At 59.4% G+C, this 56,069-nt stretch carries 56 protein-coding genes and 1 pseudogene (2 of these 57 cut by a window edge); 28 read left to right on the top strand and 29 right to left on the bottom strand.

Going from position 1 to position 56,069, the window contains the following annotated elements; genetic code table 11:
* On the bottom strand, positions 1 to 547 hold the beginning of the coding sequence (gene acdA, locus Q1A51_RS13795) for a 3-sulfinopropanoyl-CoA desulfinase (protein WP_299599929.1). Its footprint begins 671 nt before the window's first position; only the first 547 of its 1,218 coding nucleotides appear in the window; the start codon lies at positions 545 to 547; its stop codon lies beyond the left edge, outside the window.
* 94 nt (positions 548 to 641) lie between these two features.
* Between acdA and Q1A51_RS13800 the strand changes: the two genes are divergently transcribed.
* From Q1A51_RS13800 to Q1A51_RS13845, 10 genes are all read left to right on the top strand, one after another.
* Positions 642 to 1,532 carry a LysR family transcriptional regulator gene (locus Q1A51_RS13800; protein WP_299599930.1) on the top strand — a complete coding sequence of 297 codons (891 nt, stop codon included), beginning with the start codon at positions 642 to 644 and terminating at the stop codon, positions 1,530 to 1,532.
* A 236-nt stretch (positions 1,533 to 1,768) separates the two neighbouring features.
* Entirely contained in the window at positions 1,769 to 3,226 is a 1,458-nt protein-coding gene (locus tag Q1A51_RS13805) for a PLP-dependent aminotransferase family protein (RefSeq protein WP_299599931.1), read from the top strand.
* Between the two features lie 116 nt (positions 3,227 to 3,342).
* Complete coding sequence (xsc, locus tag Q1A51_RS13810) at positions 3,343 to 5,124, top strand: sulfoacetaldehyde acetyltransferase (protein WP_299208753.1); 1,782 nt, start codon at positions 3,343 to 3,345, stop codon at positions 5,122 to 5,124.
* Between the two features lie 66 nt (positions 5,125 to 5,190).
* Positions 5,191 to 6,120 (top strand): phosphate acyltransferase, encoded by a 930-nt coding sequence (locus Q1A51_RS13815; protein ID WP_299599932.1) that lies wholly within the window; start codon positions 5,191 to 5,193, stop codon positions 6,118 to 6,120.
* Positions 6,117 to 7,187, top strand: coding sequence for an acetate kinase (locus Q1A51_RS13820; protein WP_299671382.1), 1,071 nt, complete (start codon positions 6,117 to 6,119; stop codon positions 7,185 to 7,187). The genes Q1A51_RS13815 and Q1A51_RS13820 overlap by 4 nt, the downstream gene beginning before the upstream one ends.
* Positions 7,188 to 7,189: 2 nt before the next feature.
* Positions 7,190 to 8,212 (top strand): putative sulfate exporter family transporter, encoded by a 1,023-nt coding sequence (locus Q1A51_RS13825; protein WP_299601102.1) that lies wholly within the window; start codon positions 7,190 to 7,192, stop codon positions 8,210 to 8,212.
* 23 nt (positions 8,213 to 8,235) lie between these two features.
* Positions 8,236 to 11,052, top strand: coding sequence for a molybdopterin oxidoreductase family protein (locus tag Q1A51_RS13830; protein WP_299599934.1), 2,817 nt, complete (start codon positions 8,236 to 8,238; stop codon positions 11,050 to 11,052).
* Positions 11,049 to 11,258, top strand: coding sequence for a hypothetical protein (locus Q1A51_RS13835; protein ID WP_299208762.1), 210 nt, complete (start codon positions 11,049 to 11,051; stop codon positions 11,256 to 11,258). The genes Q1A51_RS13830 and Q1A51_RS13835 overlap by 4 nt, the downstream gene beginning before the upstream one ends.
* Positions 11,255 to 12,013 carry a 4Fe-4S dicluster domain-containing protein gene (locus Q1A51_RS13840; RefSeq protein WP_299599935.1) on the top strand — a complete coding sequence of 253 codons (759 nt, stop codon included), beginning with the start codon at positions 11,255 to 11,257 and terminating at the stop codon, positions 12,011 to 12,013. Before Q1A51_RS13835 ends, Q1A51_RS13840 begins: the two co-directional genes overlap by 4 nt.
* Positions 12,013 to 12,888: a DmsC/YnfH family molybdoenzyme membrane anchor subunit gene (locus tag Q1A51_RS13845; RefSeq protein ID WP_299599936.1), complete on the top strand. Its 876-nt coding sequence runs from the start codon at positions 12,013 to 12,015 to the stop codon at positions 12,886 to 12,888. The genes Q1A51_RS13840 and Q1A51_RS13845 overlap by 1 nt, the downstream gene beginning before the upstream one ends.
* A 35-nt stretch (positions 12,889 to 12,923) precedes the next feature.
* Here the strand turns inward: Q1A51_RS13845 and dapA are convergent, their stop codons facing one another.
* A complete protein-coding gene (dapA, locus tag Q1A51_RS13850; RefSeq protein ID WP_299599937.1) occupies positions 12,924 to 13,796 on the bottom strand; it encodes a 4-hydroxy-tetrahydrodipicolinate synthase in 873 nt (290 codons plus the stop codon).
* Between the two features lie 137 nt (positions 13,797 to 13,933).
* On the opposite strand from dapA, the gene Q1A51_RS13855 reads away from it, so the two are divergent.
* Positions 13,934 to 15,904: a lytic transglycosylase domain-containing protein gene (locus Q1A51_RS13855; RefSeq protein ID WP_299599938.1), complete on the top strand. Its 1,971-nt coding sequence runs from the start codon at positions 13,934 to 13,936 to the stop codon at positions 15,902 to 15,904.
* Here the strand turns inward: Q1A51_RS13855 and Q1A51_RS13860 are convergent.
* Both Q1A51_RS13860 and mnmD read right to left on the bottom strand, forming a co-directional pair.
* Positions 15,869 to 16,738: a DMT family transporter gene (locus Q1A51_RS13860; protein WP_299599939.1), complete on the bottom strand. Its 870-nt coding sequence runs from the start codon at positions 16,736 to 16,738 to the stop codon at positions 15,869 to 15,871. The genes Q1A51_RS13855 and Q1A51_RS13860 overlap by 36 nt on opposite strands.
* Positions 16,735 to 17,397 carry a tRNA (5-methylaminomethyl-2-thiouridine)(34)-methyltransferase MnmD gene (mnmD, locus tag Q1A51_RS13865; RefSeq protein WP_299601105.1) on the bottom strand — a complete coding sequence of 221 codons (663 nt, stop codon included), beginning with the start codon at positions 17,395 to 17,397 and terminating at the stop codon, positions 16,735 to 16,737. The genes Q1A51_RS13860 and mnmD overlap by 4 nt, the downstream gene beginning before the upstream one ends.
* Positions 17,398 to 17,448: 51 nt before the next feature.
* Here mnmD and Q1A51_RS13870 point away from each other — a divergent pair, with 51 nt between their 5' ends.
* Positions 17,449 to 18,486 carry an FAD-dependent oxidoreductase gene (locus Q1A51_RS13870; protein WP_299599940.1) on the top strand — a complete coding sequence of 346 codons (1,038 nt, stop codon included), beginning with the start codon at positions 17,449 to 17,451 and terminating at the stop codon, positions 18,484 to 18,486.
* A 122-nt stretch (positions 18,487 to 18,608) separates the two neighbouring features.
* On the opposite strand, the gene Q1A51_RS13875 is transcribed toward Q1A51_RS13870, so the two are convergent.
* Positions 18,609 to 19,406, bottom strand: a complete 798-nt coding sequence (locus Q1A51_RS13875) for an acyl dehydratase (RefSeq protein WP_299599941.1) — start codon at positions 19,404 to 19,406, stop codon at positions 18,609 to 18,611.
* Between the two features lie 29 nt (positions 19,407 to 19,435).
* Between Q1A51_RS13875 and Q1A51_RS13880 the strand changes: the two genes are divergently transcribed.
* Entirely contained in the window at positions 19,436 to 19,840 is a 405-nt protein-coding gene (locus tag Q1A51_RS13880) for a VOC family protein (protein ID WP_299599942.1), read from the top strand.
* Here the strand turns inward: Q1A51_RS13880 and Q1A51_RS13885 are convergent.
* The 3 genes from Q1A51_RS13885 to Q1A51_RS13895 all read right to left on the bottom strand — a co-directional run bounded on the left by Q1A51_RS13885 (position 19,837) and on the right by Q1A51_RS13895 (position 22,162).
* Entirely contained in the window at positions 19,837 to 20,379 is a 543-nt protein-coding gene (locus tag Q1A51_RS13885; RefSeq protein WP_299208788.1) for an NADPH-dependent FMN reductase, read from the bottom strand. The two genes, Q1A51_RS13880 and Q1A51_RS13885, sit on opposite strands and share 4 nt — an antisense overlap.
* A gap of 107 nt (positions 20,380 to 20,486) precedes the next feature.
* Complete coding sequence (locus tag Q1A51_RS13890; protein ID WP_299208790.1) at positions 20,487 to 21,149, bottom strand: OmpA family protein; 663 nt, start codon at positions 21,147 to 21,149, stop codon at positions 20,487 to 20,489.
* Between the two features lie 152 nt (positions 21,150 to 21,301).
* The gene (locus tag Q1A51_RS13895; RefSeq protein ID WP_299599943.1) at positions 21,302 to 22,162 is read right to left on the bottom strand and encodes a bifunctional helix-turn-helix domain-containing protein/methylated-DNA--[protein]-cysteine S-methyltransferase; all 861 of its coding nucleotides are present in this window, start codon (positions 22,160 to 22,162) and stop codon (positions 21,302 to 21,304) included.
* A gap of 170 nt (positions 22,163 to 22,332) precedes the next feature.
* Between Q1A51_RS13895 and Q1A51_RS13900 the strand changes: the two genes are divergently transcribed.
* The 5 genes from Q1A51_RS13900 to Q1A51_RS13920 all read left to right on the top strand — a co-directional run bounded on the left by Q1A51_RS13900 (position 22,333) and on the right by Q1A51_RS13920 (position 25,727).
* A complete protein-coding gene (locus Q1A51_RS13900) occupies positions 22,333 to 22,725 on the top strand; it encodes a GFA family protein (RefSeq protein WP_299599944.1) in 393 nt (130 codons plus the stop codon).
* A 135-nt stretch (positions 22,726 to 22,860) separates the two neighbouring features.
* Positions 22,861 to 23,382 carry a CBS domain-containing protein gene (locus Q1A51_RS13905; RefSeq protein ID WP_299599945.1) on the top strand — a complete coding sequence of 174 codons (522 nt, stop codon included), beginning with the start codon at positions 22,861 to 22,863 and terminating at the stop codon, positions 23,380 to 23,382.
* A gap of 124 nt (positions 23,383 to 23,506) precedes the next feature.
* The gene (gene nth / locus Q1A51_RS13910) at positions 23,507 to 24,151 is read left to right on the top strand and encodes an endonuclease III (RefSeq protein WP_299599946.1); all 645 of its coding nucleotides are present in this window, start codon (positions 23,507 to 23,509) and stop codon (positions 24,149 to 24,151) included.
* A complete protein-coding gene (locus tag Q1A51_RS13915; RefSeq protein WP_299599947.1) occupies positions 24,148 to 25,137 on the top strand; it encodes an adenosine kinase in 990 nt (329 codons plus the stop codon). Before nth ends, Q1A51_RS13915 begins: the two co-directional genes overlap by 4 nt.
* Complete coding sequence (locus tag Q1A51_RS13920) at positions 25,137 to 25,727, top strand: GNAT family N-acetyltransferase (RefSeq protein ID WP_299599948.1); 591 nt, start codon at positions 25,137 to 25,139, stop codon at positions 25,725 to 25,727. The genes Q1A51_RS13915 and Q1A51_RS13920 overlap by 1 nt, the downstream gene beginning before the upstream one ends.
* Here the strand turns inward: Q1A51_RS13920 and Q1A51_RS13925 are convergent.
* From Q1A51_RS13925 to Q1A51_RS13940, 4 genes are all read right to left on the bottom strand, one after another.
* Positions 25,724 to 26,233: a hypothetical protein gene (locus tag Q1A51_RS13925; protein WP_299599949.1), complete on the bottom strand. Its 510-nt coding sequence runs from the start codon at positions 26,231 to 26,233 to the stop codon at positions 25,724 to 25,726. The two genes, Q1A51_RS13920 and Q1A51_RS13925, sit on opposite strands and share 4 nt — an antisense overlap.
* A 42-nt stretch (positions 26,234 to 26,275) precedes the next feature.
* Positions 26,276 to 26,758 carry an RNA pyrophosphohydrolase gene (locus Q1A51_RS13930; protein WP_299208814.1) on the bottom strand — a complete coding sequence of 161 codons (483 nt, stop codon included), beginning with the start codon at positions 26,756 to 26,758 and terminating at the stop codon, positions 26,276 to 26,278.
* A gap of 162 nt (positions 26,759 to 26,920) precedes the next feature.
* Positions 26,921 to 27,370, bottom strand: coding sequence for a hypothetical protein (locus Q1A51_RS13935; protein ID WP_299210776.1), 450 nt, complete (start codon positions 27,368 to 27,370; stop codon positions 26,921 to 26,923).
* Positions 27,371 to 27,649: 279 nt separating this feature from the next.
* Positions 27,650 to 28,135 carry a GNAT family N-acetyltransferase gene (locus Q1A51_RS13940; protein WP_299599950.1) on the bottom strand — a complete coding sequence of 162 codons (486 nt, stop codon included), beginning with the start codon at positions 28,133 to 28,135 and terminating at the stop codon, positions 27,650 to 27,652.
* Positions 28,136 to 28,346: 211 nt separating this feature from the next.
* Between Q1A51_RS13940 and Q1A51_RS13945 the strand changes: the two genes are divergently transcribed.
* Positions 28,347 to 30,374, top strand: a complete 2,028-nt coding sequence (locus Q1A51_RS13945; protein ID WP_299599951.1) for an NADPH-dependent 2,4-dienoyl-CoA reductase — start codon at positions 28,347 to 28,349, stop codon at positions 30,372 to 30,374.
* A gap of 65 nt (positions 30,375 to 30,439) precedes the next feature.
* On the opposite strand, the gene Q1A51_RS13950 is transcribed toward Q1A51_RS13945, so the two are convergent.
* Entirely contained in the window at positions 30,440 to 30,880 is a 441-nt protein-coding gene (locus Q1A51_RS13950) for a DUF4399 domain-containing protein (RefSeq protein ID WP_299599952.1), read from the bottom strand.
* Positions 30,881 to 30,986: 106 nt separating this feature from the next.
* Between Q1A51_RS13950 and Q1A51_RS13955 the strand changes: the two genes are divergently transcribed.
* From Q1A51_RS13955 to Q1A51_RS13965, 3 genes are all read left to right on the top strand, one after another.
* Positions 30,987 to 31,466, top strand: coding sequence for an RNA polymerase sigma factor (locus Q1A51_RS13955; protein WP_299207993.1), 480 nt, complete (start codon positions 30,987 to 30,989; stop codon positions 31,464 to 31,466).
* Positions 31,463 to 32,233 carry a hypothetical protein gene (locus Q1A51_RS13960; RefSeq protein WP_299599953.1) on the top strand — a complete coding sequence of 257 codons (771 nt, stop codon included), beginning with the start codon at positions 31,463 to 31,465 and terminating at the stop codon, positions 32,231 to 32,233. The genes Q1A51_RS13955 and Q1A51_RS13960 overlap by 4 nt, the downstream gene beginning before the upstream one ends.
* A 134-nt stretch (positions 32,234 to 32,367) precedes the next feature.
* On the top strand, positions 32,368 to 33,273 hold the full coding sequence (locus Q1A51_RS13965; protein WP_299599954.1) for a LysR family transcriptional regulator: 906 nt from the start codon (positions 32,368 to 32,370) through the stop codon (positions 33,271 to 33,273).
* 440 nt (positions 33,274 to 33,713) lie between these two features.
* Here the strand turns inward: Q1A51_RS13965 and Q1A51_RS13970 are convergent, their stop codons facing one another.
* On the bottom strand, positions 33,714 to 34,127 hold the full coding sequence (locus Q1A51_RS13970) for a nuclear transport factor 2 family protein (protein WP_299599955.1): 414 nt from the start codon (positions 34,125 to 34,127) through the stop codon (positions 33,714 to 33,716).
* A gap of 153 nt (positions 34,128 to 34,280) precedes the next feature.
* Here Q1A51_RS13970 and Q1A51_RS13975 point away from each other — a divergent pair, with 153 nt between their 5' ends.
* Both Q1A51_RS13975 and Q1A51_RS13980 read left to right on the top strand, forming a co-directional pair.
* Positions 34,281 to 37,403 (top strand): GAF domain-containing protein, encoded by a 3,123-nt coding sequence (locus Q1A51_RS13975; protein ID WP_299599956.1) that lies wholly within the window; start codon positions 34,281 to 34,283, stop codon positions 37,401 to 37,403.
* 369 nt (positions 37,404 to 37,772) lie between these two features.
* On the top strand, positions 37,773 to 38,789 hold the full coding sequence (locus Q1A51_RS13980) for a hypothetical protein (RefSeq protein ID WP_299599957.1): 1,017 nt from the start codon (positions 37,773 to 37,775) through the stop codon (positions 38,787 to 38,789).
* A 457-nt stretch (positions 38,790 to 39,246) separates the two neighbouring features.
* Here Q1A51_RS13980 and Q1A51_RS13985 read toward each other — a convergent pair whose 3' ends face one another.
* The gene (locus Q1A51_RS13985) at positions 39,247 to 39,858 is read right to left on the bottom strand and encodes a TetR/AcrR family transcriptional regulator (RefSeq protein WP_299599958.1); all 612 of its coding nucleotides are present in this window, start codon (positions 39,856 to 39,858) and stop codon (positions 39,247 to 39,249) included.
* A 418-nt stretch (positions 39,859 to 40,276) separates the two neighbouring features.
* Between Q1A51_RS13985 and Q1A51_RS13990 the strand changes: the two genes are divergently transcribed.
* Positions 40,277 to 41,344 (top strand): patatin-like phospholipase family protein, encoded by a 1,068-nt coding sequence (locus tag Q1A51_RS13990; RefSeq protein ID WP_299599959.1) that lies wholly within the window; start codon positions 40,277 to 40,279, stop codon positions 41,342 to 41,344.
* A gap of 147 nt (positions 41,345 to 41,491) precedes the next feature.
* On the opposite strand, the gene ccoS is transcribed toward Q1A51_RS13990, so the two are convergent.
* From ccoS to Q1A51_RS14040, 10 genes are read right to left on the bottom strand one after another with little or no spacing between them, the layout of a single operon-like run.
* Complete coding sequence (gene ccoS / locus Q1A51_RS13995) at positions 41,492 to 41,686, bottom strand: cbb3-type cytochrome oxidase assembly protein CcoS (protein ID WP_299599960.1); 195 nt, start codon at positions 41,684 to 41,686, stop codon at positions 41,492 to 41,494.
* On the bottom strand, positions 41,683 to 43,782 hold the full coding sequence (locus tag Q1A51_RS14000) for a heavy metal translocating P-type ATPase (RefSeq protein ID WP_299599961.1): 2,100 nt from the start codon (positions 43,780 to 43,782) through the stop codon (positions 41,683 to 41,685). Before Q1A51_RS14000 ends, ccoS begins: the two co-directional genes overlap by 4 nt.
* On the bottom strand, positions 43,779 to 43,943 hold the full coding sequence (locus Q1A51_RS14005) for a hypothetical protein (RefSeq protein ID WP_299207699.1): 165 nt from the start codon (positions 43,941 to 43,943) through the stop codon (positions 43,779 to 43,781). Before Q1A51_RS14005 ends, Q1A51_RS14000 begins: the two co-directional genes overlap by 4 nt.
* The gene (ccoP, locus tag Q1A51_RS14010; protein WP_299599962.1) at positions 43,930 to 44,811 is read right to left on the bottom strand and encodes a cytochrome-c oxidase, cbb3-type subunit III; all 882 of its coding nucleotides are present in this window, start codon (positions 44,809 to 44,811) and stop codon (positions 43,930 to 43,932) included. The genes Q1A51_RS14005 and ccoP overlap by 14 nt, the downstream gene beginning before the upstream one ends.
* On the bottom strand, positions 44,808 to 44,969 hold the full coding sequence (locus Q1A51_RS14015) for a cbb3-type cytochrome c oxidase subunit 3 (RefSeq protein WP_299599963.1): 162 nt from the start codon (positions 44,967 to 44,969) through the stop codon (positions 44,808 to 44,810). The genes ccoP and Q1A51_RS14015 overlap by 4 nt, the downstream gene beginning before the upstream one ends.
* Positions 44,966 to 45,697: a cytochrome-c oxidase, cbb3-type subunit II gene (gene ccoO, locus Q1A51_RS14020; RefSeq protein WP_299599964.1), complete on the bottom strand. Its 732-nt coding sequence runs from the start codon at positions 45,695 to 45,697 to the stop codon at positions 44,966 to 44,968. Before ccoO ends, Q1A51_RS14015 begins: the two co-directional genes overlap by 4 nt.
* A 4-nt stretch (positions 45,698 to 45,701) precedes the next feature.
* Positions 45,702 to 47,324, bottom strand: coding sequence for a cytochrome-c oxidase, cbb3-type subunit I (gene ccoN / locus Q1A51_RS14025; RefSeq protein ID WP_299599965.1), 1,623 nt, complete (start codon positions 47,322 to 47,324; stop codon positions 45,702 to 45,704).
* Positions 47,321 to 47,641, bottom strand: coding sequence for a DUF1971 domain-containing protein (locus Q1A51_RS14030; RefSeq protein WP_299599966.1), 321 nt, complete (start codon positions 47,639 to 47,641; stop codon positions 47,321 to 47,323). Before Q1A51_RS14030 ends, ccoN begins: the two co-directional genes overlap by 4 nt.
* Positions 47,638 to 48,405 carry a DUF2189 domain-containing protein gene (locus Q1A51_RS14035; protein WP_299599967.1) on the bottom strand — a complete coding sequence of 256 codons (768 nt, stop codon included), beginning with the start codon at positions 48,403 to 48,405 and terminating at the stop codon, positions 47,638 to 47,640. Before Q1A51_RS14035 ends, Q1A51_RS14030 begins: the two co-directional genes overlap by 4 nt.
* Before the next feature lies 1 nt (position 48,406).
* Positions 48,407 to 48,823, bottom strand: a complete 417-nt coding sequence (locus tag Q1A51_RS14040; RefSeq protein ID WP_299599968.1) for a hypothetical protein — start codon at positions 48,821 to 48,823, stop codon at positions 48,407 to 48,409.
* A 536-nt stretch (positions 48,824 to 49,359) separates the two neighbouring features.
* On the opposite strand from Q1A51_RS14040, the gene Q1A51_RS14045 reads away from it, so the two are divergent.
* Positions 49,360 to 49,758, top strand: coding sequence for a group III truncated hemoglobin (locus Q1A51_RS14045; RefSeq protein WP_299599969.1), 399 nt, complete (start codon positions 49,360 to 49,362; stop codon positions 49,756 to 49,758).
* Positions 49,759 to 50,025: 267 nt separating this feature from the next.
* On the opposite strand, the pseudogene Q1A51_RS14050 reads toward Q1A51_RS14045, so the two are convergent.
* Positions 50,026 to 50,405: pseudogene (locus tag Q1A51_RS14050) on the bottom strand (transposase); the annotation flags it as partial.
* A gap of 120 nt (positions 50,406 to 50,525) precedes the next feature.
* Here Q1A51_RS14050 and Q1A51_RS14055 point away from each other — a divergent pair.
* Positions 50,526 to 50,975 carry an Rrf2 family transcriptional regulator gene (locus tag Q1A51_RS14055; RefSeq protein WP_299599970.1) on the top strand — a complete coding sequence of 150 codons (450 nt, stop codon included), beginning with the start codon at positions 50,526 to 50,528 and terminating at the stop codon, positions 50,973 to 50,975.
* 246 nt (positions 50,976 to 51,221) lie between these two features.
* Here the strand turns inward: Q1A51_RS14055 and Q1A51_RS14060 are convergent, their stop codons facing one another.
* Positions 51,222 to 51,728, bottom strand: coding sequence for an Lrp/AsnC family transcriptional regulator (locus Q1A51_RS14060; RefSeq protein WP_299671387.1), 507 nt, complete (start codon positions 51,726 to 51,728; stop codon positions 51,222 to 51,224).
* A 74-nt stretch (positions 51,729 to 51,802) separates the two neighbouring features.
* On the opposite strand from Q1A51_RS14060, the gene Q1A51_RS14065 reads away from it, so the two are divergent.
* Positions 51,803 to 52,741, top strand: coding sequence for an EamA family transporter (locus tag Q1A51_RS14065; protein ID WP_299599972.1), 939 nt, complete (start codon positions 51,803 to 51,805; stop codon positions 52,739 to 52,741).
* Between the two features lie 59 nt (positions 52,742 to 52,800).
* On the opposite strand, the gene Q1A51_RS14070 is transcribed toward Q1A51_RS14065, so the two are convergent.
* Both Q1A51_RS14070 and Q1A51_RS14075 read right to left on the bottom strand, forming a co-directional pair.
* A complete protein-coding gene (locus tag Q1A51_RS14070; protein WP_299599973.1) occupies positions 52,801 to 54,054 on the bottom strand; it encodes an FAD-binding oxidoreductase in 1,254 nt (417 codons plus the stop codon).
* Positions 54,041 to 56,069, bottom strand: partial view of a TRAP transporter fused permease subunit gene (locus tag Q1A51_RS14075; RefSeq protein ID WP_299599974.1) — the 3' portion only. Its footprint extends 185 nt past the window's final position; the window shows 2,029 of its 2,214 coding nt (coding positions 186-2,214); its start codon lies off the right edge, out of view — the gene reads right to left on this strand; the stop codon is at positions 54,041 to 54,043. The genes Q1A51_RS14070 and Q1A51_RS14075 overlap by 14 nt, the downstream gene beginning before the upstream one ends.

The following is a 56,069-nucleotide window of genomic DNA, read 5'->3' on the forward strand; positions in this document are numbered from 1 at the left end:
CGTGATCGGCAAAAACAATGAACCCACCGATACCAAGGTCGGTCCCTGCCTCGTCCAACACCCGGGCAAAGACCAGATGAAGCTTTGACACGCCACCCCCGGTGATCCAATGCTTCGTACCGTTCAAGATATATGAGGCGCCGCTCTTGCGCGCGGTTGTGCGCATTTCCGTGGCTGCACTCCCCGCATCCGGTTCCGTGATACAAATTGCAGGTTTATCTCCAGCGAGCACATACGGCGCACAGAAGGCTTTCTGCGCATTCGTCCCGTGTGCCATGACGGCGCTGATCCCGCCCATGTTGGCTTCGACGACGACACGCGCTGTCAGGGTGCAGACCTTGGCGATCTCTTCGACAACCATGGACACATCAAGGAAATTCGCGCCCCGCCCACCAAACTCTTGCGGGATGGACATGCCCATGATCCCCGCATCCGCAAGCTCTTTCACATTCTGCCAGCAATAGCTGCGGGTCGTGTCCCAATGGGCCGCACGCCTTTCAAAACCGGGCGCCAATTCCTTTGCAACGTCAACAAGCGGATGTGTCATGGAAGGGTCCCTCGGCTTTTGCGCCAAGGGTACGCTTGCAAAAGTTCAGAGCAATCGAATAAGATTTAATAACATATTCAGAGACTCTGAACTTATGCAGACACGCGCGCTCAGAAGCCTGGTCAAGATTTCAACGGTTGGATCATTCGCCAAGGCAGCAGATCAGTTAAACATGACGCTCCCAGCGCTCTCCATGCAGATGAAAGCATTGGAGAGCGAATTGGCGGTGGAGCTTTTTGACAGGTCCGTGCGCCCACCGCGTCTGACACCCATTGGACGGTCCGTCGTTCATGAGGCAGCCGCGCTGTTACAAACAGAGGACAGCCTTATTGAACTCTGCCGCCCAAGCGATTCATTGGTTGGGCGGTTCAGGCTCGGCTTCATCACAACAGCGGCGGTGCGGCTGCTGCCCGGCTTCTTGGACAACGCACAAAAGAATGCGCCACGTGCGACATTCGAATTCGAGACTGGCCTCTCAAGAACCCTGCAGAACAGGGTTCTTGCTGGCCAGATCGATGCGGCCGTGCTGACCGATGCTGATGGCCTACCGAACGAACTGTCAGCAACCGTTATCCGCGAGGAGCCTTTCGTTTTTGCAGCCCATTCCACGTTGATGGCTGACGGCATGCGCGGTCTTCTTGCCAAACACCCGTTCTTCCATTTCATGCCAGACACCGGCATTGGAAAACTCATCGCCAACGAAATGGCGCGACATGATCGCCAAACAGCCGCCAATACGGTTGTTCTGGACAATCTCGAAGCCATTATGGAGTGCGTCACGAACGGGCTTGGCTTCACGTTGCTTCCCGAACCGGATGTGGACCGCTATCGAACCGGGTCAGTGCAAAAGATACCTTTACCGAAGCCGCTTCGCCGGGTTCTTGTATTGGCAACCTTGCGACAAGGCGCGCTGTCCTCACGAACAGATACCTTGGCATCGTTGTTGGACAGCACGCACGTGTATAACGCCCATACCAGCCGTTGAAGCCGAAAGTTGACGCCTGAGCTGGTTGTTCCAAGACCTTGCCCTTCGTGAGAATCATAACCTGCGCAAGGCATACTAGTGATCGCGCTAAGCATCTTGCATTTCCGCGGCGATAATGATACAAATTATCTCATTAATTGCAATTGCTGCATGTAAGCACTAGTGCGGACGCTTTTCTTTTCGCTGCACTTTAATGCCAGATTGATTTCTGATTAGGTCCAGAATACCCTACAGGCATGGCACTCCCAGTCGAAACATTCTTCTTACAGCCCGGACATCAGGGCACGCTGCAAAGCCAGGTGCAGCAGATGATCGCACATGGCATACTGTCTGGGCGCTTCGGATCGGGTGAAAAACTGCCCTCTACCCGCAAACTGGCCACCCATCTGGGCATCAGTCGGATCACGGTGACGCTTGCGTATACTGAACTCGTCGCCTCGGACTACCTGACCGCACGCGGACGTTCGGGCTACTACGTGTCAGCAAATGCACCCGTCCCGCCAAGCTACCAGCCACAACCGGCGTCAGGCGATGCAGTGGACTGGACACGCGCCATTGGACAGCGCTTTTCAGGCGGGCACACGCTCAGCAAACCGCAGGATTGGGCGCGGTTCAAATACCCCTTCATCTATGGGCAAACAGACCCGCAACTTTTTGACCACGCAAACTGGCGCCAATGTGCGTTGCAGGCACTGGGGCAAAGAGACTTTGCGGCCCTGACATCCGACTACTTTGATCAGGACGATCCACAGCTTATCGAGTTTATCCAGCGCAACACCCTGCCCCGCCGCGGCATCTCAGCCAACGCCGACGAAATCCTTATCACACTTGGCGCACAGAATGCGCTATGGCTGGCCGCGCAAATCCTACTAACCCAACGCCGAACCGCCGCATTCGAAGACCCCTGCTATCCGGCTCTGCGCGAGATTCTGAACCAATCCCGCTGCCACCTTGCACCAGTGCGCGTGGATCGGGACGGACTGCCGCCAGACGGCATTCCCCCGGATACGGACGTTATCTTTTCTACACCCAGCCACCAATGCCCGACCACCTCGACGATGCCCGTGGCGCGCAGGCAGGCCCTGCTGGACCGCGCACGCGAGTTGGACGCCCTGATTGTCGAAGATGATTACGAGTTTGAGATGTCGTTTCTCAACCCGCCCTCACCAGCGCTCAAGTCCATGGATACAGACGGGCGCGTGATCTATGTGGGCAGCTTCTCCAAGTCGCTGTTCCCAGGGCTGCGTCTGGGCTATCTTGTTGGCTCGGAGCCCTTTGTACGCGAAGCCCGCGCACTGCGCACATCCGTCCTGCGCCACCCGCCGGGTCACATTCAACGCACTGCGGCCTACTTCCTTTCAATGGGCCACTACGATGCACAAATCCGCAAGATGGGAGCAGCGTTGCACGTCCGCCGGGATGCAATGCAAGCCGCCATCGAAACCCACGGACTGGAGATCGCAGGCCAGGGCGCTTTTGGCGGTTCTTCCTACTGGATGCGCGCACCAAATGGAGTGGATACACGCGAGCTGACGCAACGCCTGCAAGAGACAGGCGTACTGATTGAACCGGGGCACGCTTTCTTTTCCGGGGATGATCAACCCAAGGGCTTCTACCGCCTTGGATACTCCTCAATTCACGTCGATCGGATCAAGGATGGAATTGGACTGATCGCACAAGCACTGCCACACTAGCCTGGACTTATTCGGAGATCACAACTGGCCCTAACCCAGCGTCCACCACAACAGTAACGTCTGTTGCAACATTTCCGGGGCGATTCGACGCCCCCGCCTCTATTGGAGACTGCCCCATGAAGATGACCACCGAAGAAGCATTCGTGAAGTGCCTGCAGCGCCACGGGATTGAGCACGCCTTTGGCATTATCGGCTCGGCCATGATGCCCATTTCCGACATCTTCCCCGATGCGGGCATCCAATTCTGGGACTGCGCCCACGAAGGGTCCGCCGGCATGATGTCTGACGGCTACACACGCGCCACCGGCAAGATGTCGATGATGATCGCGCAGAACGGGCCCGGCATCACCAACTTCGTGACGGCTGTAAAAACCGCTTACTGGAACCACACACCGCTGCTGCTGGTCACACCACAGGCTGCGAACAAAACCATTGGTCAGGGCGGTTTCCAGGAAGTCGAACAGATGAAACTGTTCGAAGACATGGTTTCCTATCAGGAAGAAGTCCGTGATCCGACCCGTGTCGCCGAAGTTCTGACCCGTGTGATAAGCCAGGCCAAGCGTCTGTCCGGTCCGGCTCAGATCAACATCCCGCGCGACTTCTGGACCCAAGTCGTGGACATCGAAATTCCCGACCCCATCGAATTCGAAGCGTCCCCCGGCGGTCAAAACTCGGTTGCCGAAGCGGCGGCCATCCTGTCCGCGGCGAAGAACCCCGTCATCCTGAACGGCGCTGGCGTTGTCCTGTCCAAGGGTGGTCTCGCAGCCTCGCAAGAACTGGCCGAGCGTCTGACAGCACCCGTCTGCGTGGGCTACCAGCACAACGACGCGTTCCCCGGCAACCACCCGCTGTTCGCTGGCCCGCTGGGCTACAACGGCTCCAAGGCCGGTATGCAGCTGATCTCGGAAGCGGACGTTGTTCTGTGCCTTGGCACGCGCCTCAACCCGTTCTCGACCCTGCCCGGCTACGGCATAGACTACTGGCCCACGGATGCGAAAATCATCCAGGTCGACATCAACCCCGACCGCATCGGCCTGACCAAGAAGGTCACCGTGGGCATCGTGGGTGACGCGGCCAAAGTGGCGAACGGCATCCTGTCGCAACTGGCGGATGATGCAGGCGACGCGGGCCGCGACGCACGCAAGGACAAGATCGCTCAGACAAAATCGGCATGGGCTCAAGAGCTAACGTCGATGACAGAAGAGCAGGACGATCCCGGCACCAACTGGAACGAGCGTGCCCGCGCAGCGAAACCTGACTGGATGGCCCCGCGCATGGCGTGGCGTGCGATCCAAGCCGCTCTGCCGGTCGAAGCCATCATCTCCTCCGACATCGGCAACAACTGCGCCATCGGCAACGCCTATCCCTCCTTCGAAGAGGGCCGGAAATACCTAGCGCCTGGCCTGTTTGGTCCTTGCGGCTACGGCCTGCCCGCCATCGTGGGGGCGAAGATCGGCCAGCCTGACGTTCCGGTTGTCGGCTTTGCCGGTGACGGTGCCTTTGGTATCGCGGTGAACGAATTGACAGCGATCGGCCGTGGCGAATGGCCTGCCATCACGCAGATCGTCTTCCGCAACTACCAGTGGGGCGCGGAGAAGCGGAACTCGACCCTGTGGTTCGACGACAACTTCGTCGGCACCGAGCTGGATGAACAAGTGTCCTATGCCGGTATCGCGAATGCCTGTGGTTTGAAGGGCGTTGTGGCCCGGACCCAGGAAGAACTGACAGCCGCGCTGAACCAGGCGATCAAAGATCAGATGGAAAATGGCATCACCACGCTGATCGAAGCCATGATCAACCAGGAACTGGGCGACCCGTTCCGCCGCGACGCGATGAAGAAGCCCGTAAAAGTGGCTGGCATCTCCAAAGACGATATGGTTCCGCAAACTGTGGCCTAATCTGCTAAGACCCGAGGGGATGGGCACGCGCCCGTCCCCTCTTTTTCATTTTTGAAAGGTGGTTTCGTGCCCCAATCCTTCCTGTCTGACGCCACAGCAATTGCACCTGCGCACATCATCGAAATGGCGCAAAAGGCGGCCAGCCCCCGCGTGGCCATTGCCCGCGCCGGTGCGCCCCTGCCGATGCTGGCAGCCAAGGAAGCAACCGAAGCCAACATGATGATCCCGGTCTTCACGGGTGAGCGTCACATGATCGAGGCCGAGGCTGAAAAGCTGAATTGGGACATCTCGGGTTTCGAGCTGATCGAAGCCGAGGGCGAAGCAGCCTCTGGTGCTGCTGCCGCACTGGCCTGCGGCGAAGGCCGCGCTGATGTGTTGATGAAGGGCCAGCTCCATACCGACGCGTTCATGCGTGCCGCGGTGTCGCGCGATGCGGGCCTGCGCACAGGCCGCCGCTTTGTCCACATCTTCCACATCACTACAGCCGATGGCACCGGGTCGATCACCATCTCCGATGCTGCCGTCAACGTAAACCCGGACATCGCGACGCGTCAGGACGCAACGGCTGAGGTGGTCAAGCTGCTTCACAAGTTGGGCAATGCCCGCCCCAAGGTTGCCTTCCTGTCCGCCACCGAATCCGCCATCGAAAGCGTGCCGTCCTCCATGGAGGGCCGCGCGCTGCGCGATTGGGCGCGCGAGAATATAGCGGATGCCGATTTCTCCGGCCCACTGGCCTTTGACCTGATCATGTCCCCCAAATCCGTGGCGACCAAGAAGATGACGGACGATCCGGTTGCTGGCAAAGCCGACGCAATCATCGTGCCTGACATCGTGTCGGGCAACGGGCTATTCAAATCCTTCGTCTACCTTGCCGGTGGCTGCGCAGGCGGCATCGTCATGGGTGCCAAGGTGCCAATCCTTTTGACCTCGCGCGCGGACCCTCCCGCGGCGCGCCTGTCTTCCGTGGCCCTCGGGGCCATCATGGCCGCCGCATGATCCTTGTCGTCAATGCAGGCTCCTCCTCCATCAAGGTCGCGCTGTTCCAGCCGGACCTGACAGAAGTGATGGCAGGACAGGTCAGCGGCATTGGCGGCGCATTGGCCCACCTGACACTTGGGGACGAAGACCAGAACGTCACCGCACCCGATCATGACGCGGCACTGACAACGATCCTCGACAGCCTCACCAGACAAGGCATCACACCGGACCAGTTGACGGCAGCAGCCCACCGCGTGGTGCATGGCGGCACATCACTGGTCGACCCCTGCGTCATCGATGACACCGTGATCGCCGGGATTGAAGCCGCAACACCGCTCGCACCCCTGCACAACCCAAAGAACCTCGCCGGCATCCGCGCCCTGCAAACCCTCGCACCCGCTCTGCCCCAATACGCCAGCTTCGGCACCGCGTTCCACGCGAACCAGCCCGAGGTTGCAACCACCTACGCCCTACCCAAGGAACCCCGTTCCATGGGCATCCGCCGTTACGGGTTCCACGGCCTCAGCTACGCCTGGATTGTCACGCAATTCGGCGACGCGCTGCCCGAGCGGCTGCTTGCTTTCCATCTCGGCTCCGGCGCCTCGCTATGCGCCATTCACAACGGCACCTCGGTCGCGACATCCATGGGCTACTCCCCTCTGGACGGACTGACGATGTGCACGCGCTCTGGTGCCATCGACGGCATGGCCGTCCTGCGGCTGGCCGAGATCTATGGCGCCGACGAAGCCGCACATATGCTCAACCACGAAAGCGGGCTCAAAGGCTTGGGTGGCAGCAATGACATGCGCCTCCTCTTGGCCGCTGACACCGACGCCGCGCAGCTTGCCGTCGATCACTTCTGCTACTGGGCGGCCCGCCACGCTGGGTCAGCCATTGTCGCCATGGGCGGCCTCGACGCCGTCGCCTTTACAGGCGGCATCGGTGAAAACGCCGAACCCATTCGCACCCGTATCATGGAGCACCTCAGCCTTTTTGGTGATGTCCCGGTACACGTGGTCAAAGCCGACGAAGAACGCCAGATCGCAACCGACGCACGCGCCCTGATGCAAGGGGCACCGCCGTGACAATAACCGGATCCCCAGGAAACTTCCTCCAAAACCTCCCGGAACGCGCCCGCGTGCTATTCCCGGGCGTTCTGGTTGCCATCCTTGTCGCCATCACCGCGCAATTCCTAGCCGAACATTACGACACGCCGGCGATGCTGATGGCGCTGCTGCTGGGCATCGCGGTCGCCTTCCTCGGGGACGAGGGCAAAACAGTCGAGGGCATCGCCTTTGCCGCACGCACGATCCTGCGGCTGGGCATCGCTTTTCTGGGCGTGCGCATCTCTTTCGAACTGATGGCTGGGCTCGGACTGAACCTCGTTCTGCTGGTGATCGGCGGCGTCGCGGCGACCATCGGCTTCGGCCTGCTGATCGCACGCTTTTTCGGCCACGGCTGGCGCTTTGCCTTCCTCACGGCAGGGTCCGTCGCCATTTGCGGCGCATCTGCCGCCCTCGCGATCAGCGCGATCCTGCCCAAGGATGAACGGTCGGAACAACGCCTAATCTTTACCGTGCTGGGCGTGACCGTCCTGTCAACGGTTGCCATGATCGCCTATCCGATCCTCGTGACGCAGTTGGGCATGGACGACACGGCTGGGGGCATCTTCTTGGGCGCCACGATCCACGACGTGGCACAAGTGGTCGGCGCGGGCTTTTCCATCTCGGAAAACGCGGGCGATACCGCAACGCTGGTCAAGCTGATCCGTGTGTCGATGCTGGCCCCGGTCGTTCTGATTGCGGCCATTCTGATCCGGTCCTTTGTCGAAGCGCCAGAGGATGGCAAACGCCCGCCGCTCCTGCCGGTCTTCGTGATCGGGTTTCTGGCGTTGGCAACATTGAACTCGTTCAACCTGATCCCGGCCCCAGTCACCGACCTGATGAGCCAAGCCTCGCGCTGGATGCTGTTGGTCGCCATCGCCGCCGTCGGCATGAAAACAAACCTCAAGCGGGTGCTGGCGGTCGGAGGGGCCGCCATCGCCCTGCTTGTCACCGAAACCGTGTTTATCGCAGCGCTGATACTTGCGGGGATTTATTATTTTGCCTGACCAACAGGCGAAGGGGAGGCCAGATGACGTTCCAGCAACCTAAGATCAACACGTCGCCGCATGTTTCGGACGAGGTGCGCAAGACAACATGCTACATGTGCGCCTGCCGTTGCGGCATCAACGTGCACATGAAGGATGGCAAGGTCGCCTATATCGAAGGCAACCGCGACCACCCGGTGAACCAGGGAGTACTCTGCGCCAAGGGCTCGGCCGGCATCATGCAGGTCAACGCACCCTCGCGCCTGCGCGCACCCCTGAAGCGTGTCGGCGAACGCGGATCGGGCGAATTTGAAGAGATCAGTTGGGACGAAGCCCTGCAAATCGCCACCGATTGGCTGGCCCCCATCCGCAAGGATGATCCCAGCAAGCTGGCCTTCTTCACAGGCCGGGACCAGTCGCAATCCTTCACCAGCTTCTTTGCCCAGAACTTCGGTACACCCAACTACGCGGCCCACGGCGGCTTCTGCTCGGTCAACATGGCTGCGGCGGGCATCTACACGATGGGCGGCGCGTTCTGGGAGTTCGGTCAGCCCGATTGGGACCACACCAAGCTGTTCATGCTGTTCGGCGTGGCCGAGGATCACGACAGCAACCCCATTAAGATGGGGATCGGCAAGATCAAGGCACGCGGTGCACGCGTCATCGGTGTGAATCCGATCCGCACGGGCTACAACGCGGTGGCCGACGATTGGGTGGGCATCACACCCGGCACCGACGGCCTGTTCATCCTCAGCCTCGTGCACTGCCTGATGAAGGCGGGCAAGATCGATGTGAACTACCTGGCCCAATTCACCAACGCGCCCTGCCTGATCAATGGCGATGAAAAGTCGCCCGAATTCGGCCTGCTGTTGCGGGACGATGACGGCAAGGAATTGGTCATTGATCGTGCTACGGGCAAGCTGACCCCCTTCGATCAGAAGGGCGTCAAACCCGACCTCACCGCCACCCACCGTCACGCGGGCATCAGCCACCGCACAGTCATGCAGCACATGGCCGAACGCTATCTCAGCGACGAATACGCACCCGAGGCCGTGGCCGAGCGCGTTGGTATCTCTGCCAAGCGCATCCGCATCCTGGCCGCCGAAATCGCCCGCGTCGCCTTTGACGAAGCATTCGAGCTGGACCAGGAATGGACAGACTTCCGCGGCGAAACGCACAAGACGATGCAAGGCCGCCCCGTGTCCTTCCACTCCATGCGCGGCATCTCTGCCCACGCCAACGGTTTCCAAACCTGCCGTGCCCTACATGTGCTGCAGATCCTCTTGGGCACAGTCGAGGTGCCGGGAGGCTTCCGCTTCAAACCACCCTACCCGAAACCTGCGACGGCGCACCCCAAACCCCACTGCGGCGTGCAACCGGACTGCCCGCTCGACGGCCCGCATCTCGGCTTCGTGCAAGGCCCCGACGATCTGGCTCTGAAAGAAGACGGCACTCCCGCCCGCATCGACAAAGCGTTTTCCTGGGAAAACCCCATGTCCGCCCACGGCCTGATGCACATGGTCATCTCGAACGCCTATGCGGGTGACCCTTACAAGATCGACACGCTGTTCATGTATATGGCGAACATGTCGTGGAACTCGTCCATGAACACCCGGGGCGTGATCGACATGCTGACGGACAAGGATGAAAACGGCGACTATGTCATACCGCGCATCATCTATTCGGATGCGTATAGCTCGGAAATGGTCGCTTATGCCGACCTGATCCTGCCAGACACCACGTACCTCGAACGGCATGACTGTATCTCGCTACTCGACCGTCCGATCTGCGAGGCGGACGCCGCAGCCGACGCCATCCGCTGGCCCGTGATCGAACCCGACCGCGACGTGCGCGGGTTCCAGTCGGTGCTGTGCGAACTGGGCGCCAAGCTGGGCCTGCCCGGCTTCACAAACGAGGACGGCAGCCAGAAATACGCGGATTATGGCGACTACATCGTCAACCACCAGCGCAAGCCCGGCATCGGCCCACTTGCAGGATTCCGGGGCGATGGCAGCGACACAGGCCGGGGGGACGTGAACCCGGACCAGCTCGACCGCTACATCGAAAACGGCGGCTTCTTCGTCGAACACATCCCCGATGGGGCCAACTACTACAAACCCTGGAACGCCGCATATCAGGACTGGGCGGTAGGCATGGGTCTCTTTGACAGCCCGCAACCCTACCTCTTCACGCTCTACGTGGAACCGATGCGGCGCTTCCAACTGGCCGCCGAAGGACACGGCGACCGCCAGCCACCGGATCATCTGCGCGAGCGGATCAAGGCCACGATGGACCCACTGCCCATATGGTACGACCCGGCACCAGACAACCACGGCGACCAATACCCGATCACCGCGCTGACCCAGCGCCCGATGGCGATGTATCACTCCTGGGGCAGTCAGAACGCATGGCTGCGGCAGTTGCACGGACACAACCCGCTCTACCTGCCGACCAAGCTGATGCGCAAAAACGGCCTCAGCGATGGCGACTGGGCCAAGGTTACTTCGCCCCACGGCGAAATTACCGTTCCCGTCCTCGAAATGGCCGCACTCAACGAAAACACCGTTTGGACGTGGAACGCGATAGGCAAGCGCAAGGGGGCTTGGGCGCTGGACGAAAACGCGCCCGAGGCGACCAAGGGGTTTCTGCTCAACCACCTGATCCACGAGCTGCTGCCGCCCAAGGGTGACGGCCTCAGATGGGCCAACTCCGATCCGATCACAGGCCAAGCCGCCTGGTTCGACCTCAAGGTCCGCATCGAAAAAGCGCCAGCACCAGCGGAATCCCAACCGGCAATGGAACCCATCAAATCACCCGTGGGCAAAGGGCCAAAGCAACTGGCATGGAAGGTGGGCAAATGACACCGATCCAACGCACCCTCCTCGCCATCGCCGCGTTCATCGCAGTCGCTGTCGGCACCTTCATCTACTTCATCGCCAATTGGGACGCCTCCAAAGCCGAGCCCATCGGGATGAAGCACGACCGTCCACTCTTCCCTGTTTCCAAAAAATCCCGGGGTCTGGGGCAGAGCCCCAGTCCTGCCCTCTCAGTGAGGACAACCGCATGACCACACTTCCCACATCCACAGACCGCAAACTCGGCCTCGTCATCGACCTTGATACATGCGTGGGCTGCCACGCCTGCGTGATCTCGTGCAAAGGCTGGAACACCGAAAACTACGGCGCACCACTGGCCGACACCGACGCCTACGGGTCGGACCCTTCGGGCACCTTCCTCAACCGCGTGCACAGCTACGAGGTGCAGCCGGAACAGGGCGAAGCGCAACTGATCCACTTCCCCAAATCCTGCCTGCATTGCGAGGACGCGCCGTGCGTCACGGTTTGCCCCACGGGGGCCAGCTACAAACGGGTCGAGGATGGGATCGTTCTGGTCAACGAAAGCGACTGCATCGGATGCGGCCTTTGCGCATGGGCCTGCCCCTACGGCGCCCGCGAAATGGATGCCGTCGAGAAGGTGATGAAGAAATGCACCCTCTGTGTTGACCGCATCTACAACGAAAACCTGCCGGAGGAAGACCGCGAACCGGCCTGCGTCCGCACCTGCCCCGCAGGCGCGCGCCACTTCGGCGACTTCGCGGACCCCGACAGCAACGTGTCCAAACTGACCGCAGAGCGCGGCGGCATGGACCTGATGCCGGAACAGGGCACAAAGCCAGTCAACAAGTACCTGCCGCCCCGCCCAAAGGACACGCTGTCCGAAGGCGCAGGCGACATCGACATCCTTGCCCCCTACCTCGAACCTGTCGCGCAGGAAGCCTCCGGCTTCCTCGGCTGGCTCGACAAGACGTTGGAGAAATTCTGATGCATCCAGCACCTTCCGTCATCTTTTTCACGGTCTTCTCCGGCATCGGTTTCGGCCTCCTGACCTTCCTCGGCCTCGGCTACCCCGCGGTCACCGGCTGGACAGCCTTCGCCTTCTTCGTCATCGCCTACCTGTGCGCGGTGGGTGGGCTGATCTCGTCCACCTTCCACCTCGGCCACCCCGAACGGGCGATGAAAGCATTCACGCAATGGCGCTCCTCATGGCTCAGCCGCGAAGGCGTCTGCGCTGTCATTGCCTTGATCGTCATGGCGCTTTATGGCGCGGGCCTCGTGTTCTTTGGCCAACGCTGGGGCCTGTTGGGCCTGATCGGCGCGATCTTCTCACTGCTGACCGTGTTCACCACCTCCATGATCTACACCCAGCTCAAGACCATCCCCCGCTGGAACTCGCCCCTCACACCGGTCATGTTCCTTAGCTACAGCCTTGCAGGCGGCGCGCTGTTGGCCGGACAGGTGAAGTGGGCCATGGCACTGATCGCCATCTCGGGCGTCATTCAGGTGGTGCTTTGGATGCAAGGCGATGGCGCGCTAAAAAGCTCTGGCACCACGCTCGCAACCGCCACCAGCCTTGGCAATCGGGGAAGCGTGCGCGCGTTTGAACCGCCACACACCGGCACCAACTACCTGCTGCGCGAATTTGCATTTGTCGTGGGGCGCAAGCACAGCATGAAACTGCGGATCATCTCATTCGTGCTGATGGTGGTTCTGCCGGTCCTGCTGCTGGCGGCCGCGCCATTCTCGCATGGCCTCGCGCTTCTGGCAGTGATCAGCCACGTGGCAGGTGCACTCGCCTCACGTTGGCTCTTCTTTGCGGAAGCCGAGCACGTGGTAGGCCTCTACTACGGCAAACGCTAAAAACAAGGCGGGCAAGCAAGCCCGCCTTTTCCTTTTCAGATAAGCCCTGCGTGCACCAGGGCCGCGTCGACCATGGCCTTGGTCTCGTCCGCCAAACCGGTCAGCGGCAAACGCACTTCGTCCGAACACAGGCCCAGACGGGACATCGCGTATTTCGCACCCACCAAGCCAGGCTCGGTAAAGATCGCCTTATGCAGCGGCATCAGCTTGGTCTGCAAGTCCAGCGCGGTTGCATAGTCGCCTGCAAGGCAGGCTTCCTGCATCTGGCTCAACAGCTTTGGCGCCACATTCGCGGTCACGGAAATGCAGCCTACACCACCCACGGCGTTGAACCCATGCGCCACCGCATCTTCAGCGCACATTTGGATGAAATCAGTGCCACAGGTGATGCGTGTGTCGCACACACGGGCCATATCACCGGTGGCATCTTTGACGCCAACAATGCGGGGCAGTTTGGCCAACTCGCCCATCGTCTCGGGCGTCATGTCGATCACCGACCGGCCCGGAATGTTGTAGATGAAGATCGGGATATCGGCGCAATCGTGCAGCGCCGTATAGTGCGCAATCAAACCACGCTGCGTGGGCTTGTTGTAATAGGGCGTCACGACCAAAGCAGCATCGGCACCAACGCGCGCGGCATGCTCGACAAAACGGATGGCTTCCACCGTGTTGTTCGACCCGGCCCCGGCAATCACCGGCACCCGACCCGCAGCAGCCGTCACAACGGTTTCAATCACCGTCTCGTGCTCCTCATGGCTCAGCGTGGGGCTTTCGCCCGTGGTCCCCACAGGCACCAACCCGTGCGATCCTTCACCGATATGCCACTCGACCAGCTTCTTGAGGGTTTCCAGATCCAAAGCGCCGTTACGAAACGGCGTGACGAGGGCAGGCATAGAACCTTTAAACATTCTCACGCTCCTTTTTTACGTTTGGCAGGCAGAGGGCCTGGGATGATTTTCGCATATGCCCGGAAACGTGAGTTGAAACGGCACGCCCAGAACATATGCTCTAGGCTCTAGCCACGCGATGACAGGAATTGCAAGACATGACCCGGATTGCCCTCGCCTTGGCCCTGTTTTTTACACTGTCTGTGGCGGCTTTGGCCGAACGACCCCGCCCGCTTGGCTGGGCGATGGAAGCGCTGCGTTCCGGCAACTGGGACAGTGCGGCAGCGCTGGCCGCACGCGATGGTGAGGTGGCCGCAGATGTTATCGAATGGCAACGCCTGCGCGCTGCACGTGGAACCTATGCCGACGTCGTCGCCTTCCTTGAGCGACGCCCCGACTGGCCGGGCGAGGCGCTGCTGCGCGAACGATCAGAAGAGGTCGTGGCCGACCAACCCGACGCTGACATCCTGTCCTTCTTCGAAAATGTCGGCCCACAAACGCCCGAAGGCGTGCTCGCCCACGCCACCGCCCTGATCCGTGCGGAGCGGGTGGGCGAGGCAGAGGCGAACCTCGTGCTGGCATGGCACACGATGCCCATGGATGACGCCACGCAGGCACGCTACCTCGCCTCACATACCGATCTTCTAAAGCCTCATCACGCCGCGCGCCTCGACGCACTGCTCTGGTCCGGAGACTTAACCAGCGCCCGCCGCATGTTCAACCTCGTGGACAAGGGCCAAAGCGCCCTCGCCCGCGCCCGCATCGGCCTGCGCGCGCTGGCAGACAATGTCGACGGCCTGATCGAAGCTGTGCCAGACGCATTGCAGGACGATCCCGGCCTCGCCCACGCCCGCTTTGAATGGCGGCTGCGCAAAGGGCGCTGGGACGACGCCAAGGAACTTCTCATGGACCGCTCCCGCTCCGTTGAAGCCCTCGGTCGACCCGACGAATGGTCCAATCGCCGCCGGGCCCTTGCACGCGACGAGATGCGGGACGGCGACGCCGCCCTTGCCTACCAGCTTGCCACCCGGCACTTCCTGACCGAAGGGTCCGCTTATGCCGATCTGGAATGGCTGTCGGGCTACATCGCCCTGCGTTTGCTCAAAGACCCCGAGGTCGCACTCGGCCACTTCCAGAACCACCGCAACGCCACCCGCTCCCCCATCTCGCGCGGGCGCGCAGGCTATTGGATCGGTCGGGCCCACGAAGCAATGGGCAACACCGAAGAGGCTCAAGCCGCCTATGCCGAAGGCGCGCAATACCAGACCTCGTTCTATGGACTACTAGCCGCCGAAAGGGGCGGTCTCCCCATCGACCCCGGTCTTGACGGATCAGAAGCCTTCTCCCCCGCGCAGGACACCCCTCTCACTGAAGATGACCTCTACGAAGCGGGCCTGCTTCTGCAAGCCTCCGGCGAGATCAGCCTCGCCGAGCGCTTCTGGACCCACCTCACCGAACGCCTCGATCGCAATGCAGCGGGCTACCTTGGACATGTCGCGATCGCCGCGGGCCAGCCCCATCTCGCCGTGATGATCGGCAAACGCGTTGCACGGCGCGGCATCACGATCCACGCGCCTTACTATCCCCTACACCCCCTCGCGGATGCCGACCTGCCCATGGCCCCGGAAATGTCGCTTGCCATCGCCCGACGCGAATCCGAATTCGACCCGGTTGTGCAATCCAGCGTCGGTGCGCGCGGGCTGATGCAGGTCATGCCCGGCACCGGGCGCGAGGTTGCGGCCAGCCTTGGCCTGTCCGCCGACCACACAACGGGCCGCATGATTTCTGACCCGGCCTACAACGCGAAACTCGGGGCCACCTATCTCAGCCAACTGGCACGGCGCTTCGATGGCAACGTTGTCCTGATGTCTGCCGCCTACAACGCGGGTCCCTCGCGCCCCAACCAGTGGATGCTGCGCTATGGCAATCCGCGCGCTGAACGCGACGATTTCGACGTCATCGACTGGATCGAACACATCCCCTTCCGCGAAACCCGCAACTACGTCATGCGCGTGACCGAAAGCCTGCCGATCTACCGCGCGCGTCTGGGTAAAGACCCTCTGCCGATCCCGTTCAGCGAGGAACTCGTGGGCTCAACCCTGCTGTCGTTCGCGCCACAGGGTGAATAGGCCCGCCGCCACAATGATGGCAGCCCCGATGATAACGTTGATCTCCAGCACCTCGCCAAAGACGGTGATGCCCACGAGCGCGGCAAAGACCATCTGGAAATAGGCAAAGGGCTGTACCGCGCTGGCCTCCGCCACCTCATAGGTACGGATCAGCAGCCAGTGTCCCAAGGCCCCCGTCAGGCATAACGCCGCCATCCAGCCCCAATCCGGGCCGGTCATCGGCTCCCAGAACCAGACGCCAACACAGGTCATGGCAACAGCCCCCGTGGTCCCGGTCCAGAAAAAGCTGGTCGCGGTGCTGTCATCCCGCGCGACATAGCGGGTCAGCAAGCCATAGACGGCAAACATGATGGCCGAGGCCAGCGGGATCACCGCCGCCGGGTCAAAGACACCCAAGCCGGGTTTCAGAATGAACAAAACGCCAATGAAGCCCACCCCGATAGCAGCCCAGCGCCGCCACCCAACATGCTCGCCCAATATCGGCCCAGACAGGGCAGCAACCAGCAGCGGATAAGCGGCAAAGACGGCATGGCTCTCCACCAGCCCCAACACGGTAAAGGCCGTGACCATCACGCAAATCTCAGCGGCCAATAACAGCCCACGCAGCCCCTGCACCACGGGCTGCCGCGTTTGCGCCGCCGCCCGCACACCGCCCGCCTTGCGCGCAGCAATGCTGATGACAAAGGCGGCAAAGAACCAATACCGGATCATCACCACCATGAAGACGTTGTATTCCGCCGCTAGGTGGCGAGAGATGCCATCCTGGCTCGCAAACACCACCGACACTGCGATCATCAGCGCAATGCCCAGCCGCGTGTTATTGCCTTGGCTCACCCCAGTACCGCCCGTGTCATATGCCGCTTGCGGCCAAAGCCGGGTGCGCGGGTGACAGTGAACCCTGCCTCCTCCAGCCCACGCCGCACAAAGCCCGCGGCGGTATAGGTGGCCGCTGTCCCCGCGGGGACAGTATGGCGCGCGACCTCTGCCATCAGGTCAGCGCCCCACAGCTCGGGGTTCTTGGCGGGCGAAAACCCGTCCAGAAACCACGCATCAGCCTTACCGTCCCACTTCGGCAGCGTCTCGCGCGCATCCCCTTCGATCACAGTTAACATCGCATCCTCGAACTCAGTCGACCCACCACCTGCGGCCACAAGCTGCGCCGCCAAACCCGCAACCTCTGGAAAGGCGGCCAACGCTTTCTCCATGGCGCCCACTTCCATCGGAAACGCCTCAAAACTGGTGAAATGCAAGCGCCCCTCAACGCCAGCAGCGCGCCATGCGGCCCACGCGGTCAAAAAGTTCAGCCCCGTGCCAAACCCCAATTCGACCACATGAAACCCGTCTCGGAACCGCGCGGGCAGGTCATTGCCGCCCAGAAACACGTGCCGCGTCTCGGCCAGCCCGTTGTCGAGGGAAAAATACGGATCGTCAAAGCGCGTAGACACCGGCACCGCCCCGTCGCGCCACTCAAGCTCTGCCCGCTGGTCCTGCATCATCCGCCCCTGTAGAAGGTGTCGCGGCGACCTTGGCGAAAGGCATCTGGAATGGCAACGGCAGACATCACCGTGCGTGGCGCGGGCATCTTCGGCCTGTCGATTGCATGGATACTCGCCCAACGTGGCGCGCGGGTGCAGGTGGTCGACCCAAACGGCCTCGGCACGGGTGCGTCAGGCGGGATCGTGGGTGCCCTCGCTCCACATGTGCCGGAAAACTGGAACCCGAAAAAGCAATTCCAACTGGAAAGCCTGCTGATGGCAGAAACATTCTGGGCCGAGGTCGAGGCCGCAAGCGGTCAGTCCCCCGGCTATGCCCGCACAGGTCGCTGCCAACCCATCGTGGACGATACGGTGCTGACGCTCGCCCGACAACGCGGCGAAACGGCCAAAACCCTCTGGGGTGACGCGGCCACTTGGACCGTCCGGCCCATCGCAAACCCCAACTGGGCGGCGCACAGCAAAACAGGCATGGAAATCTTCGACACGCTCAGCGCCCGTATTCATCCGCGGCAAGCGTGCGCGGCCCTCGCCGCAGCGCTCAAAACTCAAGGCGTCGACATCCAAAGCAAAGCGCCCGAGACCGACACCACTATCCACGCCACCGGCGTCGCAGGCCTCGAAGAGCTGAACGCAAGCCACACCCGCATGGTGGGCGCCGGGATCAAGGGGCAAGCGGCCCTTCTGGATTTCACCGCACCAGACGCCCCCCAACTCTTCGCTGACACACTGCACATCATCCCGCATGCCGACGGAACGACGGCCATCGGATCGACAACGGAACGGGACTACGACAGCCCCACCGCCACAGACACGCAATTGGACGACATCCTGACCCGCGCCCGCGCCGCCATCCCGGCGCTTCAGGATGCCAAGGTGCTTGCCCGATGGGCAGGCCTGCGCCCCCGCAGCCGCAGTCGCGCACCCATGCTGGGACCATGGCCCGAAAGGCCAGGGCACTACATTGCGAACGGAGGGTTCAAGATCGGTTTCGGCATGGCCCCCAAGGTCGCCCAGACCATGGCCCACCTCATCCTCGACGGACGCGATACCATCCCGCAAGGGTTCGAGGTCGCGGCTTCGCTTTAGCGACGCGTTGCCGTCAATGATTTAGACTGAGGGCAGCGGCGACCCGCGGGTTGGCGTGATAGCACCGCCCCATGGGGGCGGGTCGGCGCTGCCCGGCCCAAAGGCCGGGCGAAACCCCAGCGTCAGGCCTCCGCCTCCATGCACCGCCGCCCGTCGGGCCCCCGCACCCACAGCTTTCGACCCTTCCGGCAAAACGTCCCCACCTCGTGATGCATCAGGGGCGATGTTGCGCGAAAGCGGAATTGCTCAAGCGGCCCCAGGCCTGCCTCGGCCAGCAGCATCAGATGCTGCGCCAACAGCGGGCCATGCACGACCAATCCATCATACCCCTCAACATCGCGGGCATAGGGTTGGTCATAGTGGATGCGGTGCCCGTTGAAGGTCAAAGCCGAATAGCGAAACAGCAGCGTGGCATCAAAGCTGTGCAGCTGCGCGACATCCTCATCCGTGGCCGCAACGGGCGGCACGGGACGCGGCGCGTTCGGATCAGGATCGTGACGATAGACAAGGTCCTGCCACTCGGTCACACACAGCGCGTCGTCCTGCCATATCTCGTGCCGCAATGTGACAAAGGCCAACGGCCCGGTCCGCCCCTCCTTGCGGGTTGCACTCTCGCACGATGTCACCTTCTCCGCCCTCACGCCAAGCAACAGCGGCGCATCGAACTGCAACCGCCCACCGGCCCACATGCGGCGGGGCAATCCCATGTCAGGGATGATCCCACCCACCTTCGGATGCCCATCCCGGCCCAGACGATCCGGCGGCTCGGGGGACCAGAAATAGAGCTGGTGAAAGAACGGCGGCATCGGCGCACCAGCCGCAAGGTCCGGCACACGCCCCAAAGCCACCTGCATGGCGCGGGCGCGGGCGGGGTCCATCACATCGCTTTGACGAAGCGGATCATCGTTGGCACTCTGCATGGGTGCACCCTGCGCGACGGAACCGGAAAATGGAACAACCCACACTCTACAGCCTCGATCATCTTGTCATCACCGCGGCAGACATGAATGCCACAATCGCATTCTACACCAAGGTTCTCGGCATGACCCATCGCGTGCTCGAAACCCCCGGCGAACGCCCGCGTCACGCGCTGTTCTTTGGCGCGCACAAGATCAACCTGCACCAGTTGGGGGCAGAGTTCGAACCCAAAGCGCACAAGGCCGATGTGGGCACAGCCGACCTGTGCTTCCTGACCGAAACATCACTCAGCGATTGGCAGGCGCATTTGGAAGCGACAGGCACAGAGATCGAGCTGGGGCCTGTCCCGCGCACTGGGGCACAATGGCCGATGCAATCGCTCTATATCCGCGACCCCGATGGTAACCTGATCGAAATCGCCGTGCGGGCGGACTAGCGCCCGATCTCGGCACGCAGGGATTGCATCAGCTGGGTCAACTCGCGGACATAGATCTCGCCCGTCAACTGGCCGTCATCGTCAAACTGGCTGGATGACGCGGCCAGATGAATCTCCGGCCCCTGCAAGATACACGGACGGAACGGCACCATGTAGCCACGCAACACCATCTGCGCGCGTTCGCCCCCGGCCCGTCCGGCAGCCGCAGACATCACGGCGACGGGTTTATCTGTCCACGGACGCCCCTCGACCCGGCTGACCCAATCCAGCGCGTTCTTCAATACACCGGGGGGCGCCTTGTTGTATTCAGGCGTCGAAATCACAACCGCATCAGCCTCTGCGATCTGACGGGCGATCAGCTGGGCCGCCTCGGGCACCCCTTCGGACGCTTCTACATCACCATCATACAAAGGCATGTGCAGATCGGCCTCGACATAGGTGCAATCGCCAAACAATCGGGCGGCTTCGCGCACCAGCTTGGTGTTGGTGGATGCCTTGCGCATCGACCCCGAAATGCCGAGGAGTGTTGGCGTCGTCATGATCTGTCCCTTGTATCGTTATCGCGGGTAACATGGCGCGATCACCCCATAACGCAAGAGGCCCCGGAACATGTCCGGGGCCTCTGATACTGAATTGTCGCTGGTGATTACTGCGAATTGGGCAGGATCACGATCTCGACCCGACGGTTCTGCTGCTTGCCTTCTGGCGTCAGGTTCGTCGCGATGGGCTGGCTTTCGCCGCGGCCAAAGGTCTGAACGCGGTTGAACGGCACGCCCTGGTTCAGCAACACATCGGCAACCGCATTGGCGCGGCGCTCGGAAAGCTGCTGGTTGAACGCGGCATCACCGTCGCTGTCGGTGTGGCCGACGACCTGCACGGTCGACGCTGGATAGCGCTCAAGGCTGCGCGCCAGCGCCGCCATGTCCGAATTCAGACCCGGACGTACGGTAAAGCTGTTGACGGCAAACAGGATCGCTTCGGGGAAGGACACGATCAGACGGTCGCCGGTGTTGGTGATGGTCACACCGCTGGCCAGCTCGCGCCGCAGCTCGGCCTCTTGCTGGTCAAGGTCATAGCCGATGGCACCACCCACAAGGCCGCCCACGACGGCCCCGGCAATCGCGGTGTTGCGGTTGCCTGTCACGGCCCCGATGACGGCCCCTGACGCGGCCCCGATGGCAGCGCCCGTGTTGCGTTTCTGGTTGATCGGCTCGCCGCTTGGTCCAACGGTGCCCAAGGCGCCGGGATCAGTACACGCGCTCAGCGCAACAACGGCGCCCATGGCGATGACGGTGGGGAATTTAAGCATATCTATGGTCCTACTGCCTTCCAAAACGGGGCCATGTTCGGGCATGACCCTTTATGGGAATGCAAGATAGGTGCGTACGGCCCCCATAAATAGGGGGAAAATATGATAAGCAGCATCCTGCCCATCATTGTGATCAAAGGCTTACCGGAAAATCAGGCCTCAACGCGCGCAGATTCATAGGCCAGCAAGGCCCGTTTGACGGGCAGACCCCAATGATAGCCCCCAAGCCCACCGGATTTGCGCAGCGCCCTGTGGCATGGGATCAGCCAGCTGACCGGGTTGCGGCCCACCGCCGTTCCCACGGCACGCACGGCCCGTGGATTGCCAATGCTCTCCGCGATCTCGGAATAGGTGGTGACATGCCCCGACGGGATCTGCAGCAACGCCTCCCACACCTTGATCTGGAACGGGGCACCAATCAGGTACAGCGGCGCCTCCTTCAACTCCGCATCCTCGGCCCCGAACGCGGCCAGAACCCAAGGGCGCAACCGCATCGGATCCTCGACAAAGGTTGCCTTGGGCCAGCGGCGGACAAGATCCTCCATGGCACAATCCTCGCCCATCTCCGCAGCGAAACCCAACCCACAAATCCCTTTGTCGGTGCCCATGACCAATGCAAGGCCAAACGGACTGTCGAACCACCCCCAATAGATGGTCAGCCCCGCGCCACCCTTGGCATAATCTCCGGGGCTCATGGCCTCCCATCGCAGGAACAGATCATGCAGACGACCCGACCCGCTCAGGCCCGTGGCATGTGCGGTATCAAGGGTGGTAAAACGCTCATTTAGCAGCGCCTTGGCATGGCCCAGCGCCAGGTATTGCTGGAACCGCTTCGGCGACACCCCAACCCAACGCGAGAAAATGCGCTGGAAATGCGCCGGGCTCATGCCCATCTCGGCGGCCAGGGCATCCAGGCTCAACGGCCCGTCAGCGCTGTCGATCAGATCGATGGCGCGCCGCATGACATTGAAGTGGTAGCCGGTTTCGGCGTCGTTGTGCTGTATCTGTTCCATAATGGAAATGTAGGGGATGGGCGCACGGCATGCGACCCGTTTCCTGTGCAAATCGGGCGCGCGCGGACATCGCAGATTTGGTGAACTAGCGCCGCTGACTTGGACCTGTACAGGTCCGCTCCCAAATATGCCTCAAGCACTGCTACTACTCGAACCACAAGGGGGACATCATGTCTGACATAGCCGTTCATACAGGCGGATGCCTCTGCGGCGCCATCCGGTTCGAGGCAACTGGCCCAGCCCTCAAACCACACACCTGTTCCTGCAAGATGTGTCAACGCCATAGCGGAGCGCTGACAACAGCTTGGGTGGAGTTTGCCGCGGACAAAGTGTCGTGGACCGGCGCGGTCGGGGCACCGGCAACCTACCGCTCGTCAGACTATTCCAGCCGTGCCTTTTGCCCGACCTGCGGCAGCACACTGGGTGCGATCGACGACGACCCGGTGATCGCTTTGCTGGTCGGTGCATTCGACGACACTGGACGCAACGATCTGGTGCCAACCGCGCATTCCTACCGGGGCGGTCGACCACCTTGGTGGCGCATATCCATCTCGAGTCAGTAGCGAACCATAACCACCTACTGCGCAATCCTGGCGATGATCTACCGAAGCGCGAATTTCATTCGGCCCTGCTCCGCTTTTTTGCTACCGTACCAACACAAACTCTGTTTGCATGGTTCTTAAGGAGGACGTCCAGACATGCCCGCATCATATCAGGCCCCAATGGTTGGCGACAAAGCCAAGGACAAACATGCAAGCCAATCGGTGTCATCCAACATGACAACAGAAACCGCCCGGGTCGAACACCTGCTCCAAAGCAAGGGCAACGACGCGATCGCGATTGCTGAAAACGACACGATTGCCACCGCCGTCGGCATTCTCCGTGACAAACGCATCGGGGCGTTGATCGTGGTTGATGCCAATCACGCACTCGCCGGCATCCTGTCGGAACGCGACATCGTGCGCAAACTGGCCGAAACCCCGGGCCAAACACTACCACAGACCGTGGCCGAGAACATGACGCGCGACGTTGTGACATGCGAACCTGACGACACGTTGATCAAGGTGCTGCGGCGCATGTCCGAAGGGCATTTTCGGCACATGCCCGTGGTTAAGGGCGGCAAACTCATGGGCATGATCACGATCGGTGACGTGATCAACTTCCGACTGAACGAACTGGAACATGAAGCGCTGCAACTCAAGCAACTGATTGTCGGCTGACCGGTCGCCCAACGAGTGGCAACAAACACAAAGAGCAATGAACCGATGGCCGCACCGGCACGACGGTGCGGACACCGCAACCATGGCTTGCCCACTCCTCAAATCTCCACCATAACCCCGCGCCATGGCAAAACAGCTCGACTATCATACGATCCGGCAGATCTTCACCCGCTTCCAAGAGGCGGACCCAGAACCCAAGGGCGAGCTGGAGCACGTCAATGTCTACACCCTCGTCGTGGCCGTGGCGCTGTCGGCGCAGGCCACGGATGCGGGCGTGAACAAGGCGACCCGGAAACTCTTCCAGATCGCCGACACGCCGCAAAAGATGCTCGATCTGGGCATCGAAGGACTGACCGAGCATATCAAAACCATCGGCCTCTACCGCCAAAAGGCCAAGAACGTGATGAAGCTGTCGCAGATCCTCGTCGATGACTACGGCGGCGAAGTGCCCAACAGCCGCGCCGCCCTGCAATCACTGCCCGGCGTCGGGCGCAAGACGGCCAATGTCGTTCTGAACATGTGGTGGAGCCACCCGGCCCAGGCCGTCGACACCCACATCTTCCGCCTCGGCAACCGTACCGGCATCGCACCCGGCAAGACCGTAGACGCGGTCGAGCGCGCCATCGAAGACAACATCCCGGCTGATTTTCAACTCCACGCCCACCACTGGATGATCCTGCACGGGCGTTACCATTGCAAAGCGCGCAAGCCGCAATGCCCCACCTGCATCATCAAAGATCTCTGCCCGTTTGAGGACAAAACCGAATGACCAAATACACGCTCGCTGGCATCGGCAACGCCGTTGTCGATGTGATTTCCCACGCCGATGACAGCTTTCTCGACCTCATGGGGATCGAAAAAGGGATCATGCAGCTGATCGAACAGGACCGGGGCGAGGTGCTCTACGCCTCCATGACCGAACGGCTGCAAACACCGGGTGGGGCGGTGGCCAACACCATCGCGGGCGTGGGTGCGCTGGGTCTGCCCACAGCGTTCATCGGGCGGGTCCATGACGACGCGCTCGGGCGCTTCTATGCAGAGTCGATGGCCGAAAGCGGTACCGATTTCGTCAACGCCCCGATCCCGGACGGCGAATTGCCCACATCCCGCTGCATGATCTTTGTCACGCCCGACGGCGAACGCTCCCTGAACACCTATCTCGGCATCTCGACCGAGCTTGGCCCCGATGACGTTCCCGAAGAAGTCGCCAACCAGGCAGAGATCATGTTCCTCGAAGGATACCTCTTCGACAAGGACAAGGGAAAAGAGGCCTTTCGCCAAGCCTCCCGCCTCACCCGTAGCGCAGGTGGCAAGGCAGGCATCGCCATTTCTGACCCCTTCTGCGTCGACCGGCACCGGCCTGACTTCCTCGACATGATCGGGAACGAGCTGGATTTCGTCATCGGCAACGAACACGAGATCAAATCCCTGTTCGAGATCGACGACCTCGAAACGGCGCTGAACAAGACAGCCGACATGATCGACCTGCTGGTCTGCACCAAGTCCGGCGATGGGGTCACGATCATCGGCAACGGCGAACGCCACGACATACCGGTCGAGACGATCACCCCGGTGGACGCCACGGGCGCAGGCGACCAGTTCGCCGCCGGGTTCATCTATGGTCTCGCCACAGGGGCAGGGCTGCACACGGCTGGACGCATGGGCAACCTCTGCGCCGCCGAAGTGATCAGCCATATCGGCCCCCGCCCGCAGATCGACATGAAACAGCAATTTGCATCCGCAGGACTGCTCTGATGCTGGAAAACGGCCACTACAATGTGCCACCGGGCAAGGTGGCAATGGTGGTCACCGATCTCGAAATGACCACGCCGCAATTTCGCGGCGTGCCCTGCCCCGACGGGCTGACCTTCACCACATTGTCACGGGACACGACCGCCTATCTCGAGCTGTTCCGCCGGGTTGGCGCGCCGTGGCTGTGGTTCGGGCGCACGCTCATGGACAAACAAAAGCTGTCGGACATTCTCAATGACGAGAAAACCGGTCTCTTCACACTTGAAAAAGACGGGCAGCCCGAAGCGCTGCTGGAATTGGACTTCAGCGTGGAAGGCCAGTGCGAGCTCGACTATTTCGGGCTGACACCCGCGTTGATCGGGTCCGGAGCAGGCGCGTTCCTGATGGATCAAGCGATCAGAGAGGCCTTTGACCGGGGCATCAAGCGCTTCCACCTGCACACCTGCACAATGGACAGCCCGCAAGCCCTTGGGTTCTACCAACGCTCAGGCTTCACGCCGATAGGACGCAGGATCGAAATCGCGGACGATCCGCGCGTGGCCCACGGCTATGACCGCGATCTGGCCCCGCACATCCCGGTTATCGACCCCTAAGGCAGCTTACGCGCCTCACAAGACCGACCGCCCAGACAGTCTTTGACCTGCTCGACCTGTTCCTGTGTCGGACGTCCAAACAGGAACCCGCCACAGGCATTGGTGTGCAGCACATAGCTGTGGTCCGTCTGGCGCAGGAAACCCAGCATCTCACCCGGCTGCGGTTGCGGGCACCAAGGGCCAAAGCACTGCACCTCAAGCACCACATCCGTCTCAAACGGCTGGCTCACCCCCCGCACGGTCAGGGCATCGCCCTTGAAGGTCGCCGGGATCAGGGTCACCGGCGGCACCTCGCTTTGGCCTGACAGGTCCATCTCCGGCAACAGGTCCTTGTCGAAGTCGAGCGTGCCCAAGACCGGCACATACCCCTCTTCCGCCTCCGCCGCCTCCTGATAAGCGTTGGTCACGCCATGCGGCATACAGGACAGGGCAAGGGCGGGCAGCGCGGCACAGGCCAGAACAACACTCAGAACGCGCAACATGGGCAGACCTTTCATCGAAACCATGCCACCGATCTGGGGACGCCACCGCCTGTTATGCAATAGCACTCACAAATGCGGCGCGAATTCCGCCAGAACCCGCATATAAACATCGCGCTTGAAGGGCACGATCGCCTCCGGCAACTCTGCCGGGGTCATCCACTTCCAGTTGGAAAACTCTGGATGCGCAGTCTCCAGATCAATCTGGTCATCCGACCCGTTGAAGCGCAACAGGAACCACTTCTGCTTTTGCCCCCGATACTTGCCTTTCCAAAGCTGCGGGATCAGGTCATGGGGCAATTCATAAGGCAACCAATCGGCGGTCTCGGCCACCACATCGACCAAAGCCGCAGAGATCGAGGTTTCCTCCTCCAACTCCCGCAAGGCCGCCGTCCGCGCATCCTCACCCTTGTCAACACCGCCCTGCGGCATCTGCCAGGCCTCCCTGTACCGGTCCCGGCGCTGACCGACCCACACCAGACCATCGGCATTCATCACCATGACCCCCACATTCTTGCGATAGGGCAGCTTCTCGATCTCTTCGGGGGTCATTTGAGTGTCTCCGGCAGTTCGCGAGCCGGAAAATACTATTCTCCGGGCGATGTGAAGAGGGTGTTTCGTTTCCATGACTGAAAGGTGGTCGGCTTCGCGGGACAAAGCTGCCATTAAACATCGAATGGCAAAGGTCAGTTTTGTGAATGAAAGTTTTTACGTCTAGCCGAAAATACTATCGAGATTTCCGATTATACTAATCAGCAGGGCTACGCCGCAAATCAGGATCGCCAGCCAGAACACATACTGCAACACAAGCGCTGAAACGCCGACTCCAACGGCCATATATGAAAGCCGGTGTGGTTCATTCCGGTAAAGCCCTATCCCGCCGAGCACTACCGCGATGCCCGCCACGCAGAGCGCGGCAATTGTAATGAGTTGATCGTAGTCTTCGGGTGGCGGACTGCGGTCCGGGGCTGGTTCACCCGCCACTACACGTGCCGCAGATTGCACTATGTCTGCTGCAATTTCGCCAATGACGGCACCGCTACTCTTCTCTGGTGGCTCAAAAAACGCGGAAAGCTGAATGAGAATGATGACGAGACTTGCAATACCCAGCAAAAACCCAGCCAATCCAAATCTCGCTGGCCGCTCTTCGACTGTCTGATCCATCGCATTGCCCGTTCGTCAGTTCGCTGGGCTGCGATAAGCGCCAGAGACGGCGAAATTATGGCATCGGAACTCAACTGTGCCAGCACCGATGCCTTGTCGAATAGAAGAAACAGCCATCGTTAGCGAACGCAGCATCGTACGCTTTGGGCTCAAAGCGGACGGCCGCCGCGTCCGAGAGACGAACAGTCATTCATATTGGGGGTCAGCGTTTGACACGAAGATCAAAGCCATCTCGTGCTAGGTTCTGACAAGCCTACTGATGGTCGCAACACGTCTGCTCTAGGTCAGTCCATCAAACACTTTCTCCATCTCCGCCCGGTCCAATGTTTCCCCGCGCCGCGCGACCGTTTCGTGCCGCGTGACCGCAAAACCCTTGGCCGCAAATGCAGGCTGCGCCGTCAGCGAGGCATGCACCCACAAGCGATGCAGACCCGCCGCGCGAGCGTCAGCTTCGGTTCTGTCATATAACATCGAAAACAGGCCCTGCCCCTGCCATTCCGGCAGGACAAAGGCCAGATCGACATATGCGCTGTTGCGGGTGATGAACCCCACGGGCCCGCCCAGCGCTTCGACCACACGAACATCTTGCGCCGCAAGTTTCGCGGCCCAGCCCTCGCCCTCAGGCGGCATGGCACACCACGCAATCCTCTGGGCCTTGGTGTAGTCGCTGTATCCATCGTGAATCGCCCGAAACATGACCCGCCCCAGCGCATCCGCCTCGCCCGCGATCATCTCGCGCACATGCATACCCGTTGCCTCCTCCATCACTTTACCGTCCGTTCCGTTATGCCGATGGCAAGAAACCGGGCCTCTGCGCGTCCCATATTTGCACCCACCCCCAACACCCTGTGACAAGAGCAAAAAACCGCACAAACCTGTCCCCGCGGGGACACCCGCCCCGCCATGACGCCGCGTTGCGCGTGACATCACACGATCTATGTCTGAAACCAAGAGGACACACGCTCGGGAGGACACCATGACAGCCTATCCACACATGCTCGCACCGCTAGACCTCGGGTTCACGACCCTGAAGAACCGCGTGCTCATGGGCTCCATGCATACCGGGCTGGAAGAGACTAAGGACTGGAACCGCGTCGCCGAGTTCTACGCCGAACGGGCAAGGGGCGAAGTTGGCCTGATGGTTACAGGCGGCATTGGCCCGAACCTCGAAGGCTCCGTGCTTCCCGGTGCGGCCATGCTGTCCAACGACGAAGAGGTGGCCAACCACAAGATCGTCACCGACCGTGTCCACGACAACGGCGGCAAGATCGCGATGCAGATCCTGCACGCAGGCCGCTATGCCTATGGGCCGATGTGCGTCGCCCCCTCGCCCGTGAAATCCCCCATCTCCCCCTTCCCGCCCGCCGAGCTGGACGAAGAAGGTATCGAAAAGCAGATCAGCGACATCGTCGCCACCGCGGCCCGCGCTAGGCAAGCAGGCTATGACGGGGTCGAGATCATGGGCTCCGAAGGGTATTTCCTCAACCAGTTCCTCGTCACCCACACCAACAAACGCGAGGACCGCTGGGGCGGCTCTTATGAGAACCGCATGCGCCTGCCCATCGAAGTGGTGCGCCGGACGCGCGAGGCCGTGGGCACAGACTTCATCATCATCTACCGCTTGTCGATGATCGACCTTGTGCCCAACGGCTCGACCTTTGAAGAGGTCGTGCAACTCGCCCAAGAGATCGAGAAAGCAGGCGCCACGATCATCAACACCGGCATCGGTTGGCACGAAGCGCGCATTCCCACCATCGCCACGTCCGTGCCTCGCGCGGCCTTTGCGTGGGTGACCAAGAAACTGATGGGCAAGGTCTCGATCCCCCTCATCACGTCCAACCGCATCAACACGCCCGAAGTGGCCGAAGAGGTTCTGGCCACAGGCTGCGCCGACATGGTGTCGATGGCCCGCCCCATGCTTGCCGATCCGCATTTCGTCAGAAAAGCGATTAAAGACAAGGCGGCTCACATCGCGCCCTGCATCGCCTGCAATCAGGCGTGCCTCGACCACACCTTCTCGGGCAAGATCAGCTCGTGCCTCGTCAACCCGCGCGCCTGCTATGAAACCGAACTGGTCGTGGCCCCCGCGGACACCAAGAAAACCGTCGCCATCGTGGGCGCGGGACCAGCAGGGCTGTCCACCGCTTTGACTGCCGCCGAGCGCGGGCACGAAGTGACCATTTTCGACCGCGCCGACGAAATTGGCGGACAGCTCAACATGGCCAAGCAGGTGCCGGGCAAGGAAGAGTTCTGGGGCTTCGTCGACTGGTATCGCAACATGGTGGAAGAGGCCGGGATCACCGTGCACCTGAACACCGAAGCGACCGTCGACACGCTCAAGGGCTATGACGAGGTCATCATCGCCACCGGCGTTCTGCCCCGCGATCCGGACATCCCCGGCCAGGATGGCGACAACGTGCACTCCTATATCGATCTGCTGCGCCACAAGGTCGAGACGGGCAAAAAGGTTGCCGTCATAGGTGCCGGGGGCATCGGCTTTGATGTCTCGGAATACCTCGTGCACGAAGGCGAAAGCCCGACCGAAAACCTGCCCGAGTGGATGAAGGAATGGGGCGTCGCAGACACCGAGGAACATCGCAGCGGATTGTCCCCGCAGGGACCACAGCCCGACGCGCCTGCGCGGAACGTTACCCTGCTGCAGCGCAAGGCCGAGAAGCACGGCAAGCGGCTGGGCAAGACAACCGGCTGGATTCACCGTGCCGCTCTCAAGATGAAGGATGTCGAGTTTGTTGGCGGCGTGAACTACGAACGCATCGACGACAAGGGCCTGCACGTCTCCTTCGGGGACGCGCGCGAGAACCCCACGCTGATCGAAGCCGACGACATCATCCTGTGCGCAGGACAACTGCCCGAGCGATCCTTGGCGGATGCACTGGAAGCGGCAGGCATCTCTTGCCACGTGATTGGTGGCGCAGACGTGGCCGCAGAACTGGACGCCAAGCGCGCGATTGATCAAGGCACACGGCTGGCTGCAACGCTGTAAGGCGGATCAAGACCCGCGAGACGCCCGTAAGGCGGACGTAATGTCCGCCTTGGTCTGCAAGATACTCATTCGACCGTTATCGTGATCACGTCGCTTGTGATGGGCGTTGCATGTGGCACGTGGTTCAGATCGCCCATCACCAACTGCATCGTGTGCTGACCGGCTGGCAGGTCAAGCGTCACCTGCGTTTGTCCGCCGCCGAAGTGAATGTGATTGTCATCGGTGGGCAGACCATAGGCCAACTCGTCCGCCCCTTCTGGTCCCTCGCCCAGTGGTGGACGGTTGAGTAGCAGGTGGTGGTGGCCCGTGTTCTCCTTTTCCGTCCCGGCGGGGGCGACGCCCATGCCGTCCAGACCAAAGATCACAGTGACCGGTGACGACAGCGTGTCGCCGTCGGATATGTTGACGAAATAGACCTTGGCATCGGCTGGTGCCGGCGTATCTTGTGCAAAGACAGGCGCAGCAAGCAGTGTTGCAAAAGTCACGGCTTTGACAAATGATTTCATTTCTATTCTCCTCCGGGGCATGGTGGGTAAGCACCAAGTGTAGCACGTCGGGACAATTTCAATTCGCACCTCGTCTCAAAACTCTGTCAGTATCGTCCGGGACGGCATCCCAGCCGTCTATCCCCGGCTTTGGCGCTATGCCGTTGCGCTGACCGGTCGGCGGGATTGGGCCGATGACCTGGTGCAGACCACGTGTCTGCGCGCGCTCGACAAGGCTGATCAGTTCGAGCCGGGCACGCATCTGGATCGCTGGATGTTCCGCATGGCACAACGCGTGTGGCTGAACGAGCTGCGCTCGCGCAAGGTGCGGACCGGGGGCGGATTGGTCCCGGTGGAAGAAATCGACCTTCCTGACAAAAAACCTGAACCAGAAACGAATATTCTGGCACGTGACGTGTTGAATAGAGTGAACGCACTGCCAGAGGCCCAGCGTCAGGCGGTGGTTCTGGTTTATGTTGAAGGGTACGCCTACAAGGAAGCGGCTGAAATAATGGAGATTCCCATCGGCACTGTGATGAGCCGACTGGCGGCGGCCCGCAAGCGGCTGAACTCCGAGATGGCCGAGGACAAGGCGAAGGTGCAATGACGGACGTGCGAGCCTTTTCGGACGAGGAATTGACCGCTTTCCTGGATGGGGAAGCGGACGATGCCCTGCACGCCGAGATCGAAGCCGCGCTGGAGCATGACGCTGCCTTGGTCGATCAGCTTGCCGCACTTGATGTGCCGCTGGTTCCGATTGCCGAAGCTTATGAGGCGTTGTTGCAGGATGCACCGCCAATGCCCGCCCTGCCCGAACCGGCAGTGGCACCCGCGCCAGCCCCACGGGGACGTTGGGCATGGGGTGTGGGCACCTTTGCGACCGGGTTGGCTGCGGGATTGGCCGTGGCGATGTTCACCGGATTTGGCACGCCGGAACCCGCCCCCAAGGGGTGGGTGAGTTTTGTTGCCTCCTATCAGGCGCTTTATACGCCTGACACATTGGTCCTTGCCGATCCGTCTTCTTCCGAAACGGCCCTGCAATTGGCGAACGTATCCGACGCGCTGGGACTGGACGTGAGCGGATTGCCGCAAGCCGAGGGCCTCACATTCAAACGCGCGCAGGTGCTGGGCTTCAATGACAAACCGCTGATCCAGATTGCCTTTACCCGTGCCGATGGCACACCTGTCGCCTTGTGCATCATTCCCGCCGGTCCCGATGCGAAACCGGTGAACATGGGACAGGCCGAAGGTATGGAACTGGCCCGTTGGAACACGCCCGGCTATGGCTTCCTTTTGATCGGTGGGACGGACAATGCCCCGCTGCAGCAAGAGGCCGAAACCTTCCAAAACTGGAGCGCGGATATCGCGACCTGAGGGTTAACAGATCGTTTCCATGCCATGAACGATCCCTGCAATCACCCCGATATTATCCAACCCTCGCCCAGATCGTGCCTTTATTCGCCACCATACCTGAGCCTCAACAACGCATGGATTGAGAGGCAGCAGGCATGGATCGCCTTACCGAGATGGAAGCATTTGCCACGGTCGTGGACCAGGGTGGCTTTACCGACGCGGCAAAGAAGATGGGGATTTCGAAATCCGCCGTCTCAAAGCACGTGTCGTCGCTGGAGGCTCGGCTTGGCGCCCGACTGTTGAACCGCACCACACGGCGTGTCAGCCCGACCGAGATTGGCCTGGCTTACTACGATCGTGCCCGCCGCGTTCTCAATGATGCCGGTGAAGCGGACTCTCTTGTCACATCCATGCAATCCGCCCCCTCAGGTCTTTTGCGTATCTCGGTTGCGACGGATTTCGGGGTCAATCACTTGTCGCCACGCCTGTCCGAATTCCTGGCTGATTTCCCGGACATCACAGTGAACATGGTGCTGAACAACCGCTATGTTGAACTGATTTCCGAAGGGTTCGACATGGCCATCCGCATTGGTGAGCTGGAAGACAGCACCCTGCGGGCCCGCAAGTTGACCGAAACGACGAAGCGCATGATCGCCTCGCCCAAGTATTTCGAGCAATATGGTCGCCCGGAAAAGATCGACGATCTGAACGAGCACAAGCTGTTGCACTATTCCAACCAATCGTCGGGCAACGTGTGGAAGCTGACCGCCCCGTCGGGTGAAAAGCGTCAGGTGCGCACGGCCGGGTGGCTGAGCGTGAATGACGGGCAGTCGTTGCTGAATGCGGCCATCTCGGGCCTTGGCATCGCGTATCTGCCGAGCTTCCTTTATGCCGACGCGTTGGAGCAAGGTCTGGTCATGGATGCGATCCCTGACTTGCCGATGGAAACGCAAGGCATCTATGCCGTGTACCCGCCGGGACGGTTCACGCAGCCCAAGGTCCGTGCGTTCATCGATTTCCTGGTCCATGCCTTTGCTGAAAAAGGTCCGGCAGACTGGTAAGAATTAGCCAACCTCCCTCGGTTATGTGACTGCCCCCGGTGCGCGAGTGCCGGGGCTTTTTGTCGCTTGAGTTCCGGTTTGCACCCGTTTTACAGGATGCAGCGCTGTGGACAGCGGCAGCTACGCGCAGAAAGCGGACTTTGCAAAGCCCAACGTCAGCCCTGGGCCGACCTTGGAGGTCACACCGGTCGCTGCAATGCCGCTTCCCTAAAGCAGACATCTAGTTAAGGTGATGAATTTGATGGATATGGAAGAGTTTCGACTTGGCTGAAACTGCTCTAAGCGAGTTACTTGCGTTAAAGAGGTTAGCAGCTTGCGGACGTGTGAAGCGATCCGGCTGGACGCGGCAAGCTGAGGGCGCGCATAGAGTTGAGTTGTTCGGGAGCCAATAGCGTCTATAACACCGAAAGGGACGGAACATCCGCCCCTTCCCGTTTACATCATGCCCAGCCAAGCTGTGTGAGCGCGTGACCATCGTTCCAAATCTTGGTCATATGCGTGATTTTACCACCCGCAAATTCCAGGGCGTACACGTAATCTGACGCCACTTTAGCACCGGTCGCGTCGACGGGGCCACCGGGCCCGGACTGCGTGCCGTGGAAAACCGCAAATGCAAGAACGATACCCCGGTCTTCGTCGGATGCGAACCCTTTCAGTTCGTAGTGACCATCTGGGATGGGTGTCAGCAGCCCCTTCATCCATTCTGCGTATGCCGCCAGCGTGAGTGTATCCTCCAGCGCGCTGGACTGGCACGAAAAACTGGCATCTGCGCTGCAATACTCGGCGCATCCATCCCAGCCTTTACCGGTTTCACAGGCTTCGAAAAACTCTCGTGCGGTCACTGTCATACTCATTCTGCCATCTCCTTGCATGCGGCACCGGGGACAATCCCCAAAGCGCCATGCGTTACAGTTAGGCAAGCTTGCGGTGTAGAGATATCGTTCAAATGAACCAGTTGATGCAGGAGGTATGTAGGGTATGGTTCTCTACATTTAGCCGAGGAAATTATGTCGGACGCCGTACAAATTGTTGAAACACTGTCCAAACGAGAAGCGGAGGTAGCGGCTGCCTACGCGGACGGTGCCAGCTACAAGATCATTGCACGCGAACTTGGCATTTCTCCCACGACAGTTCGGTCTCACTTGCGCACAGTCTATGGCAAGCTGAATGTCACGTCGAAAATCGCATTGGCGCAAGCGCTGGCCGATCCACACGCATCATCGACCGCGGACCAGAATACAACAGGCCTGTTGGCTGATCTGGCACTTGAACTGGACGAAGCCATACGACGAGAGCGCGCGATGACACGCGTTTTGCGGATCATCAATGACAGCAGCGGAAACCTTGATGAGGTGATTGACGAGGTGCTGGAGCAGGCCCTTGAAATCTGCGAGGCGGAATTCGGCATTCTAATGGAGCATCACGGGAATTTCACGTTCACGGAAATGCGTTCCAGCAACATCAGTGCGCCTTTTTCGGATTGGCTGTCGACACAAGGAGCTTTCAACCCCGGGGCCGACACCGCCGTAGGCCGAGCGGCCAGATCTTTGAAGCCAATCAGCGTTGTTGATGTAAATGCAGATGAGGTTTCTTACGAAGATAACCCGCTTCGTTTTGCGACCGTGAAGTTTGGTCACGCGCGATCCTTGGCTGCGATCCCGATGACGGCGGGTGGGCGTTTGATCGGCGTCTTTAGTGTTTACCGGACCCGCGTGCATCCGTTCAACGACCGTGCTCTGGAATTGGCGCAGGCCTTTGCAGATCAAGCTGCCATCGCGATTGAAAACTCTCTTCACATTAAGGAAATGGAGACGCGCCTGGACCGGTCAGCCGCCTCCCGCGAAATTCTGGACGCCATCAGCACATCCAGCGATGACGAAGGGCCAGTTTTCGATGCCATCCTGCGCAATGCCGCCAAACTCTGCAATTCCCCGATGGCCCGACTGGAATTGGCCGACAGCGCGCGGCAAAATCACTATTGTGCTGCCGCTTGGGGTGACAAGATGCGGTCGTTCAAGATTGGCGAGGTATTGCCGCTTGACCAACCGAACGACCTGCCGACCGCCATTCGCGAAGGTGTGGTGCGCCACGTTCACGACCTTTCGAAATCGGATCTCTATCTAAGCGGTAACCCGACCCGCGTCAGAATGGTAGAGGAAGAAGGTTACCACACCTATCTATGCGTCCCCTTGATTGCGGCAGGCAGAGGCATCGGCGCGATTGTCCTAAGCCGCCGCGAAGTGGCGCCTTTCTCGGACGAGAGTATCGCGTTGGTCGAAAACCTTGCCAAACAGGCGGTGATCGCAATCGAGAACGTCCGCCGGTTTCGCGCGTTGCGCGATCGTCTGGACCGGGCTGCGGCGACGCGTGAAATTTTGGAAGCGATCAGCAACGCCAGTGACGACGAGGGACCCGTTTTTGACGCTATTCTCGGCAACGCGCGCAAACTCTGCGATGCTCCTTTCGCAGCGCTGATACTGGGGCGTGCGGCGGACGAAATCCAAACCATGATCGCCCATCATGGGGCCCTACAAAGTACAGAGGATTTCTACAGCCAAGGCAAGGTACCGATGGACCCGGACCAATCCTTTGCGGCACGTGCAATCATCGAAAAGCGTCCTGTACATCTGCACAACATGATGGACACAGAGCAGTACCGTGCTGGTGTGCCAAACGTTGTCGAATTGTGCGATGTCCAAGGCATTCGCACGAACCTTTTTGTCCCGCTTATTCGGGATGGCGAGGGGATCGGCTGTTTCATCATCTTTCGCCACGAAGTCAGGCCCTACAGCGACGAGCAGATCGCGTTGGTCGAAACTTTCGCCACGCAGGCCGTCATCGCGCTGGAAAACGTCCGCCGGTTCCGCGAAGTAGAGACACGGCTAAAACGCGAAAAAGCCTCCAGCGATATTCTGACTATGATCAGTCAAAGTCGCGACGACGAGGCCCCCGTGTTTGACCTGATCCTTAGAACGGCTGCCGACTTGTGCAGTGCGCATGCTGCCGCGCTTGCGATGGGCCAGGTCGGCGACAAACATCAGACGATGGAGGCGTCCTACGGGCTGGATGCCGCCACCGTCAAAGTCTATGACGATGGTCTTGTCTCAATGGACCCCGACCAATCCGTTGGTGCGCGTGCCATTGTGTCACAAGAAACGGTTCATATCCACGACATGGCCGAAACGGATGCTTACAAGAGTGGCGTAACCGTATTTGTTTCGGTGGTCGAAGAAACCGGTATCCGGTCCAACCTGCTTGTTCCGCTGATCACGAGTGAAGGCGCCATCGGGGTTTTGATTCTGTTTCGCAAGGTGGTGAAACCCTACACCCCAGACGAAATCGCGTTGGTCGAGACCTTTGCCGCCCAAGCCGTCATCGCAATCGAAAATGCGCGTCAGTTCAGGGCGTTGCAGGCGCGCACGTCCGAAGTACAGGAATTAAACGCATCGCTCGAGGCGAAGGTCGACGAACAGGTCGTTGAAATTGAGCGGATCGGACGGTTGAAACGTTTCTTGCCGTCTGCGGTCGCGGATACAGTCGTTTCCTCGGGTTCAGAGCAGATGTTGCAAAGCCACCGCGCGCTACTGGGTGTTCTGTTTTGCGACATCCGCGGTTTTACCGCCTTCTGTGAAACGGCGGAGCCCGAAGAGACGATCGAGGTGCTCCAGACCTATCACGAAGAGATGGGTAAGCTTATCAACCAGCACGGCGCGGGCGTCGATCTTCGGATGGGTGATGGCATCATGGTGTTGTTCAATGACCCCATCCCTTGTGATGATCCTGCAGGGGACGCGGTTCGGCTTGCAATTGCGATGCGCGCGCGGATGGTTGAGCTATGTACGGTGTGGAAGCGGCTAGGCCACCGTCTCGGGTTTGGAGTCGGCGTCTCTCTTGGCTATGCAACTGTGGGCCTCGTGGGATTTGAGGGTCGTTTTGACTACACCGCATCTGGAACTGCGATCAATCTTGCATCGCGGCTGTGCGATGAAGCGGATGATGGGGAAATCCTGCTTAGTACGCGAGCAGGAATTGCGGTTGAGGATACCTTCAGGGTTGAGACGAGAGGAGAACTCAGTCTCAAGGGAATTCGTGAACCCATAGAAGTGTTCAGGCTCGCGAGCGATGTTTGATTGATTTGTTCGCCTGATGCCGGATGCAATTGACGTGCATCGACGTAGTGTCGGCCCATTGCCAACATCTGAGACGATAAAATCTCGACCCGTGGGCTTCTCCGAACCGGACATTATGCATCGCGCAGCATTTCTTCTGAAAGGTATCCGGATCGCGGCCCATTTTGAGCGTTTGCGTCGCTATTCACCTGGAGCCGTTTTGACAAAGCATACATCGCGAACGGCGTCTCGTGGCCAACAAGTCGGCAAGCCTGGGGCCCGTCCCATGCCAGCTTTCCCAATTACGTGACCCCGGGGGATATCCGCTGGTCGGGTGCACGATGCCCTGTGTCGATTGACAGCTTCCGCAGTTCCGGCTTCGCTGGTGTCATGATGAAACCCCTTGCAATTGCTCTGTCGTTGGCCGTCTTTGGAGCACCTTTCGCCGCCTCGGCTCAGGAAACAACTCGGCAACCCATGCCTTCGGCTTACTTCGCGCTTCGCAATCAGGGCGGCGCCTTTGATTTTTCAGAAGCGGATTGGCGCATCGCCGTTTCGGAGGCCAGCGAACGGATTTACTGGAAGATCGGGAAGGATCCAACCACAATGGAACGCGTGGCCGAGGTCGCGGCTTCTGTTGAAGGCGACCCACCGTTCGCTTGGCTCTTTACTGTCAACCTGCGCCCCGACCAAGCCGGACAGTTTGACACCCTGCTCGACACACTTGTTGCCTCTGAGAAGCCCCCTTTTGATGGCGCCGAGACGATCCTGCGAGCACCCCTCTGCCAATTGATCCGCAGCGCCAAAGATGCGGATGTCGCAGTGCCCGTCTACTACGTCGCGACCGTTGAAGGCGCCCCTGAACGCAGCGCCTGCTATACGAAGGTGGTTGAGCACGTCCTAGATGCGCCCGCGGAGTTCCAGGCACCGCCCCTTAAACAAATCTCCATCGACGGTGCAGCCCTCGCAACACAAGCGACGATGCCCGGTATGATTGTCGTTTCCAACACCTTGATCGTTCCCGATGCATGGACGGGCGAGCGACAAGTCGTACCTCGCGACAGCACAACCTTTGCTCCGGGCGAGATGATCATGCTCCATGCGATGCTGGACTATGTAGGGCGCGACCTGCCCGGCACACCGCTTGCGAGCTACGAGGTCAGGTTGGATATTGAGTTGCGGGACGCCGAGGGCAACGTGATTGGCGCACAGAACGATGCCATGCGGTTTACCGGGCAGCCAATCCATAGCGTCCCAATCCGTGACGACTACTGGCGCACCGGAGTTGTAACGGGCTTTCCGCTGCAAGAGCCCGGGCAGTACGAGATCAGATATCGCTTGACCGATCTCAACCGGCCCGAAACGGCTGGGCAGACCGAGATCATCAAAACCGTTTTGATCGAATGATCGCTCGTTGATCTCGCGTCTCGTCAAAGCGTCTCATTGGTGCGGCGAAGCAGTGTCAAATGTGGGCTCTTTCCAGACCTCGGATTCGGCGCAGACTTGCCTCTCAATCTACCCGTCTGACAAGCGCTCACCACCCATACCAGACATTTGGTTCAACTCGCACTCGCAACCACAGGTTCCCAAAGCCACACGTTCATGCCTTGTGCGAGATTGTGGGGCAACTAACGACTGCAGGCGTGGCATAAAACGCCATTTAACTGCACACCCATCAATGACGGTTTCTGGGATAGCACTGAGGAAGCTAAAAATCGCTATCCAAGCTAGATGAATAGGTGGATTTGGGCAACTGGACGGCGCAGCTGCGTCGCGTTGTCCAGGCAAATCTCGGGGCTGCAAGGGGTGACCAATATCACCGCCAAACCATGCTTGCGCGCTCGTCAGACACAGTTTCCGCAATTCATTTTGTTAGCAAGAAATGCATGACTTCGGCAGTGTCCTGGATCATGGCAGCCTCGTCCATGCCGGGATTTTCCACCACCATTTCCACCACTGAATTGCCGATTTCGATCAGCAGACGTACCCTTCTACGAAGTTCAGGTTCCGCGAAGCCGAGGTCCAGATTCATGAGCGAGGACGTCAGTCCGTCCGTAAGCTCTTCGTGAGACTTCAGTCGAACCTCAACGAGCTGCGGTGTCGCATACATCGTTTTCAACACGGCAACGCCGCCAGGGAAGTCGCGCGTGATTTGAACTTGTCCAGACAGGGTCCTGACGGTTCGGTCTACATTGAGGCCATCGTGTTTCATATCAACCGAACTCTCTGCCACCGCCGTGTTCTGCAAGTGCATCAGTTGCTTGGCCAGCTCAGACACAATGGCGTATTTGTTCGGAAAATATCGATAAAGAGCGGGAGGGGTCAGCTCTGCCGCTTTGCAGATCTTGTTGGTTGTCAGCTCTTCAAAGCCAATTTCCTCTAGCAGCTTAGCCGCTGTTTCCAAGATCAGTCCAACAGTCTTGTTCGCCCGCGTCTGCAAAGGCGTGGTTCGTCTCTCGAGCCGTTTCGACGTCATAGCAATCTCCTGTCAGCTGCGGGTCCGGAAGCACCAACCCAGACAGGTGGATGTATAGTATTTACTATATATTTTTGGGGTGCTACCAAAGCTCGTAAATTCGTTATGCCCTAAGCCTGAACATTCTGTTCCAAACTTGATCAGATGCCAAGCAGGGACATTTGCAATCATGAGACCAAATGAGCCACCGCTGTTGCGGTTCTCATCCAACGTGATCGCCTTTTGGGACCATTGACTATAAACAAAAGGTAGCGGTTCAGCGAGACATCTCACGCAAAAATTGGACAGAACGTGGCGGCGAGCCCGATTTCTCGGCCGTCTTTTCCTGATCGCGATTCTGGCTGCAGGGTGCGCGACGCATGATCGGGCGTCTGTTGCGCCGTCCGGGGATGACTATGAAAGCTTCGCGCCCCTGGGTGTGCCGTCAGATGTTCGAACTTTTGGCGACATTTCTGAGCTCGATGAAGAGTCCATTGTCACTGAGTTCAAATCCGTTTTTGCAAGGCCGGGAAAACAGGGCAGCGTAAACATCCTCGCGCTTTCCGGTGGCGGGCCTGACGGTGCGTATGGCGCAGGGATTCTGAACGGATGGACCGAGACAGGACAAAGGCCTCAGTTCGATGTTGTGACAGGAATTTCCACCGGCGCGATTATAGCGCCCTTCGCGTTCCTGGGGCCGGAGTATGACGCAGCCATTCGTCGGTTCTATACGACAACAGACACGACACGCGTTGCCAGGTTCAGAGTCGTTGGTGCGCTAGTCGGAGGGGGCGCGCTTGCTGACAACAAGCCATTGGCTGATGCCATCGCCGAAGAACTGACGGATGCCATTATCCGGAAAATCGGTCAGGAGCATCAGAAGGGCCGCCGCCTTATCGTTGGCACCACCAATATCGACGCTGAACGTCCGGTCCTCTGGGATATCGGGGCACTTGCCAGCGCAGACACACCAGAGAGCTTTGCATTGGTCCGAAAGGTCATTCTTGCCTCCGCAGCAATACCCGTGCTCTTCACGCCGGTTCGAATTCCTGTAACCGACGGGCTCACAACCAAAGAAGAACTTCACGTCGACGGGGCATTGACCCAACAGATTTTCGTATACCCGGCCAATTTGCCGATGAAACGCACCCTTGCAGAGGTCGGTTTGGCAAACGCAGAGAACACAATCTGGCTCATCCACAACAAACGCTTGGAGCCCCGCTTTGAAGCTCAAAGTACACGTTTGGCAAGCATGGCAGGTCGGACATTGTCCACTCTGATCCGGTCACAAAGCTATGGTGACATCGCGTTCATCATTGCGCTGGCCAAGCGCGACGGGCTGCGTGTGAACGGACTGGCCGTCCCAAAGCGATTTAGCGAAAAACCGACCCAAGCCTTTGATCCGGCCTATATGAAGAAGCTTTATGAGCTGGGTGTTGAAGACGGTCGCCAAGCCAAATCGTGGCGTCCTGATCTGCAAGAGGAACTTTTTGCCATCGGCAATTAAAGTGGCATGAGGTCATCGCCAAAATCCTGAGAGCGTTGCGCGGGTTATTGGAGGCTCAGGCTCTTTTGGGTTTGTTGGCGTTTTTCGTCCGAGAGAACTTTTCCAAAGCGGATCGGTGCCGCGTCAGAGAATAACGGACCGAGAACTTTAAGAGTCTCCACTCAACCCGTTAAGGGCACGGCGCTGAGCGTCGCTCATCGGCTTGTCTTCGGCCTCGAGAATGCGATGCGCATCACTCTCCATGTTATCGTATTGGCTCGCACGCACGGACCAGAAGAACCCGAGAAGGGCGCAAAGCCCGAGGCCAACAGAGATCGGGATGAGATAAATGATAGCGGTCATTCGGGCACCCTGAGGCGGAGGCCGTTCGCAAGAACTACAATGGAGGAAGACGACATCAGGATCGCGGCGACAAGCGGGCTGAGATAGCCGGCAAGGGCAAGTGGCACCGTCACGATGTTGTAAACGGCTGAGAACGTCAGGTTCTGGCCAATCAGGTCGCGGGCGGCCCGGGCAACCTGAATTGTCCGCGGTACCAATGTGAGGTCAGGTTTGACGAGGACGACGTCTGCCGCAACCTGGGCGACCTCTGTGGCACCAGCGAATGAGATCGAGACATATGCAGCCTTTAGCGCAGGCGCATCATTGATCCCATCCCCCAGCATCAAAGGTTTTTTGTCAGCTTCCATCGCCGTTCTCAGAAATGACAGCTTGTCATGTGGTGCAGCACCGCCACGGTGCGACGGGATTGCATTGCTGTGAGCGAAGGCTGCGACCGAGGGCTGCGCGTCACCGGATAAAAGGGTCAGTGGCATGTCCAGAGCGTCCAAAGCCCCGAGCATATCTGGCAATCCAGCGCGGGCGGTTTCGCGAAAGCGGAAACCATGTATTTGACCTGCAGGAGAGCGATACCACAGGGTCGGAAACTCCGTTGTCTCCGGCCCCCCAACGAATTGTGCAGAACCGAGCCGCGCGCCATCGGGCGCTTCAATTCCCTGCCCTGGAATCTCTCGCAGATCAGGCAACGGCATCACGTCCAGCCCGTCGCACAACATCTTGGCCAATGGATGCGCGCTGCCAGCTGCAAGCCTTGCGGCGGCGTGACGTACGGCGGCGTGACGTACGGCGGCATCGGGCACCTGCAGCACCGGAAGCGGCTCGGACAGCGTGCCAGTCTTATCAGCAACCACGACGTTCGCGTCACTCAGCCGTTCCAATGCATCACTTGATTTCACGACGATGCCTGCGCGCATCAACATGTTGACGGCCCGCGCAGAAACCGCAGGGGTCGCGAGCCCGGCAGCGCAGGGGCAGGTTACAACCAGCACGGCAACGGCGATCATCAACGCGTCGGCAAAACTGGCGCCCAAAAGAAAGTACCACAGAGCAAAACCAGCAACACCGCCGCCCAGCACCAGCGGAATATACCCGCGCGCGAATTGGTCGGCCCGTTGTTGCGCTGCACTCTTGTTTGCAACGACATCCGTGATCATTTGGGAAATCTTGCCGATCTGCGCATCCTCACCGATATGGGTGACCTGCAGTCTTGCCGGACCGGTATGCACGATGGCCCCGGCCACAACGGCTTGGGATTTGGTGACCTCCCGTGGAAGGGTTTCGCCCGTTATGACGCTTTCATCCACCTGTGCATGGTCCGACAACAGCGCCCCATCGGCAGGCACCCGCTCGCCACTCCCAACAAGGATGACATCGCCTGGAAGCAGATCACCCGCGGCAACAGTTTCTATGCGCCCATCCGCCCCTTCGCGCCTTGCATCAATCTGCATGAGGTTGCGCAGGTTCTCTGCCGCATCCCCTGAGCGTCGTTTCAACGCACGCTCAATCACGCGGCCGATCAACAGGAAGAAGACCAAAGTCGTAACAGCGTCAAAATAGACGTGTTCGGTGCCGCGCAGGGTTTCAAACAAGCTGGCCAGATAGGTGATCGCGATGGCGATGGAGATCGGCGTGTCCATCGTCATCGAGCCATGGCGCAAAGCGCGCAGCGAGGGCGCGTAAAAGACCGCACCGGAATATAAGACGACAGGGGTGGCAAGGCCGGCTGAAATCCAATGCAGAAACTGCATACTGCCCGACCCCATATCAGTGGCGACACCCGCCCAGACCGCAAAGGAAATTGCCATGATGTTCATCATCGCAAAACTGGCCAATCCCAGTTGCGGCAGCAAGGAAGGCTCGACCGGTGCTGCGTCTCCTATCTGAAACGGCAGGGCGTCGTAGCCAATCGCGCGGATTTGGTCGATCAGCGTATCTGCGGTTTGCAGGGCGGGGTCCCAGACCAGCCGAATGCGTTTGACGGTGGCATTGCCGCGGGCGAGCACAACCCCCTGCTGCGCGCCCAAATGGCGTTCGATCTTGGCAATGCAGCCTGCGCAATTCACGCCATCCAGGGCAAAGGTCAGGCTTGCCTGTGTCACTTCGCGGCCCCCTTGATGCTGCGTTCCAGAACCTGCCCTTGGTAGGCGTCAATTGAGATATAGATGTGCCAGGACTTGATCCCGATATAGCCCAGCAACAGCAGTCCGATCATCGCGAACATCTTGTTGCGGAACTGCGGCTCTTTTTCAGTTCGAGGCATCGTCCTTTTCCTCATCCTGACCAGCCCACAGCACATACATTGTCAGCTTCTTGATCTCTTCTTCGGTCAACCGTCCCGACCAGCCCGGCATGACACCTCGGCGTCCGTATTTGAGGGTCTGGGTCAGCACCTCGCGCGACCCGCCATATATCCATGCGTCGTCCACGAGGCTAGGCGCTCCGCTTTCCATGCCGCCAATGCCACCCTCCTCGTGGCAGCTGGAGCAATTGTCCTCGAAAACAGTTACGCCGGTTTTCGCCAGTTCTGTGTCATGCTTAGAGCCGGAAATCTGGAGGACATATTCCACCACAGCTTTCAGATCAGAGCTTTCGATCATACCATCACCAAAGGCTGGCATTTCCGCCCAACGGGTATCGTCATCAAGGTGGTTGATCCCAACTTGCAGCGTGTATTCAATTTCCTCGGGCGTGCCGGACCAAAGCCAATGATCATCTGTCAGATTGGGAAAGTTTGTCTGCCCTTTCAGGTCGCGCCCATGGCATGCCGCGCAATTGTCGCGATAAAGCACGCCAATGGCCTCGCCATACTTGGCCTCAAGCGTTGTATCCTCAGCCAATGCGGTAACATCGAGTTCGGCAAATTCTGGCATTTGCATCAGGCGGAGATCCTGGCGCGCGTCCACAGCAACGGCAACTCTGTCTCGCGACGAGTACCCCGCAAGACCTTTCACATATCCCGAGATGCCAGGCCACGAGGGATAGAGCACCCAAATGATGACTGAGACAATGATTGTCAGCCACAGCGAGATCCGAAAGACCAGTGGCACAGGTGTGTTCAGTTCCCTCAGCCCATCCCATTCATGGCCGGTGGTTTCCTGTCCGCTCGTCTCGTCCAGCTCAGGTTTCATCGTTTGATTTCCTCGTCGCTGAGAGGGGATTGTGCTGCCTTGTCGTAGGTTTTCTTATGTGACGGCCAATAGACCCAGAGAGCGGTCAGCAAGAACACGACCAGCAGGTAAACTGCGCCCCAGGTCTTGGAGAAAACAAGGACTGTATCATGGGTCATCTGTTGTTTGCCTCCGCATCGAAGCTGTCAAAATCAACGAGTGTCCCCAGCATTTGCAGATATGCCACAACCGCGTCCATTTCGGTCAACTGGTCGGGCTGGCCATCAAAATCGCGGACCTGCACATTCTCGCCATAGCTTTCGCGCAGATCATCCTCGTAATCCGCAAGTGGGTCGGCCTGCCGCAAGGCGTCTCTTGCCGCATGGTTGATCTGGTCATCCGAATAGGGCACGCCAACGCGCCGCAATGCAGTCAAGGCGCCGCTCAGCTGCTGCGTATCAAGCCTGTTTTCCAGCAGAAAGCTGTAACCTGGCATCACCGACCCTTCGACAAAATCACGCGGATTGGTCAGATGTGCCACATGCCAGATGTCGGAGTACTTTGCGCCGACACGGGAGAGATCCGGCCCGGTGCGCTTTGATCCCCATTGGTGCGGGTGATCGTACATGCTTTCGGCGGCAAGGCTGTAATGACCATACCGGTCCACATCCGAGCGAAGTGTGCGGATCATCTGGCTGTGGCAGGCGTAGCACCCTTCGCGCACATAGATATCGCGCCCGGCGCTTTCCAATGGCGTGTAGGGGCGCATCCCGTCGACCTTCTCCACGGTGTTCTCAATGGTGAACAGAGGGGCAATCTCAAAAAGGCCACCCAGTGAGGCCACGAACAGGATCATCAGCGCGAACCCGATGCCATTACGTTCCAACCGTTGGTGTGGTGTGCTCATTGCTTTATTCCCCCGGCTGCAGAATTGGACGGTTTGCATCAGATACGGGTGCCATGCGGGGCCCGTTGACGGTCATGTAGATATTGTAGGCCCCGAGACAGGCCCCGATCAGATAGAGCAGCCCGCCGATGGCCCGGGCAAAGTAGTAGGGGCGCATTGCATCCACCGTATCAATGAAGGCGTAGACAAAATTGCCGTCTGGATCATAGGTCTGCCACATCAGCGCTTGGGTGATGCCACTGTTCCACATCGCGCCGACGTAGATCAGCGTGCCGGACAGGGCGAGCCAGAAGTGCCAAGCCTCAAGGCGCAGTGAATAAGTGCCTTCTCGCTTCCAGATCCACGGCACCATCTTGTACATCGCCCCAAAGCTGATGAAGGCGACCCAACCCAGCGCGCCCGCGTGCACATGACCCACAGTCCAATCTGTGTAGTGACTTAGCGTGTTTACGGGACGAATGGCGAGGAAGGACCCCTCGAATGTCGCCAGCCCATAAAACAGGATCGCGACCATCATGAAGCGTACGGCGGGATCGGTGCGCACCTTGTCCCAGGCACCGTTGATGGTCAGGATCCCGTTGAACACCGACCCCCAGCTGGGCACCAGCAGGATGACTGACATGGTCATACCCAGATACTGCACCCAGTCGGGCAGCGCCGTGTAATGCAGGTGGTGAGACCCGGCCCAGAGGTACAGGAAGGTGATGCCCCAGAACCCGATGATCGACAGGCGGTAGGAATAAATCGGCCGGTTCACCGCCTTGGGCAGGAAGTAGTACATCATCCCGAGGAATCCGGCGGTCAGCAGGAAACCAACGGCGTTATGACCATACCACCATTGCGTCATGGCATCCTGAACGCCGGAAAACAGTGAATAGCTTTTGGGATAGGCAATGCTGACCGGCATTGCGAGGTTGTTGACCACGTGCAGCATCGCGATCACCACGATAAAACCCATGTAGTACCAGTTCGCGACGTAGATGTGTGGCTCTGCCCGGTTGGCAAGCGTGCGCATGTAAATCCACAGGTAACCTACCCATGCAAAGGTCAGAACCAGATCGGCGTACCACTCCGGTTCGGCATATTCCTTGGATTGGGTGATGCCCATCGGGTAGCCTGTGACCGCCAGCAGGACGAACAGATTGTAGCCGAAGAAGACAAACCATGGAGAGACTTCACTGGCCAGCCGGGCCCGCGATGTCCGCTGCACAACATAGAATGATGTGGCCATCAGAGCGTTACCACCAAAGCCGAATATAACGGCGGTGGTGTGCATGGGTCGGATACGTCCAAAGTTGGACCATGACATGTCGCCATTCCAGGACGGGATCGCCAGTTGCCACGCCAGGATGTCACCGATGGTGAAGCCGATCACGCCCCAGATAAAGGTCGCCCCAACACCCCATTTGATAACTGTGTCACTGTATTCATGGGGGATATCGGGTCGCGTGTCGTTCAGCCGGTTGATCAGGTTCATTAGCCCCCAGCCGGCCACAATTGCGATCAGCCAGCCGTGAAAGACATATCCAGCCTCCCGGCCAAACCCCAGGATCGCAACGCCGAGGAGGAACACCAAGAACGTGACAGCGAAGATGACACCGATTTCGACGCGTTCAGAGTTGGTCATAGCGCAACCTCCTCGTTGTCACGGTCCGCGTGCTTGGTCGCGGGATCATGGTAGAACTCAATGTGGAAACGGACCGACCCATCCGGCGCAATCTTGTGCAATTCTCCGGGCAGGATCACGCCCGGGTTTTCGGGAGCCAAAAGCTGCGGCTCCCGGTCAATGCGCGTGTACAGCAGCTGGCCACTTTCGATCACGATCAATCCCCAAGAGTTAGGCTTGGTACTGTGATTGCTCAGAAGTGGCTGGGGAATGGTCGTCTCATCAAAGGTTTTGGTCTGCGCATACTTAATTGCGTCGTGAGGCAAAGAAACAGTCATGCGCGCTCTCCTTTGAAGAGGTCGCAATAGGCATGCCATGTGGCAAACCCGAGAAGCGGGAAAATGAAGATGAGGCCCAGAAGACCGGTGAGCAGGCCGATCAGAATGCCTGCACAGACAACAACCGCCCAGCTGATCATCAGGCGGAAGTTATGTGTGGTTGCGTTGAAGCTGAGGCCCATGGCAGAGAAACAATCGATCTTGCGATCCACCAACATTGGAATAGAGAAAACGGAGATCGCAAAGCCAAGCGCCGCAAATAGCCCGCCAAACACACTGCCAACCAAAATCGTGGCAATCCCTTGAGGGCTCGACAGCAGTGTCGTCATCGTCTCGACAAACCCCGCGAAGGGCAGAAGGCCAAAGAAGATCGCAAAAATGAGTGTTGCGGCGCGAATCCAGGCCAGAGCGAAAACCATCAAGATGATGCCGATCAGGATGACCTGTTCAGGGGACGCCACATCAGTTGCCCCCCCGTCCTGACCGCGACGGCTCATGCTATAAAGCCCGACGGTCGCCAGTGGCCCTACCAACATGCCGCCCGCCAGAATGGGCAGCAGCGCCCATTCGAGGTCGAAATACCAAAGCAGCAGTATTGTCACCCATCCGGCGGCACAAAGAGCGATGCCGTAACAGACCGCCGTAGTTGGGTGCCGCTTCAGATCTGATACTGCCAACTGCAGCCAGCGCTTGATCACCGTGGCGATTGGTTCCTCAACCCGGCGCGCTTTCCAGGGGGGAGTGCGGGCTGCTGCAAGATCCATATCAAATCCGTCCTGTCTGAAGTGTGGAAGAGAGCAATGCCATCGCTGCGGCCAGCAACAAGGCAAGTAGTTTTGTGCATTCCAGCGCAATGAAAACCAGATGCAGCTTTGAGCCGCTCAATGCGGTGCCGGCGATCACTTGATCTGTGAGCTCTGACAGCTGTGGCAGAACGACAAAGCGTTGGACGACAAAGACTGACAGGGCGACAAGGACCCATGTTTGCACACGGCGCGTTTCGATCGCGATGGCAAGCGCGGCAAATGCAGCGAGGACCATCTCCAGATACCCCACCCATAAGAACTGCACGCGCCCGACTTGCAGGGCAACTGGCCGCGTCAAGTCGGCCACCTGAAACTTCGCAGGCGCCGCAATCATATTGGCTGAAATTGATGCTCCGGCCCAAATGAGCAGAGACATTACGATTAACAGTCGCGCGGCAATCAGCATGTACAGATCCCTGTTGCCCACTGACAAGCAAGGGGCATGAGGCCGGAGAGGCATTTCTTTGATCTCAAGCAGATTTTTGGGCGATGGCCGCCTGGAAAGTGGATGGCGACCGCGCGCGGTGATGGCCAAATGTGCATTGATCCCTGACTGCGGCTATTCCAGTTAGGGCTGCCGCAAACTCATCGCCCTATCGGATGCCTGACGCAGAGAGGTCAGGCAAAACACTGTTTTTGTCGCTTCACTCCTTAGCTGCCCCGACCACGAATTCTGTGGAAGTGTTTTAGAGCTTTTAAATGGTATTTACAATACCTATTTTAAGCGTATGATTTAAAGCATGAAAAACCAGAAGTACGTGCCAGCACTTTGGATATGCTCACTTGATCTCAGCTTGGGTGCTTCGCACTTGTCAGAATCATCTATATCAAAAAAGTAGCTTTAACTAGTTTTTTGAGTGACGCACCAAAAAGTAGCTTCATCCTGCCTGCCATCGAATGGAGACTTGCCAAGTGACCCCACCCCGCATTGATGTTGATCGGAAGGCTATCGCAGACGTGGTGGCGGTATTTTACCAGCGCGTCCGGAAGGACGGAACGCTCGCCCCGATATTTGCTGAGCGTGTCAAAAACTGGCCAGAGCATGAGGAAAAGATCACCCGTTTCTGGGCGAATGCACTGCTGTTTGAGCGGTCTTATTCCGGCAATCCGATGCGCGCGCACATGGATGCAGAAAACGTTCGACCGGAACATTTCGAGGGGTGGTTGACCCTTTTTGACGAGGTCCTGAAAGAACACATCAGCTCGCCGCAACGTGAGCAATGGTCCACGTTAGTGCACAGGATTGGTCGCGGGTTGTCCTTTGGTTTGACCGAATTCCAGAAAGCACCGGGTGATCCGCCAAAACTCTGACACAGGATCATAGCCCCAAAAGCAGTACGATCCTGCTGTCGTGGTCATTCGGTCAGGGCAATCGCAGTTTCCATAGGGAAATGATCAGCCCCATCTGAATGGTCCGGTTTGATTCTTGGTTCATGATTGGCCGGGCTTCCTCCGGAACAATGGTTTCCAGGGTTGATGGGCGGTAGCCCAGAGCCCTGTGGGGTCGTTCGGTGTTGTAGTGCCTCCTTCCACTGTTCTATCAGGGTTTCTGCCGCACGGACCCCGCGACAGCTTGCCTTGTGTCGAGCGATGCTGGCGCAGTACCCGGCAGGCACGCCGCCCCGAAGCACCCAACTCATTGCGGACGAGGTCGATGCAGGCTCGACGGCAGACAGGACTCAGAAGTTTCCCAAGGCGGTCTCGGTCAGGATCAACTTGTCGAACGCCACGTCAGATACGGTTTTCCTCAGCCGCTCATTCTCTTTCTGCAATCGTTTGAGTTCCTTCAGCTGGTCGGCTCCCATCCCGCCATACTGCTTGCGCAAGCGATAGTATGTCTGCTCGGTGATGCGCACTTCGGGGATCGCGTCGACCCGCGGCATTCCTTGCCTTACAAGCACCTCAACCTGCCGAAACTTCGTGACAATTTCTTCTGGCTTGTGCCTCTTCGTAGCCATCTTCATCCTCTGTTTTTCTAAACATAACAGCGGACCACTTCCGGGGTGAGGATCAGAAATACTGTGATGAAACTTATATTTTGCATTTGAGTTACCAATAAAATGCAATAGGTATCAGATATGCAGCTTTCAACATTCTCTGACTACGCGATCCGCACGCTCATGCATCTGGCGGTGGCGGATAGACACATGCTGACAACGCGTCAGATTGCAGTCATTCATGGGGCAAAATACAATCATCTTGCAAAAGTCACCCAGTGGCTTGTGCGGGAAGGCTATGTCGTTTCGATGCGCGGCAGAGCGGGTGGACTGAAACTTGCCGTGGATACGAAAGACATTAATGTGGGTCTTGTTTTGCGAGACCTTGAACGTCAAAGCGTACTTGTCGAATGCATGAGGGCCGATGGCGGATCCTGCATTTTGTCGCCGTTGTGTCCGCTTACAGCGGCTTTGAAGGCTGCACAGACAGCTTTCTTTGAGTCCCTTTCCCAACTCACACTCCACGACCTGACAAATGAGAACCGCCCAATTGGCCATTTGCTGTCGCGACTTAATGATGACGTAGCCTAGAGATAAAAAGCGAACGTGGACCTTAACCTCAACTCACTGAGTCGGACCGTTTTGGTATAGAATCCATTCCTGTTTTTTTCTGTTTATTGGCTTGCGGTCAGCTAGGAATTTGCAGGCATGCACAGGCAAACTGTCGAATGTCCGCTTCCCGCCGTTGGTGTTGAATTGCCATGTCCGCCTTGGGCTGGATCCAGTCAATCAACCAAAGCCGTCAAACGACCGCTCCGAGCCCAATTTGCGCATCCGTCAGGTTGCATCGAATGACGGCTCGTGGCGACAAAGCTCGACCAACCGTTCCTCGACTGGCGAGGACTGTACGATGGACGAGTTGGTCGCACCGAACGGCACGATCCGGTCGATGACCGCTTCCATTTCCGCCACGTCGCGGACATGCGCGCGTGCAACGAAGCAATCCTCTCCAGACACGCGATCACAGGCGACGATCTGAGGCGTGTCCTGAATCGCCTCAATCATGTTCTTCATCTCGCCCGGGAGAGGTCTTGCGCGGATCAGGAGCGTCAGGCCATAGCCGAGGCGAGCGGGATCGATGCGCGCGCCATATCCAGTGATGATGCCCACATCCTCAAGACGCCGCACACGGTCCGCGACGCTGGGGGCGGAAAGACCCACACGGCGGGACAGTTCTGCGCGGGGAATGCGTGCGTCTGCGCACAGCTCACGGAGAATCGCAGCGTCGATGCTGTCGAGACCCACTTCGTCTGATCGAAGGTTTTTGGGTGTTTTTTCCTTCATTCTCGAATTCATTTCCGCCTCTGACATGCCCAGTCTCCATATCACAAGCCGCCTTTACCTTGCATCATCATATCATGTCAGATCACACCCCTGCAAACTCCGCCCGCACCAGCGCTCCGGGCGCCATGTCACGCATATCCGAGACCGTTCCCCCTCACGCATGGTTCGGCGTCTCAGCCGTTTTCCACTATCTTGGCCCCGCCTTTGCGGTCCTGTTGTTTCCGGTCGTCGGGGTGCTGGGCGTCGCCTGGTTCCGCATCGCTTCGGCCGCCCTGATCTTCGCCCCCGTCACGAAGCCATGGCGCACCTTCAAGACATCGACGCCCCGCGAGCGCGTTCTTCTGCTCGCGCTTGGCGGTTGTCTTGCGGTGATGAACAGCTCTTTCTACCTGGCGCTCGACCGGCTGCCGATCTCGCTGGTCGCCGCCATCGAGTTCGTTGGCACGATCGGGATCGCACTCTGGGGTCTTCGCACGGGGCGAAACTGTCTTGCCTTCGCCTTTGCCATCATCGGTGTGGCCCTTCTGATCGACGTGCCGTCGCTTCTGGCGGTGGGCGGACCCGCCCTTACGTCTGACCTTCTGGGCTTGTTCTGGGCTGTGCTGAACGGCTCCCTGTTTGTTCTCTACATCATCCTCGGCCACAAGATTTCCGAAGGCGGCGCATCAGGCGGCGTGGAACGTCTGGGGGCTGCCATGACAGCGGCGTTCATCTTCGTCATGCCAATCGGGTTCTTGCAGGCGCTTGAGGCCTTCGGTGCGCCGTTACTGGTTTTGGCCGGGATCGGCGTTGGTATCTGTTCCTCGGTCATCCCGTATGTCTGCGACCAACTCGCCATGGCCCGCCTGCCCCGCGCCAGCTTCGCACTTTTGTTGGCCCTGTTGCCTGCGACCGCCACGATCATTGGCGTGATAGTGTTGCGGCAGATTCCGAGCGCCACCGACATGCTTGGTGTGGCTTTGGTTATGATCGGCGTTGCCGTCCATAAACCCGCTCCCGTGTTATCGCAGTAGCGGGTACTACCTGATCGAATGGCAACTTTTGCCGGGATCGGAGACCGGGTTTGCGCGGTTCAGAAGCGATCCAGCGCGTAGGCGCTGAGGCTGATGTTCTCCGGTTCGCTGCATACCGTTCTGGCAAGTATGTCACCTGACTTGGGAGCCATCATGAGGCCATAATGCGAGTGGCCAAAGTTCACGAAGAGCCCTGGCTGATCCGTGACCGGCCCAAGTGCGGGCAGGCTGTCTGGAAAGGATGGGCGTCGGCCCATCCAGAATGTTGTTTCATCCGTCCGCAGGTTTGGAAATGCGGACACGGCTACATCAATCAATTGCTGTCTACGACGTTTCGTCGGTGGAGCGTCGACCGGTGCAAACTCGGCCTGACCGGCAACACGCACGCCGTTCTCCATGCTGCTGGCCACGAATTTTGCGTCCACGTCCATAACCGAATTGTTGATCTCGATGCCGGGATCACTGAACTCGACGTGATAGCCACGCTCCGCCATCAGCGGAACGGACATGCCGAGGTCGGTCAGGAGACCGGGGCTCCACGCGCCCAGACAAAGAACGACGCGCTCCGCCTGGAAGGTCCCGTCGTCGCACTGGACTTCCCAGTAGCTCTGGTCAGTGCGATGGATGCGCCTGGCCATTGTCCGTTTGTACGTGGCACCCATCTCGCGCGCTTTTTGCGCCAGGACCTGACCCAGTCTGCCCGGCGAACGCATACGGGCTTGCCCTTTTATCAGGACGGCGGCGCCAAAGTCCGGACCGAGTTCGGGTTCGATGTCTGCCAGTCGGTCCTTTCCAACAAGCTCCAGATCAGCGCCCATCTCGCTCCGAATAAGGTAGTCGATGGATTGCAGATTGGCGCGGCTGCCATCACGAAACGCATGTACGTACATGCTGTCGGTAATCAGCCCCTCATGCCCCGTGCCCGTCAGATGCCTTTGATACAGTTCGATGGATGGTCCGCAAAGATGGGACATGGCCTCGGCGCGGGCACGCACATTTTCTTCGCGGCCACCACGAAGAAAGCTGAGGCCCCACGGGATCATTTTCAGCAGGGACCTTGGGTGGATAGACAAAGGTCGACCGTAGCCAAACATGAGCCTTGGGATCGATTTCCACGTGCCGGGCAGCGACTGCGGGATGATTGACCAGGGTGACACCACCCCGGCATTGCCCATCGAGGTTTCCTGGCCGGGCTCGCCCTTGTCTATCAGCGTGACCGGAACGCCCTTTTCAAGCAGCGATAGCGCTGTGCAGATGCCGACAATGCCTGCACCGAGGACAATGACAGGCGTTCGGTTGTCAGGCTGCAGCATTGGCGGTTCTTCGTGCGATGGCCTGACTGATGATTGCTGGCGCAGCGATCAGAAGCGCGACCAGATCAGCCTGCAGGGACGGCGCGATGAACACCAGGCCAGCGATGGCCAGCAGAACACGGAAAACCGCACCCATCGGTGCGAGCCAGTAGCCGACGACCGCGGCTGACAAGGAGATGACACCTGCGATGCAGCTTGCGGCGGTATAGGTGAATTCCCATAGGTCGAAGCCAGTGGACGACACGAAAAGCAGCACGGGTGCATAGACGAATGCCATTGGCGCGACGACCTTCCCGAGGCCGAGTGTGAAGGCGCTGATCCCGGTTCGGAACGGGTTCGAGTTGGCGATCGCTGCGGCGGCGTAGGCCGAGGTGCAGACCGGCGGCGTAATCTCGGCGACCACGCCGTAGTAGAGCACGAACATGTGCGATGCGATCGGCGGGATACCAAGCTGTGCCAATGCCGGTTGGGCGACCGATACGAGCATGATGTAGAGCGCAGTTGTCGGCACGCCGGCACCCATCAGGATGCAGGCCAGCGCGATAAAGACCAGGCTGATGAACAAAGTCAGGTCTTCGACAGTAAAAAGTTCATAGGCGCCGAACTGGAACAGCCAGATCAGGTCATTGCCAAGGTTGGTAGCCGCCTGTGTGACCATGAAGCCGATGCGGAAGCCGACACCCGTTGTGTTGATGACACCGATGACAATGCCCACCGCTGCCGAGGCTGCGCCGACCGCTAGCGCATATTTCACACCGGTCTCGAACGTGTCCGCCATTTCAGACAGCGTGGTGCGATGTTGCGGATTGAGTGTCGCGAGGACCGCACCGCCGATCAGGATGATCGACATGGTCAGGTCAAATCCGCCGCCCAAGTATTTCCAGGCGACGAAGGCGATGAAAGCGGCGGCGTAAACCAGTGTGATCGGCACTTTCATCCGGCTCATCCCCGCGATGATGGCCAACGAGATGCCGCAGAACGCCGACATATAGGGTGTGTAGCCCGAGAACAGCACGACCAGCAGCCCGACCAGCGGGACGATGTTGGCCCAGCCGTCACGCCAGACCGCGCCAAGCTGCGGCAGTGCGTCCTTCGTCAGCCCCTTCAGCCCGAGGCGGCGGGCCATTAGATGGACAACAGTAAAGACGCCGACATAGTGCAGCAAAGCAGGGAAGATCGCGGCGATGACGATGGTGGTGTAGGGCACCTCGAGAAACTCCGCCATGATGAAGGCCGCAGCCCCCATGATGGGTGGCGTGATCTGACCGCCCGCCGACGCCGCAGCTTCGACGCCGCCCGCGAAATGGCCGGGATAGCCGAGGCGTTTCATGTTCGGGATGGTCAGCGCACCGGTTGAAACCGTGTTCGCGACCGATGAGCCCGAGATCGTGCCGAAGAAGGCCGAGGACACGACTGACACTTTCGCCGGACCGCCGGTATAGCGGCCTGCGAGGATGGTGGCGTTGTCGATGAAGAGCTGCCCGAGGCCGGTACGTTGGGCGATCACGCCGAAGAGGACAAAGTGAAACACGATGGTCGACACGACCCAAAGCGTGACACCGAAAATGCCTTCTTGCGGGAAGTACATCGACGAAACGAACGTGTTGAACTTCACACCCGGGTGTTGGAGCAGGCCCGGAAAGACTGGTCCGAACAGAGCGTAGCAGATGAAAACGCTGATGATCAAAGGCAAGATCCAGCCCAGGGTGCGTCGCGCAATGTCGAGGACGAGTACGATCAGGATGCAGCCGAACAGCATGTCAAAGCCGTTCGGATTGCCCATCCGGAAGGTCATCTCCTCAACCCCCAGCCAGGCGACGCCGCGCCACGCAAAGCCAAGGTATAGCGCCGATGCGACGCCGAGGATCATCAGGATGATGTCAAGGTAAGGCACGCCGCCAAGGCGCAAGGTGCCGGTATTCAGATCAAATGAGGTCTTCGTTTTGATCAACGGATAGAAGGAATAGGTTAGAATAAAGAGACCCGATAGATGCCAGCCCATGTGCCAATAGTCC

Source organism: uncultured Tateyamaria sp. (assembly GCF_947496075.1).
Lineage (GTDB): Bacteria > Pseudomonadota > Alphaproteobacteria > Rhodobacterales > Rhodobacteraceae > Tateyamaria.

Bases quoted from the DNA above. Each gene is read 5' to 3' on its own strand.
- Q1A51_RS13800 (WP_299599930.1), top strand. From the start codon at position 642: ATGCAGACACGCGCGCTCAGAAGCCTGGTCAAGATTTCAACGGTTGGA.
- Q1A51_RS13805 (WP_299599931.1), top strand. From the start codon at position 1,769: ATGGCACTCCCAGTCGAAACATTCTTCTTACAGCCCGGACATCAGGGC.
- xsc (WP_299208753.1), top strand. From the start codon at position 3,343: ATGAAGATGACCACCGAAGAAGCATTCGTGAAGTGCCTGCAGCGCCAC.
- Q1A51_RS13820 (WP_299671382.1), top strand. From the start codon at position 6,117: ATGATCCTTGTCGTCAATGCAGGCTCCTCCTCCATCAAGGTCGCGCTG.
- Q1A51_RS13830 (WP_299599934.1), top strand. From the start codon at position 8,236: ATGACGTTCCAGCAACCTAAGATCAACACGTCGCCGCATGTTTCGGAC.
- Q1A51_RS13835 (WP_299208762.1), top strand. From the start codon at position 11,049: ATGACACCGATCCAACGCACCCTCCTCGCCATCGCCGCGTTCATCGCA.
- Q1A51_RS13840 (WP_299599935.1), top strand. From the start codon at position 11,255: ATGACCACACTTCCCACATCCACAGACCGCAAACTCGGCCTCGTCATC.
- Q1A51_RS13845 (WP_299599936.1), top strand. From the start codon at position 12,013: ATGCATCCAGCACCTTCCGTCATCTTTTTCACGGTCTTCTCCGGCATC.
- dapA (WP_299599937.1), bottom strand. From the start codon at position 13,796: ATGTTTAAAGGTTCTATGCCTGCCCTCGTCACGCCGTTTCGTAACGGC.
- Q1A51_RS13855 (WP_299599938.1), top strand. From the start codon at position 13,934: ATGACCCGGATTGCCCTCGCCTTGGCCCTGTTTTTTACACTGTCTGTG.
- mnmD (WP_299601105.1), bottom strand. From the start codon at position 17,397: ATGCAGGACCAGCGGGCAGAGCTTGAGTGGCGCGACGGGGCGGTGCCG.
- Q1A51_RS13870 (WP_299599940.1), top strand. From the start codon at position 17,449: ATGGCAACGGCAGACATCACCGTGCGTGGCGCGGGCATCTTCGGCCTG.
- Q1A51_RS13875 (WP_299599941.1), bottom strand. From the start codon at position 19,406: ATGCAGAGTGCCAACGATGATCCGCTTCGTCAAAGCGATGTGATGGAC.
- Q1A51_RS13880 (WP_299599942.1), top strand. From the start codon at position 19,436: ATGGAACAACCCACACTCTACAGCCTCGATCATCTTGTCATCACCGCG.
- Q1A51_RS13885 (WP_299208788.1), bottom strand. From the start codon at position 20,379: ATGACGACGCCAACACTCCTCGGCATTTCGGGGTCGATGCGCAAGGCA.
- Q1A51_RS13890 (WP_299208790.1), bottom strand. From the start codon at position 21,149: ATGCTTAAATTCCCCACCGTCATCGCCATGGGCGCCGTTGTTGCGCTG.
- Q1A51_RS13895 (WP_299599943.1), bottom strand. From the start codon at position 22,162: ATGGAACAGATACAGCACAACGACGCCGAAACCGGCTACCACTTCAAT.
- Q1A51_RS13900 (WP_299599944.1), top strand. From the start codon at position 22,333: ATGTCTGACATAGCCGTTCATACAGGCGGATGCCTCTGCGGCGCCATC.
- Q1A51_RS13905 (WP_299599945.1), top strand. From the start codon at position 22,861: ATGCCCGCATCATATCAGGCCCCAATGGTTGGCGACAAAGCCAAGGAC.
- nth (WP_299599946.1), top strand. From the start codon at position 23,507: ATGGCAAAACAGCTCGACTATCATACGATCCGGCAGATCTTCACCCGC.
- Q1A51_RS13915 (WP_299599947.1), top strand. From the start codon at position 24,148: ATGACCAAATACACGCTCGCTGGCATCGGCAACGCCGTTGTCGATGTG.
- Q1A51_RS13920 (WP_299599948.1), top strand. From the start codon at position 25,137: ATGCTGGAAAACGGCCACTACAATGTGCCACCGGGCAAGGTGGCAATG.
- Q1A51_RS13925 (WP_299599949.1), bottom strand. From the start codon at position 26,233: ATGGTTTCGATGAAAGGTCTGCCCATGTTGCGCGTTCTGAGTGTTGTT.
- Q1A51_RS13930 (WP_299208814.1), bottom strand. From the start codon at position 26,758: ATGACCCCCGAAGAGATCGAGAAGCTGCCCTATCGCAAGAATGTGGGG.
- Q1A51_RS13935 (WP_299210776.1), bottom strand. From the start codon at position 27,370: ATGGATCAGACAGTCGAAGAGCGGCCAGCGAGATTTGGATTGGCTGGG.
- Q1A51_RS13940 (WP_299599950.1), bottom strand. From the start codon at position 28,135: ATGGAGGAGGCAACGGGTATGCATGTGCGCGAGATGATCGCGGGCGAG.
- Q1A51_RS13945 (WP_299599951.1), top strand. From the start codon at position 28,347: ATGACAGCCTATCCACACATGCTCGCACCGCTAGACCTCGGGTTCACG.
- Q1A51_RS13950 (WP_299599952.1), bottom strand. From the start codon at position 30,880: ATGAAATCATTTGTCAAAGCCGTGACTTTTGCAACACTGCTTGCTGCG.
- Q1A51_RS13960 (WP_299599953.1), top strand. From the start codon at position 31,463: ATGACGGACGTGCGAGCCTTTTCGGACGAGGAATTGACCGCTTTCCTG.
- Q1A51_RS13965 (WP_299599954.1), top strand. From the start codon at position 32,368: ATGGATCGCCTTACCGAGATGGAAGCATTTGCCACGGTCGTGGACCAG.
- Q1A51_RS13970 (WP_299599955.1), bottom strand. From the start codon at position 34,127: ATGAGTATGACAGTGACCGCACGAGAGTTTTTCGAAGCCTGTGAAACC.
- Q1A51_RS13975 (WP_299599956.1), top strand. From the start codon at position 34,281: ATGTCGGACGCCGTACAAATTGTTGAAACACTGTCCAAACGAGAAGCG.
- Q1A51_RS13980 (WP_299599957.1), top strand. From the start codon at position 37,773: ATGATGAAACCCCTTGCAATTGCTCTGTCGTTGGCCGTCTTTGGAGCA.
- Q1A51_RS13985 (WP_299599958.1), bottom strand. From the start codon at position 39,858: ATGACGTCGAAACGGCTCGAGAGACGAACCACGCCTTTGCAGACGCGG.
- ccoS (WP_299599960.1), bottom strand. From the start codon at position 41,686: ATGACCGCTATCATTTATCTCATCCCGATCTCTGTTGGCCTCGGGCTT.
- Q1A51_RS14005 (WP_299207699.1), bottom strand. From the start codon at position 43,943: ATGCCTCGAACTGAAAAAGAGCCGCAGTTCCGCAACAAGATGTTCGCG.
- ccoP (WP_299599962.1), bottom strand. From the start codon at position 44,811: ATGAAACCTGAGCTGGACGAGACGAGCGGACAGGAAACCACCGGCCAT.
- Q1A51_RS14015 (WP_299599963.1), bottom strand. From the start codon at position 44,969: ATGACCCATGATACAGTCCTTGTTTTCTCCAAGACCTGGGGCGCAGTT.
- ccoO (WP_299599964.1), bottom strand. From the start codon at position 45,697: ATGAGCACACCACACCAACGGTTGGAACGTAATGGCATCGGGTTCGCG.
- ccoN (WP_299599965.1), bottom strand. From the start codon at position 47,324: ATGACCAACTCTGAACGCGTCGAAATCGGTGTCATCTTCGCTGTCACG.
- Q1A51_RS14030 (WP_299599966.1), bottom strand. From the start codon at position 47,641: ATGACTGTTTCTTTGCCTCACGACGCAATTAAGTATGCGCAGACCAAA.
- Q1A51_RS14035 (WP_299599967.1), bottom strand. From the start codon at position 48,405: ATGGATCTTGCAGCAGCCCGCACTCCCCCCTGGAAAGCGCGCCGGGTT.
- Q1A51_RS14040 (WP_299599968.1), bottom strand. From the start codon at position 48,823: ATGTCTCTGCTCATTTGGGCCGGAGCATCAATTTCAGCCAATATGATT.
- Q1A51_RS14055 (WP_299599970.1), top strand. From the start codon at position 50,526: ATGCAGCTTTCAACATTCTCTGACTACGCGATCCGCACGCTCATGCAT.
- Q1A51_RS14060 (WP_299671387.1), bottom strand. From the start codon at position 51,728: ATGAAGGAAAAAACACCCAAAAACCTTCGATCAGACGAAGTGGGTCTC.
- Q1A51_RS14065 (WP_299599972.1), top strand. From the start codon at position 51,803: ATGTCAGATCACACCCCTGCAAACTCCGCCCGCACCAGCGCTCCGGGC.
- Q1A51_RS14070 (WP_299599973.1), bottom strand. From the start codon at position 54,054: ATGCTGCAGCCTGACAACCGAACGCCTGTCATTGTCCTCGGTGCAGGC.